49 protein-coding genes (2 of these 49 running past the window's edge) are annotated in these 57,671 nt (G+C 56.7%); 30 read left to right on the top strand and 19 right to left on the bottom strand.

Features of this window, described 5'->3' with window-relative positions:
* The 7 genes from AC1Q67_RS22520 to phoB all read left to right on the top strand — a co-directional run.
* Positions 1–182, top strand: the 3' portion of a protein-coding gene (locus AC1Q67_RS22520; RefSeq protein ID WP_492237234.1) for a c-type cytochrome. 241 nt of this gene lie to the left of the window's left edge; the window shows 182 of its 423 coding nt (coding positions 242–423); the start codon falls outside the window, past its left edge; the stop codon is at positions 180–182.
* Positions 183–595: 413 nt separating this feature from the next.
* Entirely contained in the window at positions 596–1,609 is a 1,014-nt protein-coding gene (pstS, locus tag AC1Q67_RS22515) for a phosphate ABC transporter substrate-binding protein PstS (RefSeq protein ID WP_492237235.1), read from the top strand.
* 110 nt (positions 1,610–1,719) lie between these two features.
* On the top strand, positions 1,720–2,718 hold the full coding sequence (pstC, locus tag AC1Q67_RS22510) for a phosphate ABC transporter permease subunit PstC (RefSeq protein WP_492237236.1): 999 nt from the start codon (positions 1,720–1,722) through the stop codon (positions 2,716–2,718).
* Positions 2,719–2,721: 3 nt separating this feature from the next.
* Entirely contained in the window at positions 2,722–3,567 is an 846-nt protein-coding gene (pstA, locus tag AC1Q67_RS22505; protein WP_492237237.1) for a phosphate ABC transporter permease PstA, read from the top strand.
* A complete protein-coding gene (pstB, locus tag AC1Q67_RS22500) occupies positions 3,564–4,391 on the top strand; it encodes a phosphate ABC transporter ATP-binding protein PstB (RefSeq protein WP_024575847.1) in 828 nt (275 codons plus the stop codon). The genes pstA and pstB overlap by 4 nt, the downstream gene beginning before the upstream one ends.
* A gap of 25 nt (positions 4,392–4,416) precedes the next feature.
* Positions 4,417–5,133, top strand: a complete 717-nt coding sequence (gene phoU / locus AC1Q67_RS22495) for a phosphate signaling complex protein PhoU (RefSeq protein ID WP_024575848.1) — start codon at positions 4,417–4,419, stop codon at positions 5,131–5,133.
* Positions 5,134–5,160: 27 nt separating this feature from the next.
* The gene (gene phoB / locus AC1Q67_RS22490) at positions 5,161–5,871 is read left to right on the top strand and encodes a phosphate regulon transcriptional regulator PhoB (RefSeq protein WP_006019438.1); all 711 of its coding nucleotides are present in this window, start codon (positions 5,161–5,163) and stop codon (positions 5,869–5,871) included.
* 63 nt (positions 5,872–5,934) lie between these two features.
* On the opposite strand, the gene arsC is transcribed toward phoB, so the two are convergent.
* The gene (arsC, locus tag AC1Q67_RS22485; RefSeq protein ID WP_492237238.1) at positions 5,935–6,339 is read right to left on the bottom strand and encodes an arsenate reductase (glutaredoxin); all 405 of its coding nucleotides are present in this window, start codon (positions 6,337–6,339) and stop codon (positions 5,935–5,937) included.
* Between arsC and AC1Q67_RS22480 the strand changes: the two genes are divergently transcribed.
* The 9 genes from AC1Q67_RS22480 (at position 6,319) to AC1Q67_RS22440 (ending at position 16,754) form a co-directional block, all read left to right on the top strand.
* Positions 6,319–7,494: a LacI family DNA-binding transcriptional regulator gene (locus AC1Q67_RS22480; protein WP_492237239.1), complete on the top strand. Its 1,176-nt coding sequence runs from the start codon at positions 6,319–6,321 to the stop codon at positions 7,492–7,494. The two genes, arsC and AC1Q67_RS22480, sit on opposite strands and share 21 nt — an antisense overlap.
* A gap of 147 nt (positions 7,495–7,641) precedes the next feature.
* Entirely contained in the window at positions 7,642–9,123 is a 1,482-nt protein-coding gene (locus AC1Q67_RS22475; RefSeq protein WP_492237240.1) for an FAD-binding oxidoreductase, read from the top strand.
* Positions 9,124–9,161: 38 nt separating this feature from the next.
* Positions 9,162–10,688 (top strand): xylulokinase, encoded by a 1,527-nt coding sequence (gene xylB / locus AC1Q67_RS22470; protein WP_492237241.1) that lies wholly within the window; start codon positions 9,162–9,164, stop codon positions 10,686–10,688.
* Between the two features lie 3 nt (positions 10,689–10,691).
* A complete protein-coding gene (locus AC1Q67_RS22465) occupies positions 10,692–11,744 on the top strand; it encodes an ABC transporter ATP-binding protein (RefSeq protein WP_492237242.1) in 1,053 nt (350 codons plus the stop codon).
* A 59-nt stretch (positions 11,745–11,803) separates the two neighbouring features.
* On the top strand, positions 11,804–13,126 hold the full coding sequence (locus AC1Q67_RS22460; RefSeq protein WP_492237243.1) for an ABC transporter substrate-binding protein: 1,323 nt from the start codon (positions 11,804–11,806) through the stop codon (positions 13,124–13,126).
* A gap of 64 nt (positions 13,127–13,190) precedes the next feature.
* Complete coding sequence (locus AC1Q67_RS22455; protein WP_492237244.1) at positions 13,191–14,051, top strand: carbohydrate ABC transporter permease; 861 nt, start codon at positions 13,191–13,193, stop codon at positions 14,049–14,051.
* Complete coding sequence (locus AC1Q67_RS22450; RefSeq protein WP_492237245.1) at positions 14,051–14,887, top strand: carbohydrate ABC transporter permease; 837 nt, start codon at positions 14,051–14,053, stop codon at positions 14,885–14,887. The genes AC1Q67_RS22455 and AC1Q67_RS22450 overlap by 1 nt, the downstream gene beginning before the upstream one ends.
* 2 nt (positions 14,888–14,889) lie before the next feature.
* On the top strand, positions 14,890–15,666 hold the full coding sequence (locus AC1Q67_RS22445; RefSeq protein ID WP_492237246.1) for an SDR family NAD(P)-dependent oxidoreductase: 777 nt from the start codon (positions 14,890–14,892) through the stop codon (positions 15,664–15,666).
* On the top strand, positions 15,663–16,754 hold the full coding sequence (locus tag AC1Q67_RS22440) for a glycerol dehydrogenase (protein ID WP_492237247.1): 1,092 nt from the start codon (positions 15,663–15,665) through the stop codon (positions 16,752–16,754). Before AC1Q67_RS22445 ends, AC1Q67_RS22440 begins: the two co-directional genes overlap by 4 nt.
* 81 nt (positions 16,755–16,835) lie before the next feature.
* On the opposite strand, the gene AC1Q67_RS22435 is transcribed toward AC1Q67_RS22440, so the two are convergent.
* Together AC1Q67_RS22435 and AC1Q67_RS22430 are read right to left on the bottom strand one after the other, a co-directional pair.
* The gene (locus tag AC1Q67_RS22435) at positions 16,836–17,945 is read right to left on the bottom strand and encodes a LuxR C-terminal-related transcriptional regulator (RefSeq protein WP_492237248.1); all 1,110 of its coding nucleotides are present in this window, start codon (positions 17,943–17,945) and stop codon (positions 16,836–16,838) included.
* Positions 17,946–18,166: 221 nt separating this feature from the next.
* Positions 18,167–18,790 (bottom strand): hypothetical protein, encoded by a 624-nt coding sequence (locus AC1Q67_RS22430; RefSeq protein ID WP_492237249.1) that lies wholly within the window; start codon positions 18,788–18,790, stop codon positions 18,167–18,169.
* Positions 18,791–18,839: 49 nt separating this feature from the next.
* On the opposite strand from AC1Q67_RS22430, the gene AC1Q67_RS22425 reads away from it, so the two are divergent.
* The 7 genes from AC1Q67_RS22425 to AC1Q67_RS22395 all read left to right on the top strand — a co-directional run bounded on the left by AC1Q67_RS22425 (position 18,840) and on the right by AC1Q67_RS22395 (position 30,633).
* A complete protein-coding gene (locus tag AC1Q67_RS22425; RefSeq protein WP_492237250.1) occupies positions 18,840–19,409 on the top strand; it encodes a hypothetical protein in 570 nt (189 codons plus the stop codon).
* Positions 19,410–19,888: 479 nt separating this feature from the next.
* Positions 19,889–20,683, top strand: coding sequence for a hypothetical protein (locus AC1Q67_RS22420; protein WP_492237251.1), 795 nt, complete (start codon positions 19,889–19,891; stop codon positions 20,681–20,683).
* Between the two features lie 137 nt (positions 20,684–20,820).
* On the top strand, positions 20,821–22,779 hold the full coding sequence (locus AC1Q67_RS22415) for a hypothetical protein (RefSeq protein WP_492237252.1): 1,959 nt from the start codon (positions 20,821–20,823) through the stop codon (positions 22,777–22,779).
* Between the two features lie 69 nt (positions 22,780–22,848).
* Positions 22,849–25,005 (top strand): type I secretion system permease/ATPase, encoded by a 2,157-nt coding sequence (locus AC1Q67_RS22410; RefSeq protein ID WP_492237253.1) that lies wholly within the window; start codon positions 22,849–22,851, stop codon positions 25,003–25,005.
* Positions 25,006–25,046: 41 nt separating this feature from the next.
* Positions 25,047–26,408 (top strand): HlyD family type I secretion periplasmic adaptor subunit, encoded by a 1,362-nt coding sequence (locus tag AC1Q67_RS22405; protein WP_492237254.1) that lies wholly within the window; start codon positions 25,047–25,049, stop codon positions 26,406–26,408.
* 88 nt (positions 26,409–26,496) lie between these two features.
* The gene (locus tag AC1Q67_RS22400) at positions 26,497–28,065 is read left to right on the top strand and encodes a GNAT family N-acetyltransferase (RefSeq protein WP_492237255.1); all 1,569 of its coding nucleotides are present in this window, start codon (positions 26,497–26,499) and stop codon (positions 28,063–28,065) included.
* An 18-nt stretch (positions 28,066–28,083) separates the two neighbouring features.
* Positions 28,084–30,633: a putative Ig domain-containing protein gene (locus AC1Q67_RS22395; RefSeq protein WP_492237256.1), complete on the top strand. Its 2,550-nt coding sequence runs from the start codon at positions 28,084–28,086 to the stop codon at positions 30,631–30,633.
* A gap of 24 nt (positions 30,634–30,657) precedes the next feature.
* Here the strand turns inward: AC1Q67_RS22395 and AC1Q67_RS22390 are convergent, their stop codons facing one another.
* Positions 30,658–33,816 carry an efflux RND transporter permease subunit gene (locus tag AC1Q67_RS22390; protein ID WP_492237257.1) on the bottom strand — a complete coding sequence of 1,053 codons (3,159 nt, stop codon included), beginning with the start codon at positions 33,814–33,816 and terminating at the stop codon, positions 30,658–30,660.
* Between the two features lie 15 nt (positions 33,817–33,831).
* A complete protein-coding gene (locus AC1Q67_RS22385; protein WP_492237258.1) occupies positions 33,832–34,968 on the bottom strand; it encodes an efflux RND transporter periplasmic adaptor subunit in 1,137 nt (378 codons plus the stop codon).
* Between the two features lie 263 nt (positions 34,969–35,231).
* Between AC1Q67_RS22385 and AC1Q67_RS22380 the strand changes: the two genes are divergently transcribed.
* The gene (locus AC1Q67_RS22380; protein ID WP_492237259.1) at positions 35,232–36,026 is read left to right on the top strand and encodes a hypothetical protein; all 795 of its coding nucleotides are present in this window, start codon (positions 35,232–35,234) and stop codon (positions 36,024–36,026) included.
* A gap of 16 nt (positions 36,027–36,042) precedes the next feature.
* On the opposite strand, the gene AC1Q67_RS22375 is transcribed toward AC1Q67_RS22380, so the two are convergent.
* Positions 36,043–36,399, bottom strand: coding sequence for a hypothetical protein (locus tag AC1Q67_RS22375; protein ID WP_492237260.1), 357 nt, complete (start codon positions 36,397–36,399; stop codon positions 36,043–36,045).
* Positions 36,400–36,605: 206 nt separating this feature from the next.
* Between AC1Q67_RS22375 and AC1Q67_RS22370 the strand changes: the two genes are divergently transcribed.
* Positions 36,606–36,827 carry a cysteine rich repeat-containing protein gene (locus AC1Q67_RS22370; protein WP_492237261.1) on the top strand — a complete coding sequence of 74 codons (222 nt, stop codon included), beginning with the start codon at positions 36,606–36,608 and terminating at the stop codon, positions 36,825–36,827.
* 73 nt (positions 36,828–36,900) lie between these two features.
* Positions 36,901–37,113, top strand: coding sequence for a hypothetical protein (locus tag AC1Q67_RS22365; protein WP_081710841.1), 213 nt, complete (start codon positions 36,901–36,903; stop codon positions 37,111–37,113).
* 58 nt (positions 37,114–37,171) lie between these two features.
* Here the strand turns inward: AC1Q67_RS22365 and AC1Q67_RS22360 are convergent, their stop codons facing one another.
* The 4 genes from AC1Q67_RS22360 to AC1Q67_RS22345 form a co-directional block, all read right to left on the bottom strand.
* On the bottom strand, positions 37,172–37,471 hold the full coding sequence (locus tag AC1Q67_RS22360; RefSeq protein WP_051358640.1) for a hypothetical protein: 300 nt from the start codon (positions 37,469–37,471) through the stop codon (positions 37,172–37,174).
* A 116-nt stretch (positions 37,472–37,587) separates the two neighbouring features.
* Positions 37,588–38,823 (bottom strand): glycosyltransferase family 4 protein, encoded by a 1,236-nt coding sequence (locus tag AC1Q67_RS22355; RefSeq protein WP_492237262.1) that lies wholly within the window; start codon positions 38,821–38,823, stop codon positions 37,588–37,590.
* A gap of 10 nt (positions 38,824–38,833) precedes the next feature.
* Complete coding sequence (locus tag AC1Q67_RS22350; protein WP_492237263.1) at positions 38,834–40,108, bottom strand: glycosyltransferase family 4 protein; 1,275 nt, start codon at positions 40,106–40,108, stop codon at positions 38,834–38,836.
* The gene (locus AC1Q67_RS22345) at positions 40,105–40,899 is read right to left on the bottom strand and encodes a WecB/TagA/CpsF family glycosyltransferase (protein WP_492237264.1); all 795 of its coding nucleotides are present in this window, start codon (positions 40,897–40,899) and stop codon (positions 40,105–40,107) included. The genes AC1Q67_RS22350 and AC1Q67_RS22345 overlap by 4 nt, the downstream gene beginning before the upstream one ends.
* Here AC1Q67_RS22345 and AC1Q67_RS22340 point away from each other — a divergent pair.
* The gene (locus AC1Q67_RS22340) at positions 40,879–42,189 is read left to right on the top strand and encodes an endo-1,4-beta-xylanase (protein ID WP_492237265.1); all 1,311 of its coding nucleotides are present in this window, start codon (positions 40,879–40,881) and stop codon (positions 42,187–42,189) included. The two genes, AC1Q67_RS22345 and AC1Q67_RS22340, sit on opposite strands and share 21 nt — an antisense overlap.
* A gap of 19 nt (positions 42,190–42,208) precedes the next feature.
* Here AC1Q67_RS22340 and AC1Q67_RS22335 read toward each other — a convergent pair whose 3' ends face one another.
* The 9 genes from AC1Q67_RS22335 to AC1Q67_RS22295 all read right to left on the bottom strand — a co-directional run bounded on the left by AC1Q67_RS22335 (position 42,209) and on the right by AC1Q67_RS22295 (position 53,970).
* Positions 42,209–43,648: a lipopolysaccharide biosynthesis protein gene (locus tag AC1Q67_RS22335; protein WP_492237266.1), complete on the bottom strand. Its 1,440-nt coding sequence runs from the start codon at positions 43,646–43,648 to the stop codon at positions 42,209–42,211.
* Between the two features lie 2 nt (positions 43,649–43,650).
* Positions 43,651–44,706 (bottom strand): acyltransferase family protein, encoded by a 1,056-nt coding sequence (locus tag AC1Q67_RS22330; RefSeq protein WP_492237267.1) that lies wholly within the window; start codon positions 44,704–44,706, stop codon positions 43,651–43,653.
* Positions 44,703–45,815 carry an acyltransferase family protein gene (locus tag AC1Q67_RS22325; protein ID WP_492237268.1) on the bottom strand — a complete coding sequence of 371 codons (1,113 nt, stop codon included), beginning with the start codon at positions 45,813–45,815 and terminating at the stop codon, positions 44,703–44,705. The genes AC1Q67_RS22330 and AC1Q67_RS22325 overlap by 4 nt, the downstream gene beginning before the upstream one ends.
* A gap of 36 nt (positions 45,816–45,851) precedes the next feature.
* Positions 45,852–46,631 (bottom strand): glycosyltransferase family 4 protein, encoded by a 780-nt coding sequence (locus tag AC1Q67_RS22320; protein ID WP_492237269.1) that lies wholly within the window; start codon positions 46,629–46,631, stop codon positions 45,852–45,854.
* A gap of 314 nt (positions 46,632–46,945) precedes the next feature.
* On the bottom strand, positions 46,946–48,382 hold the full coding sequence (locus AC1Q67_RS22315; RefSeq protein WP_492237270.1) for a VpsF family polysaccharide biosynthesis protein: 1,437 nt from the start codon (positions 48,380–48,382) through the stop codon (positions 46,946–46,948).
* A complete protein-coding gene (locus tag AC1Q67_RS22310) occupies positions 48,379–50,691 on the bottom strand; it encodes a GumC family protein (RefSeq protein ID WP_492237271.1) in 2,313 nt (770 codons plus the stop codon). Before AC1Q67_RS22310 ends, AC1Q67_RS22315 begins: the two co-directional genes overlap by 4 nt.
* A complete protein-coding gene (locus AC1Q67_RS22305; RefSeq protein WP_492237272.1) occupies positions 50,672–51,976 on the bottom strand; it encodes an outer membrane beta-barrel protein in 1,305 nt (434 codons plus the stop codon). The genes AC1Q67_RS22310 and AC1Q67_RS22305 overlap by 20 nt, the downstream gene beginning before the upstream one ends.
* A 448-nt stretch (positions 51,977–52,424) precedes the next feature.
* On the bottom strand, positions 52,425–53,012 hold the full coding sequence (locus AC1Q67_RS22300; protein ID WP_492237273.1) for a polysaccharide biosynthesis/export family protein: 588 nt from the start codon (positions 53,010–53,012) through the stop codon (positions 52,425–52,427).
* A gap of 217 nt (positions 53,013–53,229) precedes the next feature.
* On the bottom strand, positions 53,230–53,970 hold the full coding sequence (locus AC1Q67_RS22295) for a metallophosphoesterase family protein (RefSeq protein WP_492237274.1): 741 nt from the start codon (positions 53,968–53,970) through the stop codon (positions 53,230–53,232).
* An 851-nt stretch (positions 53,971–54,821) separates the two neighbouring features.
* Between AC1Q67_RS22295 and AC1Q67_RS22290 the strand changes: the two genes are divergently transcribed.
* The 3 genes in view from AC1Q67_RS22290 to AC1Q67_RS22280 are tightly spaced (at most 47 nt apart) and all read left to right on the top strand, a layout consistent with a single transcriptional unit that may run on beyond the window.
* The gene (locus AC1Q67_RS22290) at positions 54,822–55,508 is read left to right on the top strand and encodes a sugar transferase (RefSeq protein ID WP_492237275.1); all 687 of its coding nucleotides are present in this window, start codon (positions 54,822–54,824) and stop codon (positions 55,506–55,508) included.
* 47 nt (positions 55,509–55,555) lie between these two features.
* Positions 55,556–56,989 (top strand): mannose-1-phosphate guanylyltransferase/mannose-6-phosphate isomerase, encoded by a 1,434-nt coding sequence (locus AC1Q67_RS22285; protein WP_492237276.1) that lies wholly within the window; start codon positions 55,556–55,558, stop codon positions 56,987–56,989.
* 46 nt (positions 56,990–57,035) lie between these two features.
* Positions 57,036–57,671, top strand: partial view of an FkbM family methyltransferase gene (locus AC1Q67_RS22280; RefSeq protein WP_492237277.1) — the 5' portion only. It continues 156 nt past the right edge of the window; only the first 636 of its 792 coding nucleotides appear in the window; the start codon lies at positions 57,036–57,038; its stop codon lies off the right edge, out of view.

Below are 57,671 nucleotides of genomic sequence, written 5' to 3'. Positions count from 1 at the left end.
CGACCTTCCGGGAATACATCAAGGATCCAAAGGCCAAGATCCCGGGCACCAAGATGATTTTCCCGGGCCTGAAAGATCCAAAGCAGATTGACGATGTCGTCGCCTACCTCAAGCAGTTCGATTCCAAGGGGAAGAAAGCAGAGGCAGTTCCGCCCGCCATCAGGCAGGTAAGTGTACAATAGGGTCCAATAGGGTCTAGGAGGCTCGCGAGGCGTCGGCGGTGGCGGGGCAACTGCGGAGCGCGGGAGGTTCCAGGCGGGCTGTCCGTCAACGCCAGCTCGAACGCAGGGCGTCACTCTTCACCGTAGTGCGGTTACCAAGCTGCCAGCCACGGGCTGGCGCTGTCACACTCGGCGGCCTTCCAGCGCGGCCGCGCAGATATTGCTGGTGCGGCATGTCATCCCGCGCCGGGATTTTGATAATTATTTAGCTGCATCAATATCTTACACATGTGTTACCCAGCGGTAAACGGTGTCACACCGCTGTCATGTGGATTTCATAAAAAGTGCAGGCTCGGCCTTCTAAGAAGGCGGCCTCGAAGCGCGATAACGATCTCGAACGGTCAGGCGCTTCGCTCACACGATGGAGAGACCCAGTGAATTTCATTACAAAAACGATCGTCGCTGCCGGCCTTGTTGCCGCATCGACCTCGGCCTTTGCTGCCGACATCACCGGCGCGGGTGCGACGTTCCCGTTCCCCGTCTACTCGAAGTGGGCTGACGCTTACAAGAAAGAGACCGGCAACGGTCTGAACTACCAGTCGATCGGTTCCGGCGCCGGCATCAAGCAGATTCAGGCCAAGACCGTGACCTTCGGCGCGACCGACGCGCCTCTCAAGGCTGAACAGCTCGAGAAGGATGGCCTCATTCAGTGGCCGATGGTGATGGGCGCGATCGTGCCTGTCGTGAACCTCGAAGGCATCAAGCCGGGCGAACTGGTGCTCTCCGGAGAACTGCTGGGCGACATCTATCTCGGCAAGGTCACCAAGTGGAACGACCCCGCAATCGCCAAGCTGAACCCGAAGCTGACGCTGCCGACCGATGCCATCACCGTGGTGCGCCGTTCGGACGGTTCGGGAACGACCTTCAACTTCACCGACTATCTGTCGAAGGCCAGCCCTGAGTGGAAGGCCAAGGTTGGTCAGGGGACCGCTGTTGAATGGCCCACCGGCGTCGGCGCCAAGGGCAACGAAGGCGTGGCCGGCAACGTTGGCCAGACCAAGAACTCGATCGGCTATGTCGAGTATGCCTATGCCAAGCAGAACAAGCTGACCTACGCTGCGATGATCAACAAGGCCGGCAAGACCGTTCAGCCGACCGTTGCTGCGTTCCAGGCGGCGGCTTCCAATGCTGATTGGGCCAAGGCTCCAGGTTACTATGTGATCCTGACCGACCAGCCGGGCGAAGCTTCGTGGCCGATCACCGCCGCAACCTTCATCCTCATGCACAAGACGCCGGTCGACAAGGCCGCCTCCGCGGAAGCGATCAAGTTCTTCAAGTGGTCGTTCGAGAAGGGCGCCAAGATGGCTGAAGAGCTCGACTACATTCCGATGCCTGAGCCGGTGGTCAAGCTGATCGAAAAGACCTGGTCGGCTGACATCAAGAGCTAAGCAAACGTTCCGGAGGAGAGGGTAACCTCTCCTCCGTTTTCTTGGACGACCGCTGGCGCAACGCGTGTGCAGCCGGCAACTATGCAAAGTGAATGGGACAGGGGACTAGCGTGGCAGAGATGGCGGTTCAGAGCACCTCAATGGAAGCAGCCGGACCTTACGATCGCGCAAAAGCTCTGAGCGCATTCAAGTTCGGCGACAAGGCATTCTACTGGACCACCAGGGCGTGCGCGATCGCCGTCTTGCTTATTCTCGGCGGCATCATTCTCTCTCTGATCGCTGGCGCGTGGCCCGCGATGAAGGAATACGGGTTTGCATTCCTCTGGACGCAGCGCTGGGCGCCGTCCGCTGATCCTCCGGTTCTGGGCGCGCTTGGCCCAATCTACGGCACACTGATAACCTCGGTGATCGCGATGATTATCGCCATCCCGGTTGGTATTGGCATCGCGATCTTCCTGACCGAGCTCTGCCCGCAGTGGCTGCGCCGTCCGATCGGCATCGCCATCGAACTGCTCGCAGGCATTCCGTCGATCATCTACGGCATGTGGGGCTTCTTCGTACTTGGCCCATTCCTGGCAAACTCATTTCAGCCTTTCATGATCCGGCTGTTTGACGGTGTACCGATTCTCGGCACGATTTTCGCGGGGCCGCCGTCCTATCTCAGCCTTTTCAATGCGGCGCTGATTTTGGCGATCATGGTGCTGCCGTTCATCACCGCGATTTCCGTCGACGTGTTCAAGACGGTGCCGCCGGTTCTGAAAGAAGCAGCCTACGGTGTTGGTTGCACCACATGGGAAGTCGTCCGCAACGTCGTTATTCCTTACACCAAGGTGGGCGTGATCGGCGGCATCATGCTCGCGCTCGGCCGCGCGCTCGGCGAGACGATGGCAGTGACCTTCATTATCGGAAACTCGTTCCGGATATCCTCATCGGTCTTCGCCCCGGGAACGACAATTTCAGCGGCCATCGCCAGCGAGTTTGCCGAAAGCGACGGTCTGCACCAGTCGGGCCTCATTCTGCTCGGCCTGTTGTTGTTCGTGCTGACGTTCTTCGTGCTGGCTGCTGCGCGGCTGATGCTGATGCGTCTTGAAAAGAAGGCGGGGAACTGAGCCATGAACGCGATTTATGCCTCACGCCGCCGCTGGGACATCGTCGTCCGCTTCCTGTGCCTTGGCGCCGCTGTTTTCGGAGTCACCTGGCTCGCGCTGATCCTGTTCACGCTGTTCTACAACGGCTTCGCCGGCCTGCATCTCGGTGTCTTCACCGAGAACACGCCGCCGCCCGGATCCACCGAGGGTGGATTGCTGAACGCAATCGTCGGCTCGATCATCATGACAGTGCTCGGCGTTGGCATCGGCGCGCCGATCGGATTGTTCGCAGGTACCTATCTCGCTGAGTACGGCAAGCACGATCGTCTGACCTCGGTGATTCGTTTCATCAACGACATCTTGTTGAGCGCTCCGTCGATCATCATCGGTTTGTTCGTGTATGGTGCGATTGTTGTCCCGATGGGCGGCTTCTCGGCGCTGGCGGGTACGCTGGCGCTCGCCGTGATCGTGATCCCGGTCGTCGTTCGGACCACCGAAGACATGCTCGGCCTGGTGCCTAATCCGCTGCGTGAAGCGGCGTCCGCGCTCGGTCTTCCGCGGTCGCTTGTCATCAAACGCATCGCATATCGTGCTGCACGTTCTGGTCTCATCACCGGCGTTCTGCTGGCGACCGCGCGTGTCGCCGGTGAAACTGCGCCGTTGCTGTTCACAGCCCTGAGCAATCAGTTCTTCAGTCTCGACCTGACCAAAACGATGGCGAACCTGCCGGTCACCATCAACAACTTCGTCCAAAGCCCCTACGATTACTGGAAACAGCTCGCATGGACCGGGGCTTTGCTTATCACCTTGACCGTACTTGCCCTTAACATTGGCGCGCGCATTCTTGGCGCCGAGAGGACATCGAAATGAACGAGCAGCTTTCTGTTAGCGTAGATATTCCTCGCGGGCCCGTGCCGGGTGTTGCCGGCCGGCTGGATGCGCGGCCCAAGGTGACTGCACGCGATCTCAATTTCTACTATGGCGAACACCACGCACTGAAGAACATCAACCTTGCTCTCGGCGAAAATCGCGTCACGGCGTTTATCGGTCCGTCGGGCTGCGGCAAGTCGACGTTGCTGCGCATCTTCAATCGCATGTACGACCTCTATCCCGGTCAGCGTGCTGTCGGTCAGTTGATGCTGGATTCGACCAACATTCTCGATCCGAAGCTCGATCTGAACCTGCTGCGCGCCCGGATCGGTATGGTGTTTCAGAAGCCGACGCCGTTCCCGATGACGATTTATGAGAACATCGCGTTCGGCATCAGGCTCTATGAAAAGATTTCGAAGTCCGAAATGGACGGCCGCGTCGAGGCCGCGCTGAAGGGCGGCGCGCTCTGGAATGAGGTCAAGGACAAGCTGAACGCCAGTGGGCTCAGCCTGTCCGGCGGCCAGCAGCAGCGCCTGTGCATCGCACGCACTGTCGCCGTCCGTCCTGAGGTCATCCTGTTCGACGAACCTTGCTCGGCGCTCGATCCGATCTCGACCGCCAAGGTCGAAGAACTGATCCAGGAACTCAAGGAGGACTACACGATCGCCATCGTGACGCATAATATGCAGCAGGCGGCGCGTGTGTCTGACAAGACAGCGTTCATGTATCTTGGTGAGCTGGTCGAGTTCGACGACACCAACAAGATATTCACTTCGCCGACCGATCGGCGAACACAAGACTACATCACCGGCCGCTTCGGCTGACGCGCATTCGCGGGAGAGACATACCATGGGTTCAGATCATACCGCCAAAGCGTTCGACGACGATCTTCAGGAGCTCAACCGGCTTGTTGCCGAGATGGGCGGCCTGGCTGAACGGCAGATCGTCGATTCCGTAGACGCGTTGATCCGGCGCGATGTCGCGCTGGGCAAGCGTGTTGTCGCCGCCGATCTCGAGATCGACAAGTTGCAGCATCTGATCGAAGAGCGTGCCGTGCTGACCATCGCTCGCCGTCAGCCGATGGCTGTCGACTTGCGCGAAATCGTCAGTTCGATGCGTGTTGCGACCGATCTTGAACGGATCGGGGATCTGTCAAAGAACATAGGCAAGCGCGTCGCAGCGCTCGATAGCGACTTCCATCCGCTGAAGCTGATCCGTGGGCTGGAGCACATGACCGACCTGGTTCAGTCACAGGTCAAGTCGGTGCTCGATGCCTATGCGGCGCACGATCTGCCTGCCGCGATGACCGTCTGGAAGGGCGACGAAGAGGTCGATGCAATCTGCACTTCTCTGTTCCGCGAACTTCTGACCTATATGATGGAAGATCCGCGTAATATCGGTTTCTGTATTCACCTGATGTTCTGCGCCAAGAATATTGAGCGTATCGGCGATCACGCAACCAATATCGCCGAGACGGTTTTCTACATGATCGAAGGCCAGCAAATGCTCGATCAACGTCCTAAGGGCGACATGACGAACTTTGCAACGGCCGCGTCAGGCAGTTAATTTGTACGACGAACTAAAGGACTGGAAATGAGCGCCCGAATTCTTGTGGTCGAAGACGAAGAAGCGTTGACCACGCTGCTTCGCTACAACCTGGATGCCGAGGGCTACGACGTCGAAACAGTCGCGCGCGGCGATGATGCGGATACCCGGCTCAAGGAGCATGTTCCGGATCTTATCGTGCTCGACTGGATGCTTCCGGGTCTCTCGGGGATCGAACTTTGCCGTCGGCTCCGCGCAAGGCCGGAGACCAAGCAGATCCCGATCATCATGCTGACTGCGCGCGGCGAGGAAAGCGAAAGGGTGAGGGGGCTCGCTACCGGAGCAGACGACTATATCGTCAAGCCGTTCTCGGTGCCGGAGCTGCTTGCGCGCGTGAAAGGATTGTTGCGGCGCGCGAGTCCCGAGCGCCTCGCGACGGTTCTAGCCTTCGGCGATATCGAACTTGACCGGGACCGCCGGCGTGTTGCCCGTTCCGGCCGTCCGATCGATCTTGGTCCGACCGAATATCGGCTTCTGGAGTTCTTCCTGGAGCATCCAGGGCGCGTCTTCAGCCGTGAGCAGTTGCTTGACGGCGTGTGGGGCCGTGACATCTATATCGACGAGCGTACGGTGGACGTGCATATCGGCCGCCTCAGGAAACTGCTGAATCTTGGGCGTGAGTCGGATCCGATCCGCACAGTTCGTGGCGCGGGTTATGCGCTCGACGATCGTTTCGCCAAGGCTGATTCACAGAACTGAGCCGCGGGCTAGCTGACCTTCATCTCGCATACGTGAGGTGTCGGTTCAGCCGCCTGCGGGCGGTCAGATCGCGTTGATGACTTCTCCGTCCTCCTTGACGAATCTGCCGATGTGGGGATTGGGCAGAATATCGAGCACCGCCTCCGATGGCCGGCATAGTTTGGTGCTTTTGGGCGTCACGACAATCGGCCTATTGATCAGGATGGGATGTGCGACCATCAGATCGAGAAGTTCGTCATCTGCCCACTTTGGATCGCCGAGCCCAAGTTCGGCATAGGGCGTGCCCTTCTCGCGCAGCAGCGCGCGCACCGAAATTCTCATCGCCGCAGTAAGCTCGAGCAACCTCGCGCGGGTGGGCGGGTGCTTCAGATACTCGATAATCTCCGGCTCGGCTCCGCTTTGCCGGATCATTGCAAGCGTGTTGCGTGACGTTCCGCAATCCGGATTGTGATAGATGGTAACGCTCATGGATGTATCCCGGCTCGCTTATCTGGGCTCTTCGACAGGCTTTGTACGTGGATGGCCGGATGGCGTCGAGCCTATTGGTTGACGGTTGCTTGTTTTATCAAGCCTCCAAGTCTACGCTCGTTGCGCTGGGCATTGCTTGGGATATTGAAATCGATGAGGCCGAGATTAGCCGATGTTGCGCGTATGGCGGGAGTGGACGTATCCACCGCTTCACGCGTGTTGCGCGGCGAGGAAAGCCAGCGCATTCGCCCGGAGACGCGCCAACGGATTCTTGAAAGCGCTCGTAGCCTGGATTATTCGCCGAATACGCTCGCGCAGAGTTTGCGGACCTCGCGCAGTCGAACACTCGGTCTTATCGTTCCCCAGCTCGACAATCCGGTGTTTGCGTCGGCTATTCGCGGTGCCGAAAAATCTTCAGCACGGCATGGCTATTCATTGCTGATCGCTCATAGGGAGTCAGGTGCGACCGACGCTGTGTATCATCGCCTGTCGCACGGCAATCGTGCTGATGGGCTGCTCGTCGCGAGTCTCGACGACGACAGTTTGTTGCGCGAAGAGCTTGAATCCACTCACACGCCTTTCGTCCTGCTGAACCGGCAATTGTCGGGGAGTCCTTATTGCGTCGTGCTGGACAGCCGCGCCGCTGCAGCGATTGCCGTCGATCATCTGGCGCAGATGGGGCACAGGCGGATTGCGCATCTTGCGGGCCGTCCCGGCGGATTCAATGCTGGCGAACGATTGGCCGGCTATCGCGACGGATTGAAGCGGCACGGTATTCCGTTCGATCCGAAACTCGTCGCCGTCGCTGGGTATACTGCGGAGGGTGGAGCGGATGCGATGCGCAGCCTTCTTGCGCTAAAGCCCACGGCTGTTCTTGGTGCGACGCTGGTCACCGCAGCTGGTGCGATGGCGGTGTTGCATGAAGCCGGTCTCCAAATCCCGCGCGACATATCGGTGGTGGGCCTGCACGACGCACCGGTGGCGACGATGCTCTATCCGCAACTGACGTCGGTGAAAATGCCTACGGAAGTGATGGGCGAAATTGCGTCCGATCTTCTGATCGACCTTTTGAATGGCGGTACACCGCAACCCGTCGCGCCATTAGCGCCAGACGGTCTGGTCATCCGCGCTTCCACAGGTCCAGCTCCACGCTGAAATTTTAGCTTGACCACTGGCGTAGTTTATACGACTTTTTGAACAAACGATTGCTCAAGCTACTTGTTCAATCGCCAGAAAACATAATGCGATCAGGGGAGTGCGCCGAGTGAGCGTGGCGAATTTGGCCTCTGAAAAGGGGCTGTCATGACTGCTACCACCATCGCCGCAGTGCGCGAAACGGATCGCGTTGATGAAAGCCTTGTCTCAGCTTTCGGCGCAATTGTTGGCAACGCCAACGTTTTGGCATCGTTCGATCAGCGTCTCGGCTATGCACGCGACCGTCTTCCGTTCGCGGTTTTCCGCGAACGCGCAGGCACGCTCGCCGGAGCGGTGCCGCGCCTGGTTGTGCGTCCAGCGAACGAGGATGAGATCATTCGGATCGTTCAGCTTGCGAAGGCGCGCAACATTCCGATCATTCCCTATGGCAATGGCTCGGGTGTGCTGGGTGGTGCTATTCCGCTCGGCGGCGAAATCATGCTGGACACGCGCCGCCTCGACAAGATTGTCTCGATTAATCCGACCGACGCTATCGTGACCGTGCAGGCGGGCATGAACGGCGCGGAGTTCGAGCGCCAGCTGAATGAAGCGGGATATACATGCGGCCACCTGCCGCAGTCGATTGAGATTTCGACTGTCGGCGGATGGCTGGCATGCCGTGGCGGCGGGCAGGCCAGCAGCCGTTATGGAAAGATCGAAGACATTGTTGTCGGCCTGAAGGCGGTGCTGCCGGATGGTACGCCGTTAGAAGTGCGTCCTGTCGCGCGGCGCTCGGTCGGACCGTCGATCCGCGATCTGATGATCGGCGGTGAGGGCGCTTTCGGTGTTATCACTGAAGCTACGCTGCGAATCTGGAAAAAGCCTGAGATCGAGCGCGGCGTCGTGCTGGCGTTCCCGACGCAGCAAGCGGCCCTGGACTGCGCGCGCCTCATCATGCAGGCAGAGCTGCGCCCGGCTATCGTGCGGCTCTACGATCGGGTCGAGAGCGATGAGCGCACCAAGGACATCGCCTTGTTCAAGACCAAGCCCTACCTGGCGATGATGATGTTCAGTGGCAGTGAGCCGCTGGTTTCGGTCGAGCAGGATATGGCGCTGGGCATCGCCAAGAAACTTGGCGGCGAAATCGGGCCTGATGCTCCTTTCCATCATTGGAAGGAAAACCGCTACGTTGCCTATTCGCAGAAATGGCACGATGCAGGCTATTTCAACGACACCATCGAGGTGACCGGCAACTGGTCAGCGATTCCTGCGATGTATGAATCCATCGGCAATGCCGTGCGGAAGATTCATCCGGGCATCCATTTTGGCGCGCACTGGTCCCACGTCTATCCGGAAGGCGCTTGTCAATATATGACGATCCGTCTGCCGCCGATGGCGGATGAGGTGGCGTTGCCGATTCATGCCAAGCTTTGGGATGCTGTGCAGAAACTGACGTTGGAGCATGGCGGCTCGATCGCGCACCATCACGGCGTGGGCCTCTTCAGAAACCCATGGATGCAGCGCGAACTCGGCGCGGGCCTTGGAGTACTCCAGAAAATCAAGGATGCGCTCGATCCGGGCAATCTTCTGAATCCGGGCAAGCTTGGCTTGCGTGCCAGTCCGAACGCGAAAGACATTCACCTTGATTGAGATGATGCCCAGCTGCGCGGCATTCGGGGAGCGGGCGCATGGCTGTGTCTGATCCCCTCCTCGTCGGCATCGATCTCGGTGCGGGTTCGCTCAAGATCAGCATCATCAAGGGGGATGGTTCGCTGGTGAGTGAGGCGTCCGCACCGGTCGCGACATCGTCGCCGCACCCGGGCTGGAGCGAGCAGAACCCCGATGACTGGTGGCTGGCGGCATGTGACGCACTGCTCCGTGGTTTGAAGGCGTCGCGGCGTCCTGCGTCCGATATCGCCGCGATTTCGTTCTCCGCGGGCGCCCATACGCAGGTGCTTGAGGATGCTGACGGCCAAGTGATCCGTCCCGCGATCTTGTGGAACGACCAGCGCAGCCGCGAGGAGACGCAGCAACTCCGCGACAGGGCTGACGCGCGTATTCTGGAAATCGGGGCCAACCGCGCCAATCCAACCTGGACGCTACCGCAGATGCTGTGGTTGCGTACACACGAGCCGGAAGCGTTTGCACGTGTCAGACGGCTTTACCTTGCCAAGGACTGGCTTCGCGCGCAGTTCACGGGAACGTGGGAAACCGACACCATCGATGCGCTTGGCACCCTGATGCTGGATGCGCAGACAGGCGAGTGGTCCAAAGAGCTGTGCGACATGATCGGCTGGCCGATGGCGACGTTGCCGCCGATCGTCAAGCCGAGCGCCATTGTCGGCAGGGTGACGGCGAAAGCAGCGCAGGCGACGGGTCTTGCAGAAGGCACGCCGGTGGTTTGCGGTACGTCAGATACCGCTGCGGAAACCTTCGGCGCCGGTATGGTCCGTGAGGGCATGGGCGTTGTGAAACTTGCAACGGCTGCCACCGTGAATGTCCTGTCACCGAAGGCGCGGCCGGACTTCTCATTGATCAACTATTACCACGTCGTACCGGATCACTGGTATGTTATCGCCGCCACCAATTCCTGCGCGTCCGCGCACAAATGGCTGCGTGATACATTCTTCCGCCGTGAAGGCGAGGATGGCAGCGCCATATTCGACGCCATGGACGCGCGTGCTGCTGTGGTGCGCCCGGGTTCAGAAGGGCTGTTCTTTCATCCTTATCTTAATGGCGAACGCAGTCCGTACTGGGATCCGCTGTTGCGCGCGGACTTCGTCGGTGCGGGCTTCAATCATGGCGGCGGTCACTTCGTCCGTGCGCTTTATGAAGGCGTCGCGTATTCGTTGCGGGATTGCCTCGAGGTCCTGAAATCCAAGGGGCTTGGGTTCTCGGCGACGCGCTTGACGGGCGGCGGCGCGCGCAGCGCGTTGTGGCGGCAGATCGTAGCGGATGTCCTGAACATCACAGTTGAGCTTCCTGCCGTTGCCGACGCTTCATATGGAGCCGCATTGCTGGCAGGCGTCGGCATTGGTGTGTTCGAGGACGAGCACGCGGCCGCCGGTGTCGTCCAAATCGTGTCCCAGGCGATGCCGGACCCAGCTCGAGCGGCTGTCTACGATCAGGGTTTTCCGATTTACCGCGATATCCAGAAGGCGCTCGCGCCGATCAACCATCGCATCCACGGTTTCGTGGCCGGTCAGAGCAAGTGATGCATGTCAGAGATTAGGCTCGAGAAAGTTCGCAAGGCTTATGGTCCGGTTGTTGCCGTTCACGGCGTCGACTTGACGATTCGCGATGGTGAATTCGTTGTTTTTCTGGGGCCGTCAGGCTGCGGAAAGTCGACGACGCTTCGCATGATGGCCGGCCTTGAGGAAATTACCTCAGGCAGGCTCTTCATTGGCGACCGCGATGTCACTGCGCTGGAGCCAAAGGATCGCAACATCGCGATGGTGTTCCAGAACTACGCGCTGTATCCGCACAAGACGATCTACGAGAACCTCGCCTTCGGCCTCCGGATGCGGAAGATGGAGCCCGCGCAGATCGACATGCGTGTTCAGCGCGCGGCAAAGATGCTGGGCCTTGATGAATTTTTGAAGCGCAAGCCGAAGCAGCTTTCGGGTGGCCAGATGCAGCGCGTTGCACTTGGCCGCGCGCTCGTGCGTGAGCCAGAAGTGTTTCTGCTGGACGAGCCGCTGTCGAATCTGGACGCCAAACTGCGCGTCCGGATGCGAGAGGAAATTGCCCGCCTGCACCAGGAAGTCGGCACCAGCATGGTGTATGTGACCCACGATCAAGTTGAGGCGATGACACTTGCTAATCGCATCGTGATCATGCGCGACGGTCACGTGCAGCAGGTTGGGGCTCCGCTCGAAGTTTACGATCGCCCTGTAAATCTGTTCGTAGCGGGCTTCATTGGCTCGCCGGAAATGAACTTGATCGAAGGACGGGCTACAAGCGGCGTGTTCGAAAGTGGCCAACTTCGGATCAGGCTTCCTGAGCAATACCAGGCAATCAACGAAGATGCCGTGCTTGGCATTCGCCCGGAACATATCGCGCTAGGCGAAGGAGCCGATACGCTCGGATTTGAGGTCGGCGTCATCGAGCAGCTCGGGGCGCAGACCCTCAGCATCGGCGAGGTGAGCGGCGCTCGCCTGCGTATTCTCACCGATCGTGTTGATAACTGGAAATTCGGACAGCGAATTCCCGTACGGCTGCAAGCCGGGCGGCTCCACCTGTTCTCGAAGGCAACGGGACAGCGACTTTAGACGACCAAGAACCAGAACAAGCATTCACAACAGTGAAACTTCTAGGGGAGACAAGGGAAATGGCTAAGGACAAGATATCGAATATCGATCGTCGGACGCTCATCAAGGGTGCGGGTGCCGTTGGCGCAGGTCTTGCTGTCGGCACCCTCGGCGCGCCGGCGGTTTGGGGACAGGGCAAGAAGACCTTGCGTTTCCTCAACACCGAAACGTCGATTGACAGCATTCGTGCGCTGAAGGTTGCTTGTGCCGAATACGAGCGGATGACGGGTACGCAAGTCATCGTCGACTCGGTGCCGCTTGATGATGCCTTCACCAAGGTGACGACCTCTCTGCGCGGCGGCCAGCCTTACGACATTGCGACTTTCGCATTCGTTGGTCACGTTCTGCTGCTGCAGGCAGAAGGTCATCTGATGCCGTTGACCGAACTGACCAGCAAGCACAAGTGGGGACCGAAGATTCTCTTCCCCATCAAGGGGGAGACCTACTGGTATCCCTACGATTACAATCTGGCCTGGGTCTATTATCGCAAGGACCTTTACGAGAAGAAGGGCCTGAGCATTCCCAAGACCTGGGCCGACATGCTCAAGAATTCGCAGGCGCTCAATGAAGACGGCCGCTCGGGCTCGCTGTTTCCGATCGGCAGCAACGGCGCGACCAACTGGCTCTCGCCGGGATTCATGTGGGCTGAGGGCGTCAAGCTGTTCGACGACAAATGGAATGTCGCTATCGACAATGCCGCCAACGCTCCGAAAGTTGCAGCCTATCTCGACTTCTTCGCTGACCTTTACAAGACCATGCCGTCAGGCACCAGCCAGGCGAGCTTCGGTGAAGTTCTGTCGAATTTCTCCTCGGACAAGGTGGGGCACACAGCTTATGCGGGCCGCATCATTGAGGCCCTCGAGCGCACGTCGCCGGCTCTCGCGACCAAGTATGGCATCATGCCGTACATGGACAGCGCCGGAAAAGCGAAGGCAGTTAACCACGGTTATGACGGCTGGGTTGTGCTGAAGACACCGAATTCCAGCGAGTCCATGAAGTTCATGAAATGGTTCACAGAGAACCAGTATATCAACTTCCTGCATACGGCGCCGCTGCACTTCCAGCCGCCTCGTCTCGATGTCTATGAGGACGCTCGCTGGCGAGCTCATCCGCTGATCGAGAAGCACAAGGACGCTGTTGAAACGATGAAGAACTTCATCGTCGACAAGTCGATGATCCTGACGTCCGTGGATACTGAAGGCCCCGTGCCGGATCTGCGTCCCGGCAAGGTATTTGAGGGCTTCGTGATTCCCGAGATGTTGCAAAACCGCATCCTGAAAAATATGCCCGCAGCCGATTGCGTGAAGGCGGCAGGCGACAAGATGCGCAAGCTCACGGCATAAGAAACGCGTGTGCCAACTGCCCGGCCGGATGCTCCCGGCCGGGTTTTTCCACGGAAAGACGAATTTGAGTTCGAAGGCGACGATATACACCTTCCTGGTGATCGGACTTCTCGTGACGCTCGTTTTGATCGTCGCGCCGGTGGCGTATGCCATCAGCCTGAGCTTCTACAAGCTCGACTCGTTTGTCGGTGCGGCCAAGTGGGTCGGTTTCGACAACTACGTTACGATCCTGCAATTGCCAGAGTTCTGGCGGGCGCTCTGGAACGGCATCGTATACTCCCTGGGATCGATCGTCCTTCAGGTGATCCTCGGAATAGGCTTTGCACTGATCCTGAACGAGGTTTTCCCGGGCCGAAACTTTGTGCGCGGCCTCTCCATTCTTCCGTACCTGTTGCCAACGGTCGTTGTCATCCTGACATTCAAGTGGATGGTCGATGGCAGCATTGGCATTATCACCAAGGCCATTGCGGCGATCGGATTGCCACCGGTGAACTGGTTCGAGAGTTCCGGCGCGGCGATGAGTTCAACCATCCTGGTTAGCGTCTGGATGTGGACGCCGTTTGTCACGACGTGCTTCCTCGCGGCGCTTCAAACCATTCCGGTATCTCTTTACGAGGCCGCCAAGGTCGACGGGACGACGGCTGTTCAGCGCTTTTTTCACATCACGCTTCCGATGTTGAAGCCGATCCTGACGGTTGTTGTGCTGCTGCGTGCGATCTGGATGTTCAACAAGTTCGATGTGATCTGGCTGCTCACAAAAGGCGGTCCCGTCGGTTCGACGGAAAATCTTGCCATTCTCTCGTATCGTCACGCCTTCAGTCTGTTCGACATCGGTGGAGGCGCAGCGATTGCCACGATCTCGTTCGCGATCCTGTCAGTAGCTGTGTTCTTCTATTTTCGTATTTTCCCGCTGGAGGATGACTAATGGCCATCACCCGCCGTTCGCTTCCCGCGCGTCTCGGAATCTATATCGCGGCGGCTGTTATAGCCGTTTATTCGGCATTTCCGATCTATTGGATGGTGATTTCAAGCCTGCGCGAGCCGACGAGTCTCTTGAGCCGCGTCTCTTTGCTGCCCGGACCGTTTACGCTTGAATACTATCGAAATCTCCTTGAGCTGACCGATTATCCGACGCACTTCCTGAACAGTGTCATCGTTGCAGTGGTAACCGTTGCCGTAACGATGATCTTCTCGATTATGATTGCTTATGCGGTAACGCGTCAGCGTATTCGCGGCAAGAAGCTGATCGTCGGAGCCATGTTGTATGCCTACATGTTTCCGCCGTTGCTGATCGCGATTCCGATGTTCACGATCTTCGCGCAACTTGGTCTTAGCGATACATTGACCGGGCTCATTGCGTCGCATCTGACGCTGACGCTGCCACTGGGCGTCTGGTTCCTTTGGGGATTCTTCAAGGGAATGCCTTTCGAGCTGGAGGAAGCTGCGATGGTCGATGGATGTACGCGGCTTGGTGCATTTCTGCGGGTCGTTCTGCCGTTGTCGTTGCCGGGACTGATCACGGTTGCGATCTTCTCGTTTTTGCTGTCGTGGACCGACTACACTTTCGCGCTAATCATGATCGGAAGTGATGCGAACAAAACGCTCCCGGTGGGACTTGCCTCGATGGTTGGATCATTCGATCTGCGCTGGGGGGAAATCATGGCGGGATCGACGCTGATAGCGCTGCCATTGTTCGCGGCATTCGCGCTGCTGACGCAGTATTTCATTCAAGGCCTCGGTGCCGGCGCAGTAAAAGGCTAATCATGGATCTTGGACTGAAAGGCAAGGCCGCACTGGTGACCGGCGCGGCAAGAGGTATCGGTAAGGCTGAAGCGCTTGCGCTTGCTGCAGAAGGTTGTTCGATTGCGATCAATGATATCGATCGCGAGGCCGCTGACGCCACGGTCGCCGAATTGCGCGCGAGCGGGACGAAGGCGGTAGCCTGCATCGGCGACGTATCCGAGGAGTCCGGCGCAGAGGCGGTCGTGGGCGAAGCGCATCGCGGTCTCGGTCATCTCGATATTCTGGTGAATAATGCCGGAGCGGGCGGACGCCACCTCGGAAGCCTGGCCGAAAACATGTCCCTCGACGACTGGGATATTATTGTCCGCACCCATCTGCGCAGCACCTTTCTGTGCAGCAAGCACGCAGTTCCGTTAATGCGCGAGGGACGTTTCGGCCGCATCGTGAATACCTCGTCGATGAATGTTACGGGTGGCGGACGTCCTGGCGTGACGAACTATTCGGCTGCGAAAGCAGGGGTTATTGGGTTTACACGGACGCTCGCAAAGGAAGTGGGCAGTGCTGGCATTACCGTGAATGCGATCGCGCCCGGTTATGTCGAGACCGCGCTGATTGCGGGGTTTTCCGCGGAGAAGCGGGCGATCATCGCCGGGCAAAATCCGCTCGGCCGCTTCTGCCAACCAGAGGAGGTGGGTTCGCTGATCGCCTTTTTGTGTTCCACTCAGGCTGCATTTATCAATGGCGCGCTGATCTGCATGGACGGCGGCAAGCGTGATTTTTTCTGGGGTGATCAATGACCATTCGAGCATTCGGTGGCCCGCATCGATACGTTCAGGGCCCCGGCGCTCTGAATGAGCTTGTGACGCTGGCTCCGCTATATGGCCGCCGACCATTCATTGTGGCGGATGTGGCGGTGATCGGCACCCTTCGCAAGCAGCTCGAAACATTGCTCCAGCCATGCACCGACGGCGTGGAGTTCGCTGAGTTCTCGGGAGAATGTTCTGCTGCCCAGATCGACGCGATGACGGCCATGGCGAACGCTGCAAGGGCCGATGTCATCATCGCGATTGGGGGCGGCAAGGCGATCGATACTGCGAAAGGTGTCCGCATCCAGCGAGGCGGAGGCATCATCGTGGTGCCGACGGTGGCCTCGAACGACGCGCCAACCAGCCGGCTTGCAATCATCTACACCGACGATCATGTCCTGAAGGAAGTCAGGCTGATGCCGACGAACCCGGACGTGGTCGTTGTCGACACTTCAATCATCGCGCGTGCACCGCGTCGTTTCTTCGTTGCCGGAATCGGCGATGCGCTCTCCAAGAAATTCGAAGCGGAACAGTGCTTTGGTTCGGGCGGCATGAATTTCTATAAGGCGCGCCCCGCCGCGCTCGCAGTCGCGATTGCCGATCAGTGCTATCGGGTGATTAGGAAGGAAGCGGTTGCATCACTTGCGGCGATTGATCGACAGGCGCCAGACGACGCGTTTGAGAATATTGTGGAAGCGACGATTCTGCTTAGCGGACTCGGTTTTGAAAGCGGGGGCTTATCGATCGCGCATTCGCTGACACGCGGGTTCTCGGCGGTTCCGTCACTCAATGGCGCGCTCCACGGCGAACAGGTGGCATTTGGTCTGTTGACGCAGCTTTGTCTTGAGCAAAGATCGCCTGAATTTCTCGCTGACATGGTTGCCTTCTTTAAGACCATTGGCCTTCCGACCAGCCTGAAGGACCTCGGATTTTTCGGCGACGAGCAGGCTGGTATCCGGACGATCGCTCAGCGGTCGATCGCTGAAGCGCCGTATCTCAGGCAATTTACCGGAACGGTGACCGAGCAAAGCCTGATTGATGCGCTTGGCCAAGCCAACCGCAGCACCGCGTTTCTATAGAGATGCAATCGCAGCCTCTAACGTGCTGCGCTTCGTCGGTATGACCTAGCCTCGGGTTCGATGCAAGCTACCCGACGCGATTCAGGACGACTGAGCGTCCTTAGGGGAGGCGGCACCGGAGTCCAGCCATCTTTGCTCGTTTGTTTTTTCAAAGAAGTCTTTGGTCAGGACGGCAACTTCCGTCCGGTTCCTGACTTTGAGCTTTCGCATGATGTGGCGAAGATGAACCTTAACGGTGTGCTCGCTCATTCCGAGTTCATAGGCAATCTGCTTGTTGGCCATTCCCTGGCAAAGTGCTTCGACAACCATCATCTGCCGTTCTGTCAGAAGTTCGCTCGTTTTTGATGTCGCCGATTGCTTGTTTCTATCAAGCTCCAGGCTGCTGACAGGCACAAACGTGCCGCCAGCTTCCACCAGACGGACGGCTTCAACTGCAACATTGAATGGCAAACTTGTGGGAATGTAACCGCGCGCGCCATTCCGCAAGGCATGCATCACATAGTTGGTGTCGTCTATGTCGGACATGATGACGACAGGAATACTTGCCGCACTTGACTCAAGAAACTGGAGATCGGCAACGCTGGATGATCCGCTGCCATCGACGAAGAATACGATGACCGTCGGGGTGAGGGCGCTTTGTTCGGTAGAATTTCGCCATTCGCAGATATTTGTGAACGCGAAAATGTCGTGGCTTCTGTAAGAAATTTCAAGACAGCGAACAAAGCAGTCTCGAAAGAATGCGCGTGGATGGATCACAACGATTCCTGGCTTCTTCGCAGCAGGCTTGTGGTCTTTCCCGTTTACGCCGTTGAGACGCGTGATCTCATTCGGTTTGGTTTGGGTTTTGGTGTCTGCGCGATGATGCGGTGGGTGAGGATGCGGATCCTGGGAGTTGATCTCGCGTCGAAACACCGATTCTGGGCGGGGACTTGTCTCGCGCTGGATACGTTGGCCATCGGAAGGAGCTAGTGTGAAAAGACGAGCTCTATTCGGCAACGATCGTTTTAGAAGAGATTGCTTGATTGCAAATTGCTGAGAACGATCGCTGGGATGAATCTTGTGCGGCTGAATCGTATTCTGGTTGGCACGAGGTTCTGGAAATTCATTACTAGAAAATTGTTCAGACAAATCGTCCAAAGGTTGGTGTCGTTTACGGAATGAAAGTGAGTATGAATAGCCGTTGATACTCATAATACGCCCCTACTCATTACTTCGGTGGTCGCACGGGCCTTTCCATTTCAAAACGCAATGTTTAGCGGGTCTAATCAATTTGCCTTTAATCCTCAGTATAGTCCCCTTTTTTTGCAATCCTGCAACGTTTTTATGTGAGGGCTCCATCGCGCTGCACAAACTTGCGTTTTGAAAGTTGCCTGCACGTCAAACGTGTCCTGCAACGGGTTCCACAAGGAACTTTAGAGAGGGACTACGCCTGACTCTGCCATCATGTCACGAACGGGAGCTGAAACGTGCGCATCGAAAAAGCGCTCCCACGCAGCTGATACGTCATCCCGCTCTGCGATTGTCCAATCGGCTTCTTGCAGGTCGCGGGGCCGGTCCTGCCATCCTGCCCCGGCGCCGGCAAAGAGGATTGAATTCCCGACAAGCATCGAGCCGAAGGTGAATGCATTCCGGCAGCCGGTTTCAAAATCTCGATTGCATGAGGTGCTCAACAAAAGCACCTCTTCGCCGATTAGGCCGGATCGTATCGTGGTGATGTCTTCCCAAGATCTGGCCTGTACGCGACACAAAGCCTCGCCCTCGATCTTGCCGGCTTCGATCCTGGCCGCGATGGTGATCAACATGACCATGAAGCCGACCATGTATGGGTCCGACCATGTGAGGTCAGATATGCCCCCGAGGCGGTGGCGGCTTTTCTCGACCATGGGCGAGATCACAGCGGTTGCAGCCCTGTGAGCTCTGCGAACTTTGGATAGGTCTAGGGCCCAGCGCCACATGTCGCTGCACTCCGCAATGTCTCCAAAAAGTCTCAGAATGCCAATGCCGCCCTTGTTTTGTTCAAGGACCTGCTGGATCATACATCAATAATCGTGCGGTGCTCCAGACCCGTCAGGAGTGGACCTGTCCATGGTGTCCAGCCGGCTTCCGACAAAGCCCGATTTCGAGGCGCTTGCAGCATCGGCGCCCGCGTCGGCCGATCGCCGCACGCTCATTCTGGCGCTGATCGGTAATCTGGTTTCAAGCTGGACCAATAACGAGAGTCTGTTCATTTACGTTCTCATGCTCCTTCTGCGAACGGATCAGGCATCTGCGGCGCTGACCTTTGCCACGCTTAACACCACGCGCGCACGGCTGGATCTGATTCAGCGTCTGGCGAAGATCACCATCCGGGACCCAAATCTCGAGAAGGCGCTTTCCAAGATCATTGAGCGGTTTAATGAGTCGACCGTTATCCGTAACGAATTCAACCACTGCATGTACATTGTCGACGCGAGCGGTCAGATCACCCACACGCAATCGATGCGCATCGTGCAAACAAAGGATAGTCTTCGGTTCGGTGAAATGAAGCCGATGGATGAAGCGCGGCTGAAAAGCATGGTGAAGGCGACAAAGGACATGACGCGCATCAACCGCGATATCTGGGATTTACTGCCGCGCCTGGAAAGTCATTTGGGTTCGGCCAAACCATCGCCTTGATATGGCTTGGCGCAGTTCCGCGATTACAGGTGAGGCGACGGGTTTTTCGGTGGACAAGCCGCCGAGCTGATTAAATTACTGCTGCGTTCTCGCGGTCCTGCGCTTAGGCTTCTTCTGCTAGCTGTTGCTATGCGCACCGTGATCGCCACAATCCTGACGTGCATGATAATCCACTTGGGTGACCCCTGACTAGTCGAAAGGATTAGCTTGGGGACTCTCGAATGGCTTAGGAGCCGCTGGAATCACATCGATCGGTGACTTTCGCCTAATGCTTAAGACGATTCGTAATGCTCGAATGTGCGGCTATTCCCCGCCTTCTACATAAGCAACGCTGACGATGCGGAGTCTCGCAAATAATTGCGAGGGGATCGCAGTCGGGAGACCGACCTCAACCGCATCGTAGCGCGTTGACGATCGCAGACGTAGAAGATCAGCGATCTTCGAGGCGATGAGATGCTCCTACCCCATAGGAGTTCGTCATGGGTTATCCGAAGCCGAAGAAGAACGATCCGAATCAAGACCAGAAGCAAGACCAGGATCAGAAGCAGGCCAACTTGCAGGGACAGCTTCAGGGACAAGGTCAAGGTCAGGCCCAAGGTCAAGCCCAGCTCGCTGTTCAGTCGCTCGATTCCAAGAGTGACAATAAGAACGGCAACGACAACAGCAACGATAACAAGAACGACAACAAGAACAGCAACACCAACGACAACAAGGTCGACAACAATCTCGACAACAAGGTAAGCAACAAGGCCGACAACAGCGTCGACAACAATGTTGACAACAAGGTCGAGAATACCGTCGACAACAAGGTCAATGTCGCTGTCGATGTGAAGGTTGACCTTGACCTCAAGGCTGACGGTCTGAGCAGCCCGGTTATTGATCTCCACGGGATCAACGATATCCACAACTCGGTGATCATACCGGAAGTGGTGAACCAGACCCTCAACGGCGGGTACAGCAACGCCTTCGATCTCAATCAGATCAACAATCTGGTTGACAATGACCACCTGAGCGATCCGAAGGTTTCGTTCAAGGGCGGCGATGGTGACTTCCATATGGACGCGAAGGCCGAGGGCGGCGACGCCAAGCTGGACTCCAAGATGGGAGATGTCATCGGTGCCAACGCAAGCGGTGCAGTTTCGCACGCCGACGCGGCCCTGACACAAGACGCATTCAACCAGACCATCACACAGGGTGCGAACATCCAGTTCAACAGCATGACCATCCAGGCGGCAGGTCACGATATTCAAGACAGTCACGATCTGCACAGCTAATTGACACAATTAGACCCGCGCGGCTCCGCCGCGCGGGTTTTCCCTGAACCATCATGCTCACACGACCAAAAACGATTTGATGTCGCGGCTAGCTCCGCAGGATCGTCGATTCCTTGAGCCTGAAATAGGAGGCTCTCATGGTGCCCGGCGGCATTACCGAAGTAGTTTATCATTTCGCAGGCTATCTCAAAATCATAAACGACATCGCGCGAGATCGTATCGACTACGATCAGTCGTCGTTTCGGCAAATTCAAGACGATTACGTTGCGAAGTTGCCAGATTACAATGCAAATCCAGATTTCGCTGGTCTTGACGGCCGGGGCTTGGGGGGGCCGGAGGCACTTCCATTTGAAGACTATCAAGCGTCCCGGGTTCATCCAACAAGATCATTAAGCCCGCCGCCACTCCGCCCCGACCTGGATGATGACGGGATAGGAGGCCTTCCAAGATTGTCATGGCCTACTTCGGCCGGCGGAGCCGGAGGCGTGGGATACGATTTTCATATCACCGTCCAGTATCAGCCGGGCGGAGAGCAGTCGTTGCTGCATGTTCATCAAGTCAATGCTCTATCAGATGATGACAGCCTTCTTGTGTTGCCTTCTGGATGTGGAGATGCGGCCGCCGCGCTTGTATCTGTTCAGGCCGAACAGCTTACAGCTCACACCGAGGCGATCCTTCAACGAATGGCGGACGGGGCCAACGATCAGATTCCGAAAGAGTGGTGGATTCCCCAAAATGGAACCGGCCTCACCGATCTCGCCAACTCGCACGACGACAACCTTGCCTTGCGCGCTGGAGCACCTGAAACCCATTCCGTCGAGCCTGGCTATTACCTGAACGGAGTGTTGCAGGATCCGGCTATGACACCGCCGGACCAAGTGCCGCTACCCCCACCTGACCCCACTCCAGATCTAGGACACGATCTCGGACAGTGGGCGTTGGCCGGAGGCAACAATAGCTGGAACGCCTCGTTGATCGTCGATCTGAGCGAGTCCGGACGCTCGATGATCGTGATGGGCGACTACTTCAAGACCAATGCGATCTTCCAGACCAATTCCACAATGGATCACGACCACGTCGATGTTATGGGAGGGCAAGGGCTCCCAATCGCGACAGGTGGCGATCAGGCAACCAATACCGCCGATTTCGTCCAGCACCCCGGCATTTATGCTGATTTGAAAGCCACCTTTGCCGGGCCACACTGGAATGTGGATGTCGTAGACGGCAACTACTACGACGTGCATACCCTAGTTCAGATGAACTATCTGTCTGACAACGATATCATTGCTCAGAGTAGTTCGGACTCGCACTACGTCATTCAGGCGGGCGGCAATGAGCTTGGTAACCTGGCTCAGATTTTTGATGGATCGATTCACTATGATCTGATCATTGTGACCGGTGCGTATCACGGGATGAATGTGATCTTCCAGAACAACATCCTGTTGAACAATGATTACATCAAGATGCTTGCAGACGGTACAGATCCGTCACAGTCCGTCGTGTCGGGCAAGAACGAGTTAAGCAATACGGCAACGATCGAAAACTATGGCGATAACAATTTCGATCCGATGAATGACAATCTCAAGAGCCTTGTTTCTGCGGTCGGAGACGGTGCGACAACCCTCGATCCTTCTTACGGAAAATTCGTTGACGGGTCCGGTGGCGTATTCAACGTGCTGTACGTCAACGGTGACTATTACGATCTGAATGCTATCTGGCAGACCAACGTCACGTCTGACGTCAATGTCATCGCGCAGCTCATAGGCGCGCCGTCGGTTGCCGCTCAAACCCTCCACCCGGATGGAAACGAAATTCAGTCTGTGACAAGCGGGAAAGACAGCTTGAGCAATGACGCGGCAATCGTCGATGTTGGCGCGACCAACACCTTCGTGAACGGTCAGGTGTACGGCGATACCATCCTTGTGCAGGCAAATCTCCTGCCGGACGACAAAGGTCATGCGCTGAATCACGATGCACAGGCCCTGGTTCCGGAGCTGATCGCTTTCGTCAACGATAGTCAGGAGGAGGCGCCCGTGGCGCAGCCGGTACTAAGTACGCCGGTGCATGAGGATCCAATAGCAAGTGTCACGCACTGAACGGTAAAGGTGCTGTGAAAAACGAAGGCATCGAGTTGAACCAAATCGGCGTTGTGGAGGCCGGGGTACATGACACGGGGCGACAACGAACCTCACATTAAGGCCAGCGCGTCTGCGCATTTGACCGACGAAGAGAGCGCGAAACTGCGCCCTGCAGCGGTTGTCCCTTTTCCGGCCCGTCATGATACGCGAGGCGGCACAAACGTGGCGCATAAGGAAGCTTCCGAACTGGCGAAAGATCAGTCCGGGGTCGCCGTTTCAATCCAGCAAGCCCTGTCCGCGGCAGACAGCGCAGCCAAGCGATCCGACGATCCCGCGCCACCGGAGGTGGCGAAGACCCCACCAGAACCGCAAAGTGATGCGCGTCCGCCGGCAAGCGGCTCGCCGATCAGCCCCGGTGCACCGGTCCCATCCGTAGTGAATGGAGGCGGGGGTGGAAATAAAGGAGCGTCGAACGGCGGGGGAGGCGGCGGAGGCGGCGGCGGTTCGACACCCTTGCATAAGCGTTCCAGCGATAATGAATTCCGAGATGCTCTCGGCAAAGGCCTCGCCAACGCGCGGCGCAACCTTGTGACCGTCGGGATATTCTCCATCGCTGTCAACCTTCTCGTCCTCGCGATCCCCGTCTACCTTTTCAACATGTCGGATCGCGTGATGACGAGCAGAAGCACCGACACGCTTGTCATGCTGTCGATGATCGTGGTGGTGGCGATTGGTGCGCACGTGCTGATGGATATGATGCGCCGTATTATCCTGATGCGCGTTGCAGTCGAAACCGAAGCGCGGCTGGGCGGTCCTGTTTTAAGCGCAGCTGCGAAAGCAGCGCAGGGTGGTTCGAGTCGTGAGTTTCAGACACTTGCGGACCTTCAGCATCTGCGCGCATTCATCACCGGGCCGGTGCTGCTGACCATGTTCGACGCGCCAGTAGCTCCTGTCTACTTCGCGGTTGTTTTTCTGATCCATCCCCAACTCGGGCTGATCGTTCTGTCGTCCGGCTTGGGTCTTATGGCCGTCGCCATACTGAATCAAAAGATCACGGCCATTCCATTTACACGGGCGAATGCTTTTGGGACCCGCGCCAACCTGCAGGCAGAAGCGATGGCGCGCAACGCTCAGGTTATCAATGCCATGGGCATGATCCCGGAGGGCGTTCAGGTCTGGGGCAACGAAACGGTCGAGTCTTTGAAGGCGCAGGTCGCCGGGCAAGATCTCAACATCATGATGACGGGAATCTCGAAATTCCTGCGCCTCTGCACACAAATCGCGATTCTGGGCTGGGGCGCGTGGCTGGCATTGGAGAGCCAACTGACCAGCGGCATGATCATCGCGGCCTCGATCGTGGCGAGCCGCGCGCTTGCTCCAATGGAAGGGACCATCGAGGGGTGGCGTGGCTTTGTGCAGGCGCGTTCCGCCTACGGGCGTGTCAAAGCCCTTCTGCAAAATTCACCGCTGAACATGGACCGTTTACGGCTTCCGCGCCCGCAGGGTCATCTCAGCGTCGAGCGCATTCTGTACGTTCCGCCGCCCACCAAGAAAGTCATCCTGAACGGGATCAGCTTCCAATTGCAACCCGGAGAGTCGCTGGCGATCGTGGGTGACTCGGGAACCGGAAAAACCATGCTTGCGCGCATGCTTGTGGGTTCAATTATCCCGACGGCCGGCAATGTGCGCCTGGACATGATGGACCTTCGGAACTGGGACACGCGTCAGTTCGGCGAAAGCGTCGGCTACCTGCCGCAGGACGTCCAGCTTTTCCCCGCGTCCATCAAGGCGAATATCGCACGCATGCGGCAGGATGCGATCGATGAAGATATCTTCGACGCGGCAGAAACAGCCGACGTTCACGAGATGATATCGAGTTTCGCCCAGGGTTATGAAACCATTGTCGGCATGGACGGAAGCCCGTTGTCCGGCGGTCAAAGGCAGCGAATTGGGCTCGCGCGCGCATTCTATGGCAATCCGCGCCTGATGGTTCTCGATGAACCAAATTCAAATCTAGATGCAAATGGCGAGCGGGCGCTGGCCAAGGCGCTCATTCGTGCAAAAGAGAAGCAGATAACGGTCGTGACGATCACGCAGCGTGCCGCGCTTCTTAGGAGCGTCGACAAGATCATGATCCTCAACAACGGTGCGGTACAGGCGTTCGGCACGCGCGACGAGATCATCCCGCTCATTTCCGGGCGCAAACCAAGCGGCGGTGACGGGCCGCCGATGCTGAATTCTTGATGAGGGAAATCTGAATCTAACAGGATTATCGAGGTGCCGTTGTGTCAGACAAAAAACTCATTGCGCAGGAGCCGGTAGCTGAAGGCACTTGGTACGATTCGCTTCCGCGGTCGACGCGTCTCCCGACGATTGGCGGCGTGCTCATTATGGCGGTTATGGTCATGGGTTTCGGCGTATGGGGCAATATGGCTCCGATCGCCGGCGCCATTGTCGCGTCAGGTGTGTTTGTTGCAACAGGCCAAAACAAGATCATTCAACACCTCGAAGGCGGCGTCATACGTGAAATCTACGTGCGCGAGGGCGATATCGTCGAGCAGGGACAGTTGCTGGTTGATCTGGATGAAACCGCTCCGCGCGCCGAGCTGCGTCGCCTGTTTCTCCGCCGCATGCGACTGACGGCTATGGATGCCCGGTTGCAGGCCGAAATGAGCGAAGCCGATGAAATCACGTTTCCCGATGAACTGATTCAGGCGATGGATGAGCCCGAAGTGAAGGAAATTCTGGGTAGTCAAAAACTGACATTCACAGCCCGCAGGAATAACATGAACAGCGATATCGCGGGCATCAATGAAGGCATCAACGCGCTGAACGAAAGAATTCAGGGTTCCAGGATTCAGCTCGACGGTGTCCGCCGCCAGATCAAGTTCATCGAGGAGGAGATCGAAGCCAAGGAGTATCTCCTGAAGACCGGCTTGGTAAGGAAGCCGGAGGTTCTGCTGCTGCAAAGGTCGCAAGCGAACCTTGATGGAGAGGTCGGCCGGATCATGGGCGATATCGGCGACGCAAAAGAGCGCATCGCGAAAGCTCTTGAACAGATCAACGGCGTCAAGAAGACCGCGATCAAGACCGCAGTAGAGCAAATGCATGAGGTGCGGGGCGAATTGGTCGATGTACGCGAGCGAATGCTGAGTGCAAAGGGTGTGCTCGACCGCATTCACATTGCGGCGCCCGTCAGAGGGGTAGTCGTCAAGTTGCGGTATCACACGCAAGGAGGCGTGATCGAAGCCGGCAAGAACATCATGGAAATATTGCCGCTCAAGGATGAACTTATCATCGAAGCCCGCGTGCGCCCGCAGGATATCGACAGCGTCAGGCATGGGCAGCACGCAACGGTTCGGCTCAGCGCTCTCAATCAGCGCATTACGCCTATGATATCGGGAGAAGTCATCTATCTTTCAGCCGATACGTTGGCCGACGAGAAAAAATCCCAACAAGTTGGGCCGACCGACATCTATATCATCCGCGTCAAGCTGAATAATGAGGAAGCAGCCGCAATCCCGGGTTTCAGCCCGACGCCAGGTATGCCGGCGGAAGTCTACGTCAAGACGACTGAACGAACGTTCTTCCAGTACATCGTGAAGCCGATCCACGACAGTATGACGCGCGCGTTCCGCGAGCGATGAGGAAGGAAATTGCGATCTTAAACGAGGTTTGCGGAGGAAGGTTGAAGCGCTGGTTCAAGGTATTGAGCATCACAAGCGAGGTCACACCGTGCGAATTGATGTCATAAACACGCTACCGGATTTCACCCGGCTGGAAGAGAACTGGAACGCCGTTTATGACGCGGATCCGGATGCCCAGTTGTTCATGTCCTGGAAATGGCTTTCGGGTTGGCTCGGGCAAATCTCCAGCCCCTGGTTTGTTCTTGGAGCAAAAGCGAGCGAAAAGGCAGATGCGCCTTACGTGGCATTTCTGCCGTTGCGTATCCAAACGAAGCTGGAGAACGCGCGTTTCCACAATGAACTAAATATGGCCGGTAATTTCTCCGCCGATTACACCGGCATTCTCTGCGCGCCGGGATTAGAGCATCAGGCCATTCCGGCATTTGCCCGGCATCTGAAGCGGATGAATTGGGCCCGCCTCAACCTCGAAAACATTCGTATGTCGGAGCCACGTATCCGACTTCTGTTGGCGCATTTTCCGAAAGCCAGTTTCCAGACCAGCGAGATCAACCGCATCGGAAAGGTCGACAATATCGACAATAATCTATGTCCGTTTGCGGCGCTTCCGCCGGACTGGAATGCATACCTCGATATGCTGAGTGCGAACACCCGGCAGAAAATACGACGCCTGTTGAGGCTTGTTGACGAAACCGGCGAGTACCGCATCACCGTCGCAACATCAGAGACGATTGAGCGAGATCTCAATACATTGCTTCGATTCTGGGAGGTTAAATGGACGCCGCGAAAAGGCGACCTGGTTCATACCCTGATACGCTCTAATCGGGCCATGCTGACGCGAAGCTTCAGGGCCGATCTTCTATTTTTGCCGACACTCTGGAAAGAAGACCGACCGCTCGCGGCGCTTGCGACACTGATCGACAAGCGGAAACGCTCTTTCCTGTTTTACATGACCGGACGAGATGAGACATTCGATGGCCCGCCGCCAGGTGTAATTTTGCATGCCCATAGCATTCGGCATGCAATTGCGAACGGATTTACCGAATATGATTTTCTGCGCGGCAATGAAACCTACAAGTACTCATTCGGTGTGAAGGAGCGCCGCATTCGTTTTGTCATGATAGGCACAAAGAATGGACTGAATCTCGGCGGCAGGCTCGATCAGCGAACCATCCCCGACGTTCTACAAGAGGCGACGGAGCTTCATCAGAAGGGAAAGCTCGTGGAAGCCGAGCATGGCTACCGGCAGATTATGGAGATCGAACCGAAGAATGCCGATGCGATCCATCGGCTCGGTCAGCTGTTGGTCAGCAAGGGCGACCACGCCGGCGCCAAGAGGCTCTTCGAGACGCTCACCGGGATCAGACCAGAGATTTACAAACCCTGGCTGTGCCTTGCGCAGTCGTGCGATGCGCTGGGGCACCATCTTGAAGCCGTCAACGCCTATCGAGAGGTCATTCGATTGAAGCCAGATCTACCGGAGGCCTTCTCCAGTCTAGCGGCGACACTCGTCAAACTCGGTCGGATCGAAGACGTCAATATGGCGCTTGTCGCGGCTATTGGACGGGTGGAAAGCGTACCCAAGATGAACGGTCGGGAGTCGAAAACACGACGTGTTGTCAATGGCAGTATAGCGCAGGGTGAAGCAGCAGCAGTGTAGCGAGGCACCAGAACCCAAATGAGCAGCAATCTCAGTATGCAAGGGTTGGCCGGGACTGTAGTTTCTGACGGGTTCGTATTTGCTGCGAACGGAATTGAGTGCCCCGCTGTATGCGCCCCGGCAGTCTTTGTCGATGCCGGCCTGTTGTTTTCTGGTCATTACGATCGGCTCGGCCTTGATCTGGTTATTTCCAGCGGACCGGAAAGTTTCACCGTAAAAGAATACTTCAAGGGCGAGTACCGCGCATCACTGATGTCTCCGGAAGGAGCGAGCCTTGCGGGGCGCGTGATCGAAGCGATGACGGCACGTGTCCAGTACGTGCAGGCTGACCAGATTGCGAGCGCGGTAGCTGCTGTGGGAAATGTCGCGAAGGTGAGCGGCACCGCAGTCGTAACGCGTAATGGTGTGCCTGTCGAACTAAAGCAAGGCGATAGGCTTCTCAAGGGAGACGTCGTCCAGACCGGTCCGGACACGACGATTGGAATCAGCTTCGTAGATGGCACGGCGCTGGGACTTGCATCGAATGCGCGCATTGTTCTGGATGAGATGACGTATGATCCAAACGGGTCGTCCAATTCGTCGCTTTTAAGCCTGATACAGGGCACGATTACCCTTGTTGCCGGGCATACTGCGAAATTCGGAAACATGCGCGTCGAAACACCGGTTGCCACAATGGGAATCCGGGGCACAGCTGTTATGGTGGAAATCGTCTCAGACGATGGGCCGAGCAAGTTCTCCGTGCTCAAAGAGCCAGACGGAAAGATTGGATCGTTTCATCTTTACGACAAGGGGACCGGAGAGCTCCTCAAGGTTGTATCTCACGCTGGTCTCGTCACGATTGTCACGCCGCTCGGCGCAGGGCAGCCGGTCTCCGCGATAGATCAGCTAAAGACGCTTGCCGATATTCAAAGCGAGAGAGGTCTTATTCAGCAGGTTTTCCAGATCTACTATCCCAACTACAATCCAAACGGACCGGGAGGCGACAAAACCGGTTCCAGCGTAAACCCCCTTGCAAATTTTGCCGGGATTTCTTCTGCGCTAGGAATCGAGTCCGGTGTGCCGGGCCTGATCGCTCTTGCAAGCGGCGTTGTTATTACGCCGGCCCTCGCGACGCCGCAGGATCTCCTGATTTTTCCGGATGCTCCCCCGGCTCCGGCGGTGCGCGCGATTGCAGTGGCAAACGTCGTGGATGTTCAGGCGTCGCAAGGCCCCGTCGAACGGAATTTTGCCATCAGCGATCAAGTTACGGTTTCAATCAATGGACAGGTGGTAGATCAGTCGACAGGGCGCTATGTATCAGGCACTGGTAGCGTGACCGGCGTGGAAAGCACTGTACCGGCCCCTCAGGGCGTCAATCTTGCCAGCCTGGTGCATATCGATCCTGCAACGGGCGTCGTAACATACGACGCGAGCCAGTTTGCATTTTTGGGCGTTGGGGAATCGGCAATCTATACGATTGGGTTCGATAGCCAGCCCGGAACATCCATTGTTCCTGAGACTTTAACGCTGACCATCAATGGGTTGAACGACAAGCCAACCGTCGAACATCCTATTCCGGACCAGCGGGCTAGGGAAGGCTGCAGATTCGAGTATGTCATCCCGGCGTGCGTGTTTGCCGACCTCGATGCAAACGATACCTTGACTTTCCGTGCGACGTTGGCGAATGGCGATCCACTTCCAAGCTGGCTTACGTTCGATCCCGTGTCGATGACGTTTTCCGGAACGTCGCCGAAGGGAGAAGAATGCGTACTCCATATCAAAGTTATCGCGAGCGACGAGCACAATGCGACAGCCGTTGATCAGTTCGATCTCGTGATCGCGGAAAGTCACCAGCACCATCATCATTTCCACGATGACAGTGCGAGTGCCTTGAGTGACCAAGATTTGACTACAGTAAGCGACAACCGTGAACCGGTGACAGGAGCCAGCGACGTCGCCTCGGAAAATCAGGGAGAAGATCGTCACAAATCGGAAATGATAGATTCTGCCGGTTGCAGCGATAACTGCTCCAATGAATCAAAACCGGAAAGAGACGATCGACCAAACTCGTCGACAGACATAGCTTCATTATCCCACAGGGAGCATGTCACATATGAGTCAAATGGCGTAAGCGGCATCAGCGATATGCGCGCCCATGGATCAGCACAGACGCCTGTTCCGAGCAATTTTGACTCCGATCGTTCGGACCACACGGATATGCATACTGGATGGTCTCGCTCAGCGGTCGACTACTCAAGTCAGATGAATTCATCGCACGATAATCACAGCTCTTTCTCGACCAGCTACAGCGTGACATTTAACTGGAGCAGCACGTCCGGGAGAGGGCGCGATGCGGACAGCTTCGATTTCAGGTCTGATCTCGGTCGCAATTTTGACCACAGCCAATCGACATCCGATTTCACGCAGTTCGAAAAATCGTGGTCCGGTAACGGGGGCGATGTAGCCGCTCTTGTTCAAGCCGTGACAAGCGTCGAGTTTTTCACCAGCCATGACGATCACGCGATAACGACGCGCTTCAGTTCATCGGTAGAATTGCACACGCACCAGAGCGATTTCCACCTGGCCTAAGCAGTTCGGAGCATATCCTGGCCGCTAAGGTCCCGCTCCGACTGGCTGCGAAGCGGCCTTCTTCGTCTTGCGCTCGGCGAGCCAGTTCTCGAACCGCTGTATCACGACAAAGAATGTCGGAACGAACAGAACGGCAAGGCAGGTCGAAGCAAGCATCCCGCTGAACACGGTGATGCCGATTGACTTACGGGCACTCGCGCCGGCGCCGGTAGCGAAGACCAGCGGAGCCACGCCGAGGATAAAGGCAAACGACGTCATCAGGATTGGCCGGAACCTTGCCCGCGCGGCTTCGACGGCAGATTCCAGCAGTGGTCTGCGATCCCGGACATGGAGTTCCAGCGCGACTTCCACAATGAGAATGGCGTTCTTGGCCGACAACGCGATCAACAGGATCAGTCCGATCTGTGTGTAAAGGTTATTTTCGATCCTTAGCCCTGTGAGGACTGCCATAGGGCCGAGCAGGGATAGCGGCACGGCAAGAATAACCGCAATTGGTGCAAACCAGCTTTCATACTGTCCAGCCAGAACCAGATAAACCAGCAGCAGGGCGAAGCCGAACACGTAGTAAATCTGGTTGCTGACGGCTTTCTCCTGATATGACATCGCCGTCCACTCGTAGCCTGTGCCCGGCGGCAATGTCTTGTCGGCAATTTGCTCCATCAGCGTAATGGATTGGCCAGAGCTGTAACCCTGCGACGGCAATCCAATAACGGTCGCTGACGGGTAGAGGTTGTACAGGCTGATCAGAGAAGGGCCAACAGCCGGGGTAATTGTCGCGATCGTGCCAAGCGGGATCATCGCGCCTTGTTGATTACGCACCGTCAGGTGTGCGATATCCTTAGCAGTCAGGCGGAACAGTGCATCGGCTTGGGCATAGACCTGAAAGGTGCGTCCAAACTTGTTAAATTGATTGACATAGGACGACCCGAGATAGGCCGCCAGTGTCGAGAATACCTGATCGGTCGTGACATGTAGTGTTTGTGTCTTGATCCGGTCAACCTCGACGTCGAACTGCGGGACCATTGAGCGGAACGGAGAACTGACACGTTGTAGCGCGCTTTGCGTCAGGGCGTTAGCGACCACCGCTTGGGTGATGGCCTGGAGTTTGCCGAAATCGGAATTGCCGTCACGCAGCTCAACCTGCATCGCAAAACCGGCGGCATTGCCGATACCTTGAATGGGCGGAGGGGGAAGCACGAAAATCCGCGCTTCCGTAATCGCCTCGAGCTTCCGATTTAGTCCCACGACGAGAGAGCGCAAATCTTCTCCGGGACCACGTGCCTCCCAGTCCTTCAGGATGAGATAGGCAACGCCTGCATTGGCGAGACTGGAACTGTTATCAAGTGCCGAAATGCCGGAGATGCCGATAACCTGCGCAACGCCTGGTGTCTTTCCGGCGATTTCAGTAACCTGATCCAGCACGCGCTGGGTGCGGTCGAGCGCGGCACCATCTGGCAACTGCACGGTTGCCAGCAGATATCCCTGATCCTCGATCGGAATAAATCCCGTTGGCACGCGAGACAGGCCATAGCCGCCGATAGCAATCAGGATCAGCGCGATGATCAATGAGATATTGCTGTGCCGAACCATGCGATCGATGAATGAACTGTAACCCCTCTCGACCCGGTCATAGATCGAGTTGAAGCCGCGATAGAACCAGTTACGCTGCTCTGGCGGGATTGGCCGCCGAAGCCAGAGCGCGCATTGCGTGGGCTTCAGGGTCGCAGCATTGATAGCGCTGATCAAAGCGGTTGCGGCGATTACCAGCGCGAACTGCGCATAGATGCGGCCGGTCAGACCAGGAAGGAAAGCCGCCGGGAGAAATACCGACACCAGAACCAGTGTGATTCCGATAATCGGCGCGAATAACTGATCCATCGCCTTGATCGCGGCATCGTGACCCGACAGGCCCTGCTCAATGTTGTGGGCAGCCCCTTCAACGACGACGATGGCGTCGTCGACCACGATTCCGATCGCAAGTACGATGGCAAACAGTGTCGACAGATTGATGGTGAAGCCAAGTGCCGCCATCGCGGCAAAAGCCCCGATGATGGTAACTGGGACTGTCGTTGCCGGAACCAGCATGGCGCGCCAGTCCTGCAAGAACACCAGAATCACAACGAGGACAAGAAATCCCGCCTCGATCAATGTTTTATAAACTTCGTGAATCGACGCCGTGACAAATTTTGTCGTGTCGAACGGAATGTCGAATTTCACGTCCTGCGGGAATCCGCGCGCCAAATCGGCCATCTTCTGCTTTACGGCCTGCTGGACCTGAAGCGCGTTCGCGCCCGGCGACTGAAAGACGCCAATTCCGATCGCTGGTTTTCCGTCCAGCGAAAATATTTGGCTATAGGTCTGGGCGCCAAGTTCAACGCGCCCGATGTCACGAACGCGGACCACATCGCCGTTGTTACCAGTCTTGACAATCACATTCTCAAATTCGCGGACATCTTCGAGCCGACCGTTGATGTTGAGAGTGTACTGGAACGCGTGCCCGGGGGGCGTCGGGGGCATTCCGATTTGCCCGGCAGTGACTTGCTGGCTCTGCTGCTGAATTGCCTGGATGACATCCTGAGGCGTGAGCGCCAGGGCTTGCAGCTTGTCTGGATCAAGCCAGACTCGCATGGAGTATTGACCAGCACCAAAAACAGTAACGTTACCAACTCCGGAAAGGCGCGATAGCTCATCCCGAATGTTGATCGTGGCGTAGTTGCTGAGAAAGAGGCTGTCGTAGGTGGCGTTCGGTGAAGTCAGAGTTACGAACAGCAGGATTGCCGTCGACCTCTTCTGGACCGTGACACCTTGCGTCTGAACCGATTGTGGAAGGGAGGATAACGCGCTGGAAACCCGGTTTTGGACCAGCACCTGCGCGAAATTCAGATCGGTGCCGATCTTGAATGTTACTGTGAGCGAGTAGGTGCCATCAGCAGCGCTGTAGGACTGCATGTAGAGCATGCCTTCGACGCCGTTTACCTGCTGCTCGATCGGCAGCGCGACGGTGTCGATGACCGTCTTGGCGCTGGCGCCTGGATAGCGTGTCGTGACCTGCACGGTCGGCGGAACCACGTCGGGGTACTGTGCGACGGCAAGGCCCAACAAGGCCACGCCGCCGATCAGGATCATCAGGATCGCGATGACGTTTGAAAGGACCGGCCGTTCGATGAAGAATTTCGAGATCATGGCCGGTTTCCGGACTTAGTTTGTCGAAGCGCGAGGCTGTTCTATTTTTTGCAGCTGAGGATCGACCTTTTGGCCGGGAATTGCGCGCAACAGGCCAGCGATCACAACACGGTCATCAGGTTTCAGTCCGTCTTCGACCACACGCAACTCACCTTCGAGAGGGCCGGTCTGTACCTTGCGTTGTTCGACGACATTCTCCTTGTTGACCACAAGGACATATCTTCCAGCCTGATCGCTTCCCAACGCGACATCGGGAATCAGCAAGGCATCCTTCTGCTGATCGAGAGGAACGCGAACGCGTACGAAATATCCCGGCAGCAGGACCCGGTCGGCATTCGTCAGAATTCCGCGGACTGCAAGCGTTCCGGTCGACTGATTGACCGTCGGCGCGGCGTAGTCGAGCTTTCCTCGGTGAGGAAAGCCACTTTCGGTCTGAAGCCCGACCTCGATCGGCGTTTCCTTGAGATCCTGCGTCGTGAGACCCTTCTCAGCGGCAGCCGCGCGTATCCGCAAGACGTCCTGTTCATTGACGTTGAAATTTACATAGATCGGACTTTGCTGAACGATGGTCGCGAGCTGGGTCGGCGAAGAAGCACCGACGAGTTCGCCGATCGAGACGAGGCGCGCGCTCACGACTCCGTCGAACGGCGCGGCGACATTCGTATAGCCGTAATTGACTGCCGCGATCTTGGTATTGACCTGAGCCTGCTGGAGATTGGCTTGCGCATTATCCCTCGAGGATGTGGACTGTTCGAGAGTCGCCTGCGACACGACCTGCCGCGAGACCAGATCGGATTGACGCTTGAAGTCGGACTCAGCCTGCCTCAACGAGGCCTGCGCACCAGCTTCCGCCGCCTGTGCCTGCTCCAGCTTCAGCTTGTAAGTCTCAGGCTCGATTGTGAATAGCGTCGTGCCCTGCTTTACGAAAGCCCCATCCTGATAGGAGATCGATTGGAGAAATCCCTGGACGCGGGCAACAAGGTCGACCGTATTGACCGGTCCGGTATTGCCAGTGGCTGTTAGATACCGAGTGATGGTGCGCTGCACAGGAAGACCAACGTCAACCTTCGGCGGCGGTGGCGGTACAAAACTATTCTGTTCGCAAGCTGTTAGCGCAGTCAGGAAAAAAATGACTGGAGGAATACGCAGCATAGACGATGCACTGCGCTTCGCAGCGCTGGGAAATTTAATGCTGGCCGGACACGAAGGTTTCATTTCGATGCCCTGTTAAATTATTTTTCGCGGAAATTATTCCGCTCCGGGATAGCAATCACTGTCTCATGGATACCAACAATCTACTTGCGGTGGAACCCAAAAGAGAAAATGATATCGACCGCTAAGAATTTTCTGACAATTTTTTTGAATTCACTTCTTTGCGGGCATCGTCTTCCGGACGCCAATAAGGATTTCTTCAAATGATCGACACGTTGAGACGTGTGGCAGCGCTATGGTCGCTCACGGCAACGATTTTCTGGGTGACAACGATATCGGTCGTCGCGCAGCAACCTACCGATGAGCAACGAAATGCCATCCGCTCTGCATGCCGCTCAGACTATGAAGCGAATTGCGCCAGCGTACCGCCCGGCGGAGCCGCTTCGTTGCAGTGCCTGCAGAAGAATATGTCGAAGCTGTCGGGCTCCTGCCAGCAGGCGGTCAAGGCTATCGAACCGGCCGCTGCACCGAACGCAGAAACTGCACCGGCTCCCGCCGCGTCAGCACCGGCGAAAGCGGCTGCGCCAGCCGCTGCTCCCAAAGCAGCAGCGACCACATCAGCGCAAAAGCCGAGCGACGCGCAGACAGCAGCCATGCGCAGCGCCTGCCGCTCGGATTACCAGAAGAACTGCGCCAGTGTCCCGCCCGGCGGTGCGCCGGCGTTGAATTGTCTTGAAAGGAACAAGTCAAAGCTTTCGGCGAGTTGCCAGCAGGCGGTGAGCGCGGTGAGCGGCACCGCAACCGCGCCGGCCGCCGGGGGCACACCGGCGGCCCCCGCAGGAGCTACAGCAGCAGCCCCGGCGCCCGCCCTGGTCTTGCGCCCAATGCGGCCGCGGGAGGAATTGTTTGTCCTGAGATCCGCCTGCGGAGCGGATGTCCGCACACTTTGTGACGGCGTCGTGCCTGGTGGTGGCCGCATCGTTCAATGTCTGGCTGTGCGGGCCGGTTCGCTTTCACCGGCGTGCAAGGATGTTCTGAGTCAGTTCGCCGCGCAGTAGGTCGCGCAGCGGTCGGCTATTCCCCACGAAAGGCAAGGATCAACTGAACCAGCCGGACGCTGAGGACAATGTAAAAAATCGACATCAGGATCTGGTAGGCGACATGCCAATTCAGTTTTGAAAGTTTGTAGAAGCCGTCGAGAAAATTGAGAAAGAGAAGAACGATACCGAATAGTTCGACGCCGCGGCCAATGAAGCTATGACGCAAGTAACCGAACAGAAGTATGGCCGGGTCGGTGCTGGAGACATGTGCGCCTGCTGATATGACCAACGTGGCCACAATCATTTTTTCGACGTGACCGAACATTTCCTTCGAGGCTTGCTCGAGATGCTCAGCATAGAATGTAAGCCACCTGGTCCTGATATCCTGCATGGTTCTCCCCCCGCGACTGACCGCGTGCGACAAACTGGCCTTGAACAGTTGTCTGATCAAAGGCTTTGGTTCGTCTCAGTACAGCGGCTCCTTAAACAAGAAGCAAGAACCCCAATTTATCGTTTCCCTAAGACACGTGCGGAACTGCAGGGAATGAATCTCTGTTTGCCACACACGATCACTGACAATCGGAAAGGAACAAACACATGCGATATGCCATGTTGATAGCCACTCTTCTGTGCGTCTCCGGCTCCGCGTACTCACAGGATCTGACAACCGAGCAGCGCAGCGCTTGCATGGGGGACTATGAAAAATTCTGTAAAGGCGTTGCTCCGGGAGGAGGGCGAATTATCGCCTGCCTGTCCAAGTCAAGCGACAAGCTCACACCTGAATGCAAGAAAGTGCTGACTGCAGCAGAGAAGAAATAGTTCTCAGGCCCTGACGCGCTCTTGCGAATGTTGTTTGCCCCAAGACCAACCAAGACAGCCTAAGGAGTTTGCCATGCGCTCGCTTCTGCTTATTGCTTCCGCCATCCTCGCATTTTCAGGAACAATGGTTGTCGAAACGACTGATGCCAATGCGGCGGTTTGCGCCCGCGGAGTGTACCGCGCCGGCTGCGCCGGGGCCCGGGGAGCGGTGGTTGTGCGCCGGCCGCCGGCCGTTGTTTGCCGTACGGTGTGGGTCGATGGCGTGCGTGTGCGTCGCTGCAGATAGCAGCATCATGCCGGCGGTCTGCTGATCTCATCCCCTGTGCAAGTGGCCTGGTCGATGCTCAGGACGAAGCGTTGCCCTTTATCTTCCGGCAAGGCGTCGATGCGGTGGATGACATTCGGACAATGCTCGTCACCGAGGGGGGCTGAACAAGATCCTTGCGGCTGAGAAACCGCAAGGTGCCGCGCGGGTAGGCATCGCAGAAGGCCGACAGCGTCGCAGCCGTTGCCGCCACGCTGTCCTGCTTCGGGATTACAGCGATCCCACCGTCTCTCAGGATAAAGGCGTCCTTGACGTTCGACATGTTCATGGTCGCAAGACAGATCTTGAACAGGTTTTGATAGGATTGCGGGGGTTGCATCAGGTCCCCGCCCAGACTTCCAAGCAGATAATCCCGGCTTTTTGTGCAGCTTTCAGCATTCGCGGAGTTGACCGCAATCAGAATCCCAGTGACGGCTGCAATCAAAGCTCGCATTGTCAGCAGCCCACGGCCGCGGCGCGAGGTGCGGGATGTTCCCGGGGCACCGCCCTTGCCGGAAGGGGCTGCTCCACTTTTTCAACACCAGTTCGCAGACTCGAACGGGGCAGGCCGTATGTCTCGGCGGCGCAACGTTCCCAGGACAGCGCGCGGGCATGTGTGGCTGCGCCGGCCGCGAGAATTGAGCGCGTATTACTGTCTTCGGCCAGTTCAGTGATTGCCTGGGCGACGGCCTCGACGTCGGGCTCAATAAGCACTCCTGTCTCGTCGGCGAGAACAGCATCGGGAACCCCACCGATTGCTGTCGCGACACTCGGCAAGCCACCCGCACCTGCCTCGAGATAGACCAGGCCAAAACCCTCGACGCGCCCCAGCGAATCCGGAATTCCGGTCAGACAAAAGAAATCGCTTGCGCCATAGATGTCGCGGATTTTCTCGTTCGGCAATGATCCGAGAAGATGAACTTCGCAATCCGCAGTCTCGATCATGTCGCGGAATTCCTCGACATAATCTGCCTCGCCGTTGGGACCAATCACGAGCCAGGCGATGCGCCTGCGCAATTCGTCCGGCAAGCGCGATAAGGCCGCAAGCGTCATGAGGTGCCCCTTGCGGCGCGTAAGACGGGCGACGGTCACCATGACAATCTTATCCAGCCCCACGCCATAGGCATGACGCGTTGCCTTTCGGTTTTTGCGCGGGCCGAACCAGAAATCCGAGACGCCGAGCGGGATCGCAGAAATGCGCTCGCTTTCAATTGTAAACCGTTCTCGAAAGAGTTCCCGCGTGAACCGGCTGTTGGCAGCGACCTCGGTTCTCGGTCCAAATACGCCTGCAGCTCGAATCGCAAACCGTTTGAGCGGTGTTTGAGTCTCATTGATTTCCGAACCGTGGACGGTCATCAGTAAGCGCGCCTGGGTCCGATGCCGCGACAGGGCCAAGGGAATGAAGAACGGCCAATCTGCCGCATGGATTACATCGTAGTCTTCGATGCGCACCCGATTGTAGGCGAGAAGAATTTTGGCGGGAAGATTCCGCATCGAGTGTAGCCCACCGCGAAAGCGATAAAGCTGAAAGGGAAGGGACCTGTCGATCTCCAGCGAACATTCGGAGTAATCTGGAGCTACCACAGTGACCCGCGCGCCGAGTTCGGTAGCCGCCGATGCGATCTCCCTTGCGTAGGTCCCAATTCCGCCTGTCGCGGGCGCGAACTCACTCGTCAGCAAGAGGATATTCATCGAGCGTCCCTCAATAGGCTTGCGGAGTCACCAAGCCCCGGGTGTTCTGAATTTCCTGGTGATAGCGGAAGACACGGGCGAGTTGAGTGCCCGGCGTAAAGGTCCGAATACTGGCCGCGATACGGGATGATTCCATCTCGCCCCTTGCGATGGCGTTGCGAACGTCGATGAAACGGTGAACGAGGCGCTCCACCATGTCATCCTTTGAGTCGCTTCGCGGAACGAGATACCCGGCTTCGCCATCGCGGATCACCGCCTCGAGTTGAGGCAGATGTACGGCAACAACGGGTCGTCCCACCCCAAGGGTTTCGAGAACAAATCGCGGCATTCCCTCGAACTCGGAGGTCAGAATGCCTGCATGGACTGACGCGAGTGTCGCAGCCATTCCGGCTGCGTCCTTGAATCCATGACGAACTGTGATGGTCTCGATCGCCGCGAACTCCGGGAATCGACGCGGATCACTGGTGCCAATGTAATGAAATTCCACCTTCTCGGGCATCACCTGACGCAGACGGTCGATGGTCCGGAACATCAACGCCGGATCCTTGAACTCGTCGAGCCGACCGGCAAAAACGACGCGGAAAGACTTGTTATCGCGAGGCAGGGGTTGAGGCTTGAAGATATCGGTATTGACCCAGGTCCACAGCGTGTCGATCTTCTCTCTCTGACGAGGATAGGTTTTCTGAAGACGTTCGGTGATGTAGGGATTCACGCACAGGAATTTCTCACTCGTCGCCATGGCAAAGCGCTCGCCCGCATTGTGGACGAAGGAATATCTGCGAAGCAGCGAATCCATCTGGAGCTTGGGAACGCCCTCGCCGTGAAGCATCTGGACGAACGGAAGGCGAAGGACAGCCGGTAGCCAGGAGAATTCAACACGGCGCAGGTCGATCGAGCATCGCCTCTTGCGAATCTGTCTGGAGATCAGGCCGAAGTTGCGTAGAAGCGCGACGAAGAACTGCCCGGTCAGTGACGAGCGGATAGTGCGGGCGGCTTCCCGCGCCCGACTGTCAGAGTAATGCAGTATGGGCAGAAAATCGAACGTACGGCCCCTAAAGGTGAGCTTGTGGACCTCTCCGAGCTTTAGATCGCCGACGGAATCGGTACCGATGAAAAGCAGATCGGTATCGGTCGGGTGAAACGTGATGAAATCCCGGATATAGGTTTCCAGACCGCCGACTTTCTGGCCGCGCGGATCGAATGGATGAATCAGGCAAATCTGATACCGCGCGCCGGCGTGGCTTGCATTGCGCGCGCGCTGCGCCAGTGTGACCGAGGATGTCATGCCGCTTTCCTTGTCCGTGCACTTACAATTTGCGGGATACTGCGCGCTACCAGCCGTGGAACGATGGCCATACAGCGCGCGTAACGTGGTCCGAGCCGGCGGGGACTCCGCAGCATTCGCCACGCCCATTCAAGACCGATCTTTTGAGTGATTCGCGGTGCGCGATTCTGAGTGTGGGCGATGAAGTCGAGGGCCGCCCCGGTGCAGAGCAACCCAACCCCCGGAAGGCTGTCGAGACAACGCGCGGCAAAAACCTCCTGCCGGGGGGCGCCTAACGCGATGAAGCAAAGTCTCGCTCCCGATCTTCGAATACTTTCGATCGCCCGGTCTGCTTCGTCCGAGTAAGGGTCAAAATCGCCGCTGGGTGCATAGTATCCGGCAATCTGAAGCCCGCTGAAGCGGCGCGACAGGCGGCGCGTTGTTCTGTGAAGTGTCAGGTTGTCGGACCCAAGCAGATAGACAGGAATTCCGCTTCGTCCGGCTTGCTCGCAGAGAGGTTCGACAAGGTCGGCACCGGTCGTTCTCTCGATCTGCGCGCCCACGAGACGGCCGAGTGCAACAATGGGAAACCCATCGGCGGTGACAAAGCGCGCCCGGCGATAAGCGGCGCGAAAGTCCGGCCGTCGCTGCAATTGCACGACGTGGTCGAGATTGAGTGTGCAGACAATAAAGCTATCGCCGCTTTGTGTTGCCGAGACGATCGACGATACAGCTTGAGGCATAGAGAGAATGTTGATGGTGATTCCATCGACAGTCACATCGTTTGAACGATGCAGATTCGGTTCCAGCATGTCTATCCCCCTGATGACAATGTGGCGTGCTCAACGGCTTGGACGTTTCTGGCGACGGAACTCTACGTGCCAAAAACTTCTATCGATGAGCATCGTCACGAAAACGTACCAATGCGTCGCAACGATGGCGTCTTGTCCAAAGAGCACGATGACAATGAAACTAAATCATTCTCGCGATGGAGATCTGCCATGCATGTGAAGTTGTCTCGCCGGGAGGCGATAACGGTGCTCGCTGGCGCGGGAGTTGCAGTGAGCGGCGGTGATGCGTTCGCTGCGGCGGATGAAAGTCTCGGCGCGATTGCGGCAGCAAATGGATTCGTGTTCGGAGCTGCTGCCGGTCCGGTTATCGATAAGGATCTTGCCTACCGTGAACTCTACACAAGGCACGCGCGCATCGTCACGACCGACATAGCCTTGAAAATGGGCACCATCGCGCCGCAATCCGGACCGAAGCGTTTCGAGAGCGCAGATCGCTTGCTGAATTTCTGTGCAAGAAACGACATTCCCATGCGAGGGCATTGCCTCATTTGGAACGAATGGGTTCCGTCATGGATCAAGAGCATGAGTGTGGCGGAGCGGAAGAGGTTCTTCGACGAGTACATCGAAGAAGTCGTCGGTCGCTATGAAGGAAAGCTGCAGTCGTGGGACATTGTCAACGAGCCGTTCTGGCCCGGACACAAGGCGCCTGGCGAGTATCGGCTTGGCCCATGGTATGAGACATTCGGCACCGACTATGTTCGTCGTGCATTTCAACGCGCAGCTTTGGCCGACAAGAACACGAGATTTGTACTCAACGAAGCTCAGACTGAGCGCGATGATGCGGTCGGTCGAGCCGTTCGCGAGGGATTGTTGCGTCTGGTTGATGAGTTGAAGGATGCGGGCGTGCCGCTTCATGCGGTCGGCCTGCAGGGTCACCTTCAGCCGCGCTACCCGTACGATGCTGGGCGATTCGCCGAATTCGTTCATGCGCTCGCTGAACGAAAGGTCGATATTTACGTCACGGAATTCGACGTACGCGACGATACGTTTCCGGACGACATTCCAGCCCGTGACGCCATGATTGCAGATACGGCCGAGAGGTTTCTGAATAACGTCTTGAGTATCGCCGCTGTCAAAATGGTGATCGCCTGGGAGCTTGCCGACAATTACTCATTCTACACGGGTGCAGCAAAGAAGAAGAACCCTCTTGCGGAACGGCTTCCGCGGCCTTTGCCGTTCGACGATGCGATGCAGAAGAAGCCGCTTTGGTTCGCGATGGCGCGGGCTTTCCGTAATTCAAAACGAACATAGCCTCCCTCCTGTCTCTTTGTCATGCTTGCGATCGTTGTGGACGGGCGCGCAGCATCCTGAACATTAGGGGCGCATAGAGCAGGACCAGCACGACGCTATAAATGGCCGCACCGCTCGCCACATGCGCAGCCAGCGATATGAAGTTTGCGGCTTCCGGCATCAGGCGAAGAGCCGCTCCCATCGCGGCGGTCGCAATCGCAATACGGAAAAGATGGCCCAGCGGCAGTGTGAGATTGAACTGGGAGAATCCGATGGCGAAGCTCGTAATCGCGGCAGCCGCAGCGGCAATGACAGTCGCGACGGCTCCGCCGATAATGCCCCAATACCAGATAAAGGCGAAACTGAGAGCCACAGTCACCACTGCGTCGATGCTCGCGACGACGATCATCAGGCGGGTTCGACTATGAAGGAGAAACACCTGATCGCCAAAATGGGCGCGCAGGTTACGGATCGCACCCGCCAGAACCGAAAGCGGCAGGACAGCGAGGGTCACTTGCTGGAATGGCATTGCAATTAGCAGGTGGACAATTTCCGTTCGCAACATGAAGATCCCAACGATGCTCGGCGCAAGAATAGCGACAAGAAGCGCGCTATTTTCCGAAAGCTGTTGCATCGCGGCGTTGCTGCCGCTGCTTTCCATCCGCTTTACGGCTATCGGGAAGGCTGCAGCTGTTACCAGCATTGCAGCAACGGCGGCAGCCCTTTGGCCGAGGCCGTAACCAACGGCGAACAGGCCAGCTGCAGCGACACCCAATATGTCGTTGACGATAAAGCGTGAAGCATTGAGGCCGACCCAGCCGAGTCCGCTGCCGACAATGATTGGAATACCGTAATGCAATGCATGATTGACGATTGTGCGATCAACTGGCCAGAGATTGCGCCCAAAGCCGATCTTCGGTAGAACAATGAGTACCGCGGCGAGCTGCGCGATAGCGTAGCCGGCGAGCGGCCATTCGGGATTCTGACCAAACAGATCGATCATGAGGAGGCCGATCAGAAAGCCTAACGCTGGGCCGATGATCTGTTGAACTGAGTAGACGCCGATCTTCTGCTGTACGCGAGCGCGCTCACCGATGTAAAGATTGAGCGATCGGGTGAGGACGTAGGCGACTGTCGCCGTCAGAAGTCCGGCCTTGGCGTCTGGTGCAATCACCAAAAAAAGGATGCCGATTATGGCAACACTCTGGATGAACACGGAAAGCAGCAAGATCGCATTTTCCGTCCGATAGAAGCGTTGAGCTTCCTCTCCGGTCTGAAAACGGCCGAAGAAACGGAGTGCATACTGAGACCACCAGGCGAGAAAGCCGATTTGCAGGAGTTCGTGCGTCGCTGTCACCAGTGTGATGACGCCCAAGGTGTGTTCATTGACGACGTGAGTCCAGACAATCATGGCGATCAACTGGAACAGCGGCCCGATGAGTTGCGCAGGCATATAGAGCAAGGTGTGGCGCAATAGCATAATCAGACCCCCAGCCGGCTTGAAATGCGTGACGGGAAAACTCGCCGGACTATCAGCATGAGAGCGATGCTGATCGATGCTGATATGCCAAAGGTCATCACGAAATCTGTGAGAGCCCCAAATGAGCGCAAGGACGCGTGGTCGCGCAGGGCCATCACCACGAAAATATGCCAGAGATAGATAAAGTAGCTACCCGAGCCGATAGCGGCGAGAAATGGCAGTCTTAGGTGAAGGATGAACAGCAAGGTGCTGAGCAGGGCCGCGTAGCCGAAGAACGCGACCGAGTCATAATCAGCAGCGTCGCCTATGTTGAAGATTCGCACTGCGGCGTAGATCAGATAGGCAGTCACCACTGCGCCCAAGATTAGTATACGCATGTGGCGTAGTACCAAGCCGATGCCTGTTACCCCGACAAGGGCTCCGAGCGAAGCGAAGGAGAACCAGAACGGAATGTCGCGTAGACGGACTTCTTGAACAAACGACTCGGAGAAGCCAGCGTGCAGCAGGAGCGGGTCGAGATAATTGCCGGAGATGAGTCCAAATACAAACGATAGTGCGATGAAGATGACAAGTCGCTGCGAGGTTTCTGAGTTACCAGAGCCTGACAACCGCAACATCAGCCACAATCCGATGGTACAGCCGATGTAAACAAAGACGTAGTAATAGACAAATACGTAGGCGAGAACGAAGCGTGCAACAGTCGTTGTAACGCGATGATCCATCGCTGAATTGTGCCAGGCCATATAGAAATAGGCTGCGACAAAGGCGATAGCATAGGGAATGAGCGCGGTCTTGATCCGCTTCCACAAGGCGATCCGCCCGGAGAGAGCAGTTAGATATCCCGACGCAAACAGGAAAATCGGCACGCAAGGGCGCAATGCTGCATCGGCCAGCTTGGCCGATGATGTATCCAGTGGCTGCGGGAGCGAATGGATGCCGATCACCATTAGAATCGCGATACCGCGCATGGTGTCGATGCCAGTGTCCCGGCCAGCTATCTGCACGCGCTCATCCTGATGCGCAATCCAACTTTCCGGTATCCGGGCGGCAATTGTCATCGCGCCCCCTCCGAGGATGAGGTCGCCGCGATGGATCTATGAGCGGGAAGTTGCCGGTCGAAAATCTCGTTGAGAGAGTGCCGCAAAGGGGTTTCGAAAAAGCGATAGGACAAAAAGCTTGCCATCGCCAAGGCAGCTATTGCGACGGGCAATAGCGACAGCTTTCCGCCGGGCAGGTCGGTTAAGGCCCTCGCACCGAATGTCAGAACCAAGGTAGCGATCGGGATATGCAGCATATAGCAGGAATAGGTGTATGCCGAAGCTCGATCAAATCGCAGGCGCGTCAGCAAAGTCGTTGCGCCGCAATAGTCACATTGGATAGCGAGAACCGCGATCGTATATACCGCGACAAGCGCCACCATTTCCGGAAGCAGCCAGCCCAACAGGGTGAATGCAAGCAAGGAGAGGGTGAATACCCGGGAAGAGACTGGCCACCGCGCGATTTGGTCGCGAAGGAGATAGCAGGCAACGCCGAGATTGAAGCCCGGCAGCGCCCTGAAGATGCCACCCTTGTTGATCCATTCGGCCCACGGTTCAGCGCCTGCTGCTGCCACGTAGGTACTATTGGCAAGTGCGGGGAGTATCACCAGCGCGACTACCAGCATTCTGCGCCGTTTCGTAACGAGGGCAACGAGCGGGAAGAGGAGATAACAGAACATCTCCGCAGACAGGGACCAGCTCGGGAAGTTGAAGGTCAGCCGTTGTCCGTCGACAGCATGAAGCAAGAACAGCTGTGCGGGAACATCAGATAATGGGTAGCGCGCGGGATTGTCGGTCTTCGCCAAGCCAAGGTAAATCGCCAGGGCGATGGCCAGGTAGAACATTAACGTGGCCAGATGGAGTGGATAGATCCGCGCCAGCCGGCGCCAGAGAAAGCGAAAAATCGCGGGGAAGCTTTCAACCTTGCCGATATACTGGCTGGCTATCACAAAGCCGGACACAACGAAGAACAGATCGACAAACAGGTTGAAGTGCAGGGTGTGCTCAAACACGAAGCGCCCCGCGGAGTGATCCTTTACGTAGTCTGAATAGTGCAAAATGACGACAGCGCCGGCGGCAATGATCCGCAGTCCATCCAGATGACGTGTGCTGTCTCTTGTCTGTAACAAGCCTATCCTCGCCCCGTGTTCCAGCCTCGTCGCGTTTCAAAGCGTGATGCCGCGATCTTTCTGATTATGCGGTTCAAGTTTCGTCGAAAGCCCAATTTGCCGATGGGCGAGTCGTGCGATCAGGTCGAGGACGGCGTCACGATCCGCTGAGGCCAAATCGTTCCAGCGATCAAGGTTTTTCGCTGCTTGTGCGGCATGCAATGCCCGCCATTCCGGAGCAGATGCCGCAGCGATAATTCTCTCGGCCGCTGAAGTCGGATTGACGGGATCAACAAATATGCCCGACTGATCCAAAACTTCATGGAAGATGGCAGCGTCGGGCGCTACGATCGGGAGACCTGCATACTGAGCCTCAAGCAGAGGTAACCCCAGGCCTTCTTCGTGAGAGGCGCAAATGAACATATCTGCGCTCTGTAGAATCCGGCGGACACGGTCGGCGGATTGATAGCCGTGCAGGATCACGCCGGGGCACTTTTCGAGTTCATCCCAGTCAGCGCCCCAGCCCTGACGCCCGACAATTTCCAGTGTCGCATCGGGAAATCCGCGTTCGCGCAGGGCAGCGAGGATTCTGGCAGCTGCGACGAAGTTCTTGCGCGGTTCTACAGTTCCGAGGGCCACGAGACGGAGCGCTGATGGCGTTCCCGCTCGTTCAGGGCGATTATCCTGACGGATGCTGAACACGTTCCGTACCGGCGGCCGGTATAGCGTGATTTCTGCATCGGTTCGGCAGCGAGTCGCGAGCTTGCGCTTGGTATCCGCCGAGTTGACGAGAAAGCGGGGATACGTTCGCACCGCAAGCCTGAACGGTTCGGCCATATACATTCTTGCGCGCCGATTAAGATCGTCTCGCCGGGACAGCAGAAAAATATCATGAATGTATGGAACGACTCTTGCCGCGAATGGCCATAGCAGCGGACTCGGCGGAAACCCGGGACAAAGCAGGATCGATGGAACGCTGAGCAGGCGCAGAGGTAATCCGAATGTCTGCGTCGCCACCATTCGCCCGGTGCCTTGCGCCAGCACCGGGGTTACATCGAGCGGAGCCAGTGCTTTGCGCGAGAATAGTTCAAGCGTGATGCGCTCGAGACCGGTGACGTGGCGTCCGACATGAGTGTGGTCGACATATATGGTCATGCGAATCTCGATGTTGCCGGAGTCCGGATAGATTTATTGGAAGTTCCGCACTGCGTCCTCGCGATCCGGACCGGGTATCGTGGCAACAGCAGCGTGATAAGGATGATAAACTGCGCGAACTGAATGTTCTTTGATGAAAAGCTTACCGAGCTTGCTGCGATCACCAGTATCAGAACCATGATCGCCCAAGCCGCCGGATCTGCTCGTTTGAGAATTTCCACAAAGAAGCAGACAAGTCCGACCGTCAGCAGTGTCGTATGAATGATGCCGAACTGAACAACGCATGAAATCCAGAAATTCTCGATTCCATAATTGAGACCAAGCTGTGCCTGAAGCGCGTTCACACGGACGGGATTCGGGCCTATGACGAGTTCGTACCAGTCGAAATGAGACAGCAGATCGAATGTCGCGAAGCGTGCCAGCGCGCTGCCCTTGTCGGATGAAAACCGCAACAGCATCTTGTCAAAGATTCCGAGATCGTAAGCAGCGAAGATTCCCGCACCCGCTACAAACAACAGGCAGATCGTCCCGATAACCGTCGGGAGTGAAACCCGCTTGCCGCGCAGGATCCGGAACGCCTCAGCTGCGCCGAGAAAACTCATCAAGAGCAAAACCGTGACAAGGGCAGTTCGTCCGCCAAATGCCATCAACGATCCGAGGCACAACGCGATAAGTGGAATCCGGATCATGGCCGCGGAGCAGAGGGCAGGGCGAAGAGTCATCGCAAGAATATAGGCGCCGACAATGCCGGAGGCAGTGAGGGGGTGTCCAAGAAAGGCCGAGGAACGCCACTCTCCGACGACCAGTACGTCGCCGAGCGTCAAAGGTATGAGGCGATGGCCGGAGAAATATTCATAGTATCCAGCGCAGACGTTCAGCAGGATTGTAAGGTGAACGGCCCACACCAATGGTTTCCGCTGTGGCGACTGAAGCCGCCAGATCACAAGGCAGAGCACGACCGGTAGCAGGAAGGTGTCTATGATTACTGTGAACGGTCTAGTTAGCACGAACATCTGGACAAGCAGGAACGACCAGCAAGCCAGATAGACAAGAATGAGTTTGGCTTCGGAGAACATACGATCGATCTCGCCAACCGGATCGCTGTTGCGTACCAATAGAAGACCGAATGCCAAAAACGATGCATATGTTGCAGGATGCAGCTTCTCATAAAAGCTGCCACCGGCGGTCAGATAATGAATCTTCCAGTTGGTCAGCATTGCCGACGACAATGTGAATGTTGCGACGACCGCCAGCAACATCAGGCCGATGATCATGCTATCGATAGCGCTGTTGGTAACTGCCGACTCCTGGTTATGCGGGCGCGGCGGCTGACGAAATCCTGTCGCGGCAGGATACCCGCGAAGACAGGGCGGCAATGGCTCGTTCACCGAAAAAGCGCGCGCGGATTTGTGCATCGGTCCGCGTGACCTCATTCTGCCGGCCTGGGCTTTAGTCCAGCGGTGCCATACGGCTTCAGATAGGCGGAACTTTTATAATAGTCATAAAATCGCAGACGACTGAGATCGACCCGCGTCAGCACAGTCCCAAGAATCCGCTCATGAACCGGAGAGAGAAGATTGATCGTATGGGAGATAACCTCCTGCGGTGTCTGATCCCAACCCATGGCAAGGATGATCCGATCGGAATGTTCGGCGAGGGCGCGGCCGTCAACCAATGGGACAAGGGGTGGAGAGTCGATGATAATCAACTCGTAGTGCTGACGTAGATGATCGAGAATGTCGACAATCCGCTCGGAAAACATCAGCTCGGTTATCAGTTCGACATCTTTCGCCGCGGGCGACGGCAGGATGGAAAGTCCGGAGCTTCGATCCAGCAAGATCGCGCGCTCTAGTGGGGTCTGCCCCATGGCGACTTCCATCAGTCCGGCGTCGGCATGAGGGGCAAGCGCGCGCGTCAACTGAGGGTTGCGGAGATCGCCGTCGATTAGAAGTGTTTTGATGCCGAGCGTAGCGAGCGAAAGGGCGAGGTTGGCGGCAAGCGTCGTCTTTCCCTCGTTGTCGAGCGAGGAGGTAACCAGTACTACCTTGAGCGGCTGGATCCGCATCGTGCGTTGAAGTGCCAGGCGGACTGCGCGGATGGCCTCCGCAAAAAAGGTGCCCGGCTCGTCAATGGCATACCGCATCAATGGCGGCTGCAACGGAGGCGGCAACAGCCTCACCGTTCTCGGATTATAGTGGGCAAGTTCATCACGCCCGCGTTTCGCCCGTGCGGCGAGTTCGCGCGTACCGATCAGCGGAACGGCCGCGAGCGCGGGCACGCCGGAAATCGCTTCCGCCTGTTCAAGTGTCTTCACGCGGCGGTCGAGATAATCGGCAAGAAATGCCAGGACACAGCCACCGCCGAGGCCGAGCATCACCGCAAGGCCAAGAATGAGCATGGTTTTAGGAGAGGACGGCCGGATGGGAACGCTGGCCCGTGTCACGACGCGGGAATCCGGCATCTCGAGACTTTCTTGTGCCGACGTTTCCTTGTACCGGGCCAGGTAAGATTCGTAGAGCGTCCGGTTGGCTTCCGCTTCTCGCTGAAGCTCATGCAGGCGTACCAAGGCTTGACCGGAGGAGGTCGATACCCCTTGAACCTGATCGAGGCTCTGCTGCAACGACGCCTCGCGAGAGCGGGCGACATCGTAGTCGTGCTGCGTGCTATCAAGAATGCGGCGGATTTCTTCGTTGATGAGGCGCTGGGTGTCCTTTAATTGGGCGCGGACGTTTGCGACCAGAGGGTGGCGAGGGCCATATTTACTCGCAAGATCGGCCTCGTTCTTGGCGATGTCTGCGTACTGAGTCCGCAGCTTGGTAATCATATCTGATGTGATGGCCGCGTTGATACCGCCGGGGTCGCTCCCGGACTTGGATAACTGCTGCACCTGGTCGTATTTTGCGCGCGCTTCGGCAGTTTGTGCGCGGGCTGCGATCAGTTTGTTGTTGAGATCAGTGATCTGCTGGTCGTTCACTGTGACGCCCTGAGATACCGACAGGTTGTTGCTGGCGCGGAAATCTTCCACGGCCTGTTCAGAGGCGACGACGCGTGACTTCAATCCCTCGATCTGACTATTGAGCCAGCTTGCGGCGATCTTCGTGGCTTCGTATTTGGCGCGGACCTGTTCCTCAAAGTAGCGCTCGGCGATGGCATTGGCTATTGCCGCTGCCTTGCGCGGCTCTATCGAACTGACATTTATGTCTACGAGAAAGGTAGTGCCCTGTCGCGTCACCTTCATGCGCCTTTGAAGAATTTCGACCGATCTTGCCTTTGCTGCGTCTTCCGGGCTCGCGCCCTCGGCTGGACCGCTGCTGCTGAACAGCCGCTTGATTGGATCAAGAATGCCAGGTGTCGGAGTAAATTCTGGATCCGCCGTAAGCTTGAGCCTTTCCACGACCCGCTGGAGGATCGCCACCGACTGGATCAGTAATGTCTGGCTCTCGATAGTGGCATCGTCCGTGCCGAAGTTAGACAGCACGGTTTGGCTGGTATCCACCACGTTGGCACGGCGCGGATCGACCAGAACGGTAGATGTTGCAGTATAGAGAGTATTGGCCACCATCAGGTAGATCAGCGCAAGAACTACCAGCGTCAGAGGAATTGCGGCAACCATCCTCCAGCGCCGGCGCAGGATACGCGTCATCTCACGTAGATCGACGGTTGGCTGTTGCCAGCGCCCCGATGATGTGCCCGCCGGCTCGTCCAAAGCCTGAAGATCGTAATCAGAACTGCGCTGTAACATTGATTCCTACCTGATGTTTATCGAAGCTGAAGGCGGGAACATCGCTGTTGCGCTCTGTATATCTGTGAAAGACGGAAATAGCGCTGTATCGATTCATCAAGTATTTGAGGCGCGCGTCTGAGGTGATGACCCTGTCCTTGCGTTGCTGTCCAAAAAAACTGTCGTTTTCGTAGCCGCCTGCCAATGAAGCAATCACGTTGCGGCGCAGTTCATAATCGATACCAAGCTGAATTGCGTTTGCCAGAACACCTGTCGAGCTGGTGTCCGACGTTTGCGTCACGATCTGTTCGGCCTTGAAATGAACATCGAGCAGGCGGCTCGGCCGCCACGTCAGCATGGCGCGATAGGAAGGACCTTCGATCGAACCAATTGAGGGATCGTCGAAGCGTTGCTGGACGTAACCCGCGCCGAATTCACCGGTGAGAAGATTGGTGAAGCCGATCGTAAGGCCGGAAAGGGCGCGATAACCTTGCGATTCGAGTGTCTGTGCAGATGTTCCGCGAATGTTGCGCTGATTGCCCTCGACACCAGCAAACCAGCCCAGAACGGGCGAAAACGCATAGTCGACGCGGCCGTGAAGCGAATAGATCTGACCGTCGCGACCGTCCTGATTGATGGTCGATCCATCCTGAGCGCGTGTTTTTCCGAAATCGTAGGAGTCGACGCGCATCCCGACCGATGTGGTCACGCGGTTGAACTCCTTCCGCAAGGTCAAATCGCCCGAAAAGAGGTCATAGGGCGTCGGCGATATGGCATTGATTGGCGAGCTCAGCGTTCCAACGCCCTCATTCAAATGAGCGATCTGAAAGTTGGCAAGGAGGGCAAGATCATGCGCAATATCGAGCCAGCCATTACCCTTCAGAGTCGCATTGGTCTGATTCAGGCTGGAGTTCTCATTATATGTTGTCGATTGCGCATCCAGCTTGAGATCGAGGCCGTGCTTCTCCCAGAGAGTATGGGCGCGCAGGGAGGGTTCAAAGACGGCCGCAATATCCGAGCGCTTTGTGGTGTTCGAGGAGAACACATTGCTGTCGTAGAGCCCGCCGGACATCAGCTTGGGATTGAACATCCATGAGCCAGCGCGAATTCCGACCGGTTCGTATCCAGGCTGCTGTCGCTTTCTCACAGGCATGTCCTCGGGCTGAATCTCATCGCGCGTCTCTGGATCGGTCAAATCGGGCAACGAAGACGGTTCGAAGACGCGCTGCGCATTCCAGGGTGCAGCGAGTTGTTCAGGAGCTGACGGTATCACCTGTGCATTCGAGGGCGACGCGAGACCAAGCATGAGTGCCGTCGCTGCCCACCGCACCACTTTCAAATGTGCAAATTTCGGTCCACGGCGACCGGGCCATATACCCTGTCGCTCGTGAGTCTCTGCTTCGTTCAACGCCCTCAACGCAACAACACACTTCATTCGCAGTCCCTTGCGGGCGGCATTCATCTCGGGCGTCGGTGATCAAGGTTCGATTATCTCTATTCGCCCACACAATCATCAAGTCGTCGCCTAGTAAGGCATCATAGTGGAAACGATTCATGCACTCGGTAGTGCCGCAAGATTTCACTCATGAGAGACGAACTTTCATTCGTTGCCATGTCAGATGTGCATCGCGAAAAGATTCGCACTTCAAAGAGACGACACTATGGCATCGCAACAGATGGGCCATCGATCGATGCTGCGTTCGACCGAGAGTTTCCAAAGTGGAGAGGTGAAAATATGAAGTAGAGATTCTTCGTCAGAAAAAACGTTCGGGAACCCGGATGTTGTCTCCGGGATAGATCAGAACGGGTGCGTCGAGCGCATAAATCTCTTCGCCGGCGCTGCCGGAGCGGCGCAGGTAGACCTTGTTCTCGTTGGCGCGATACGTAAATCCGCCTGCACTTGCAATGGCATCCAGCACGGTCATGCCAACGCGATATGGATATTCGCCGCTCTTCTTTACTTCGCCGAGGATATAGAAGGGTCGATAGAGAGCTATCTCAACGTTGACGCGAGGATCGCGAACAATCCCCTTTGATAAGGCTGATGCAATTGATTGCTCGAGCTGACGCGTCGTCAATCCAGCCGCTCTGACGCGACCGGCGAGTGGGATAGACACATAACCGCCGCTGTCTACTTCGTATTCACCGGCCACGTCGGGCTCGCCATAAACCTTCACCCGAACCCTGTCGGTCGGGCCAAGCACATACGTACCGGAAATTGAAGCCGTCGGAGGCCGCTTTTGCTGAGCGCGAGCTTCGGAGTTGAATTGGGGAACGACGCAACTGCTCGTTATGACAACAACAAGAAGAGCTTTCGCAAGGCGGACGAATGTTTGCGGCATGACTCAACCCCACTCAACGCATAAAGCCGCATACATCGATCAACAGGATCGATCCCACGAGCGGCTGGTGATGATAGTCGGTCAAACAAGGCAAAAGAATGTGATAATTTGTTCCAACATCTCTACGGACTATTCAAAAACGCCGCTCACAGATGCGGCGCATAAAATATCAGCCCGATGTCTCGCTCGAGCAATTCAATTAGGCAGATGCTGTGTCTTACAGTACGAGTATCGTGGAGCCTTCGATCGCGATACAGGTGAGAGTTCCCGTTCGCCACGCGCCGGTATCGATATTGATCCGGTTGGCGCGAATGTCGGGGTGATCCACGGGCGTATGACCGTGCACGACAAGCTTGCCATGATCTTGCGTTGAGTTCAGGAACTCGTCGCGTATCCAGAACAAATCTTCCGGATCCTGCTTTTCGATGGAGATGCCCGGCCGTATTCCTGCATGAACGAAGAGAAAATCACCAAATACGAAACTGTTGTGAAGACATTGCAGGAACAACTCGTGTGTGCGCGGGAAGGCGTCGAGCAATGACCGTCGAAGATCGGAGGGTGTCATGGTTCCCGAAGGCGTACGTGGAACAACACCATAGGATGCCAATGTGTGAAGGGCACCGATTTGCATCCAGTGGTGGATGGCTTCTGCATCATCGCGAAGAAATCTCTCGAGAATGGCTTCATGGTTGCCTCGAAGGCAGATCGCATGCTGTCGTACAAGTCGCACTGCAAGCTGATCCAGCACTCCCTTGGAGTCGGGGCCACGGTCGATGTAATCGCCGAGATAAACCTCAACTGCATAATTAATGGGCCGACGTCGCAGATCGTCATCGATGTGACCGATCACCTCAGCCAGCAAATCGGCGCGGCCGTGAATGTCGCCGATGGCATAAACCCGCGTATCCGCGGGGACCGCAGCTGGAATTGTTCGCGATTGATGGGGGGCGGATCGCATCGCTGGAGTCCGTCATGAAAAAGTTCCGCGGTCAATCGCGTCACAATTTCAGTTGTGCGTCCGGAATGAGCTTACGACAAAATCAGCCGAATGATCCAGATTATCAGAGCCCAGGCGGCGATGTTGGCGAGGATTAGCCAGTTCCTCAGTCGTCGGTTGGCGCCCTTGGGCGGCAACGACGAGATATTTGCATGCTCAGCGATCATGGATGGTTCCGCTGAATGCGCAGACGACTCATCTGAGCCATCGACGATCGTTGTCTTAATATTTTGTAGCCGGGCAACCATATGCGGGCTCGCTGGGAGCTGAAATTCTTGTGCTCAGTGAATTTACCAAGTGTCTTTTAGTTTTCGGTGAATGCAGCTGCTTAAAACTATCGCTGCGTCTGGCGTATCCTTCAGCGAATCAAATGTGCTCTCATCTGAGACGATAATCGACTCTATTTTCCAAAGTTGTCTACGCCGGTGATTGTGCATGGCTGCGTCAACCAACGCGCAGCGCAAGAAATCGGCATCTCGATCTAACCGCTTCGCAACGCGATAATTTTCCGCGCCGCAAAATTATAGCGAAAGTCTAGCGCGAGTCGTGCGCGCGAATTTTTCGTTTTGCCGCCCCATTTCGTACAAAACTTTAGGAAAACTTTAGCGATGGAAGGTTGGCGCCTTCGTCGTGCAGATATTTTTTCGCGATTGCGAAAGCTGGACTGCTGATGAGTGTGCCACGCGTCGAGTTCCATTCCTGCGGACGTCCAGTTGAGAGCAAGAGAAATGGCGGCGACAGTCACAACCCAATTTGTTCAGGATAACTCGTTAGCACGATGGAAAGGACCGCGGCTGATCTCGGTCCGGCCTGTGGAGTACGCAAGCAATAGCCCTTATCGTTCGCGCATCGCTTATCGTAGCCGTCATCCTGCCAGCGACATTCGCTCCGAGCCGGCATCCGCGCTGAGCAAGCGGATCTTCGACGCAACAGCGGCGAGTCTCGCCCTGCTGTTTTTTGCGCCATTGTTCATAGCTATCGCGATTGCAATCAAGGCGACGTCGCGTGGACCCGTGTTCTTTCAGCAGTACCGGTACGGCTATCGCAATCGCCTGTTTAAAATCTACAAGTTCCGATCAATGCATATCGATCTCGGCGATGTCGCAGGCGTTAGGCAAACGGTGCAGGGCGATTCCAGGGTCACCCGCGTTGGGAAAATCCTGCGAAGCACCAGTCTCGATGAGATTCCGCAACTGATCAATGTCATCAAGGGCGATATGTCCCTGGTCGGGCCGAGGCCTCATGTGCCGGGTATGCTCGCGGCTCATATGCCTTACGAGGATCTGGTCCCGTACTACTTTCAGCGTCATACGGCGCGTCCCGGGATCACCGGCCTTGCTCAGGTCAGCGGTTGCCGGGGGAGTACGGTCGAGCCAGATTTGGCGATCGCGCGGATCGATCACGACCTCGAGTACATTTCGAGGTGGTCGCTACGGATGGACATGACGATCATCGCGCAAACCGTCCGCAGGGAATTTCTCTCGGGAAGCGGCTTCTGAAACGAATTCCGTCATTTGCTTCTGTCGTATACATGGGGACAACGAAGATGACGCAGCAGGAACGCCCTATTATTCCCGTTCTCCTGTCAGGCGGCGCCGGTTCTAGATTGTGGCCGCTCTCCCGTGAGGCGTATCCCAAGCAGCTTCTCACTCTTCTCGGTGAACAGACGCTCCTCCAACAGACGGCGCTGCGTGTAAGCGATTCATCGATGTTCGGTCGGACAATGGTAATCGCAAATGCCGAGCACCGGTTCGCGATCGCGGAGCAATTGCGATCACTCGGCATTGCTGAACCGAACATGGTGCTCGAGCCATTCGGGCGGAATACAGCACCTGCCATTGCGGTCGCTGCGCTCATTGCCAGTGAATCTGATCCGGATGCAATCATCCTTGCCGTACCGGTGGATCACTGGATTCGAGATGCTACAGCATTCCGGGCGGCAGTGGCTGTTGGAGCAGCGGCGGCGAGAAAGGGAAAGTTCGTTCTCTTCGGATTGCGTCCAACGGCTCCGACGACGGGTTTTGGCTATATTCGCGCTTCGGATCAACTCGCCATCGCAGCCGGCGTTCACGGTGTCGCCAGCTTTGTTGAGAAGCCCGATCTCGTCACGGCAGAGCGCCTTCTTGCCGCTGGCGACCATCTTTGGAATAGTGGGATCTTTTTGCTGCCGGCCCGAGCCCTTATTGAGGAAATGGCGCGGTTGATTCCGGATGTGCTGGTCGCGTGCAGGGCGGCGTTGGGTGGTGCCATACGCGATCTGGATTTCCTGCGGCTTGATGAAAGTGCTTTCAGGACCTGTCCGTCGATATCGCTCGACTATGCCGTGATGGCGAAGACCGACCGGGCCGCGGTTGTTCCAGCAGACTTCGACTGGAGCGACGTTGGGAGCTGGTCGGCTCTATGGAAGATGGGTGACAAGGACAATTCAGGCAATGTCGCGATCGGTGATGTGGTTATGGAAGACGCGGCCGGATGTTATGTCCGTGGTGAAGGACCCCTTGTTGCTGCGCTCGGTGTCGAGGACCTCATCATCACTGCAACGCCCGATGTCGTTCTTGTTGCGTCCAAGAACCGCGACCAGGATGTGGCAAAGGTCGTCGCACGGCTGAAAGCTAACGGTCATCGTTCGGCGACCCAAACGCAATCTGTCCACCGCCCTTGGGGTTATTACCAGTCGATTCACGCTGGCGACCGGTTCCAGGTCAAGCGGATCACCGTCAATCCGGGCGCGAAGCTGTCACTACAGAAGCATTTCCATCGAGCCGAACATTGGGTGGTAGTCAATGGAACCGCTATCGTGACGCGTGACGACGAAGAGATCTTGTTGCGCGAAAACGAGTCGATATTCGTTCCGCTGGGTTGCATGCATCGTCTCGAAAATCCCGGCAAAGTGCCGCTCAATTTGATCGAGGTGCAGTCCGGTCCGTATCTTGGTGAAGACGACATCGTTCGCGTCGAGGACATCTACCACAGGGTTTGAAATCTAAATGCACCATCCAGGTGCTTGAAGATCAGAGGGGGCCGTGATGAATACGGTGAGACAAGCGAAAAATGCGCTCAAGGAGGCATTTCCGGCGCTTTGGCTGCGATGGCATTTCATCCACCGTCCAAAGTCGGCGGAGATCGAACTCTCCTTTTTGGACAAGGTTATCCCAAGCGATGCTATTACCGTCGATGTCGGCGCAAACTGCGGTTTGTATACCCGTGAACTCGCGCGACTTTCCTGGCGTGTCCATGCATTCGAGCCGTCGCATAAAATGGCCGACGTCCTTCGGCAGACCTCGGCACCAAATGTGATGGTGCATGAAATCGCGTTGTCCGATCACGAGGGTAAAGCGGATTTGTTGACTCCGCAGGGCGAGCAGGGCGCGGTGCATGGTCTTGCATCTATCGAGCCTCAGCTTGTGCTTTCCGCCAAATCTTGCGCGATCCAGAGCGTTCCAACCGCGCGTCTCGATGAAGTGATTCGAGAAGAGGTCGCTTTTGTAAAGATCGACGTAGAAGGTCATGAGTTAAGTGTTTTGCATGGAGCGGTCGGATTGCTTGAGCGCAGCCAGCCGGTCTTTCTTGTCGAGGCCGAAAACCGGCATCGGGCGTCGGCGACGGAATCCGTGTTCGAGTTCTTTCATGAAAGAGAGTACAGCGGCTTCTTTGTGGAGGAC

The sequence above is a fragment of the Afipia sp. GW823-FHT06G09 genome, from assembly GCF_058794875.1.
Note: the sequence above shows the minus strand (reverse complement) of the source record. Positions and strands in the feature narration are given on the sequence as shown.

Excerpts from the sequence above, each read along its gene's own strand:
- pstA (WP_492237237.1), top strand. The coding sequence starts at position 2,722 with ATGAACGCGATTTATGCCTCACGCCGCCGCTGGGACATCGTCGTCCGC.
- pstB (WP_024575847.1), top strand. The coding sequence starts at position 3,564 with ATGAACGAGCAGCTTTCTGTTAGCGTAGATATTCCTCGCGGGCCCGTG.
- phoU (WP_024575848.1), top strand. The coding sequence starts at position 4,417 with ATGGGTTCAGATCATACCGCCAAAGCGTTCGACGACGATCTTCAGGAG.
- phoB (WP_006019438.1), top strand. The coding sequence starts at position 5,161 with ATGAGCGCCCGAATTCTTGTGGTCGAAGACGAAGAAGCGTTGACCACG.
- arsC (WP_492237238.1), bottom strand. The coding sequence starts at position 6,339 with ATGAGCGTTACCATCTATCACAATCCGGATTGCGGAACGTCACGCAAC.
- AC1Q67_RS22475 (WP_492237240.1), top strand. The coding sequence starts at position 7,642 with ATGACTGCTACCACCATCGCCGCAGTGCGCGAAACGGATCGCGTTGAT.
- xylB (WP_492237241.1), top strand. The coding sequence starts at position 9,162 with ATGGCTGTGTCTGATCCCCTCCTCGTCGGCATCGATCTCGGTGCGGGT.
- AC1Q67_RS22465 (WP_492237242.1), top strand. The coding sequence starts at position 10,692 with ATGTCAGAGATTAGGCTCGAGAAAGTTCGCAAGGCTTATGGTCCGGTT.
- AC1Q67_RS22460 (WP_492237243.1), top strand. The coding sequence starts at position 11,804 with ATGGCTAAGGACAAGATATCGAATATCGATCGTCGGACGCTCATCAAG.
- AC1Q67_RS22450 (WP_492237245.1), top strand. The coding sequence starts at position 14,051 with ATGGCCATCACCCGCCGTTCGCTTCCCGCGCGTCTCGGAATCTATATC.
- AC1Q67_RS22445 (WP_492237246.1), top strand. The coding sequence starts at position 14,890 with ATGGATCTTGGACTGAAAGGCAAGGCCGCACTGGTGACCGGCGCGGCA.
- AC1Q67_RS22440 (WP_492237247.1), top strand. The coding sequence starts at position 15,663 with ATGACCATTCGAGCATTCGGTGGCCCGCATCGATACGTTCAGGGCCCC.
- AC1Q67_RS22435 (WP_492237248.1), bottom strand. The coding sequence starts at position 17,945 with ATGAGTATCAACGGCTATTCATACTCACTTTCATTCCGTAAACGACAC.
- AC1Q67_RS22430 (WP_492237249.1), bottom strand. The coding sequence starts at position 18,790 with ATGATCCAGCAGGTCCTTGAACAAAACAAGGGCGGCATTGGCATTCTG.
- AC1Q67_RS22425 (WP_492237250.1), top strand. The coding sequence starts at position 18,840 with ATGGTGTCCAGCCGGCTTCCGACAAAGCCCGATTTCGAGGCGCTTGCA.
- AC1Q67_RS22420 (WP_492237251.1), top strand. The coding sequence starts at position 19,889 with ATGGGTTATCCGAAGCCGAAGAAGAACGATCCGAATCAAGACCAGAAG.
- AC1Q67_RS22415 (WP_492237252.1), top strand. The coding sequence starts at position 20,821 with ATGGTGCCCGGCGGCATTACCGAAGTAGTTTATCATTTCGCAGGCTAT.
- AC1Q67_RS22410 (WP_492237253.1), top strand. The coding sequence starts at position 22,849 with ATGACACGGGGCGACAACGAACCTCACATTAAGGCCAGCGCGTCTGCG.
- AC1Q67_RS22395 (WP_492237256.1), top strand. The coding sequence starts at position 28,084 with ATGAGCAGCAATCTCAGTATGCAAGGGTTGGCCGGGACTGTAGTTTCT.
- AC1Q67_RS22390 (WP_492237257.1), bottom strand. The coding sequence starts at position 33,816 with ATGATCTCGAAATTCTTCATCGAACGGCCGGTCCTTTCAAACGTCATC.
- AC1Q67_RS22385 (WP_492237258.1), bottom strand. The coding sequence starts at position 34,968 with ATGCTGCGTATTCCTCCAGTCATTTTTTTCCTGACTGCGCTAACAGCT.
- AC1Q67_RS22380 (WP_492237259.1), top strand. The coding sequence starts at position 35,232 with ATGATCGACACGTTGAGACGTGTGGCAGCGCTATGGTCGCTCACGGCA.
- AC1Q67_RS22375 (WP_492237260.1), bottom strand. The coding sequence starts at position 36,399 with ATGCAGGATATCAGGACCAGGTGGCTTACATTCTATGCTGAGCATCTC.
- AC1Q67_RS22370 (WP_492237261.1), top strand. The coding sequence starts at position 36,606 with ATGCGATATGCCATGTTGATAGCCACTCTTCTGTGCGTCTCCGGCTCC.
- AC1Q67_RS22365 (WP_081710841.1), top strand. The coding sequence starts at position 36,901 with ATGCGCTCGCTTCTGCTTATTGCTTCCGCCATCCTCGCATTTTCAGGA.
- AC1Q67_RS22360 (WP_051358640.1), bottom strand. The coding sequence starts at position 37,471 with ATGCAACCCCCGCAATCCTATCAAAACCTGTTCAAGATCTGTCTTGCG.
- AC1Q67_RS22355 (WP_492237262.1), bottom strand. The coding sequence starts at position 38,823 with ATGAATATCCTCTTGCTGACGAGTGAGTTCGCGCCCGCGACAGGCGGA.
- AC1Q67_RS22350 (WP_492237263.1), bottom strand. The coding sequence starts at position 40,108 with ATGACATCCTCGGTCACACTGGCGCAGCGCGCGCGCAATGCAAGCCAC.
- AC1Q67_RS22340 (WP_492237265.1), top strand. The coding sequence starts at position 40,879 with ATGCAGATTCGGTTCCAGCATGTCTATCCCCCTGATGACAATGTGGCG.
- AC1Q67_RS22345 (WP_492237264.1), bottom strand. The coding sequence starts at position 40,899 with ATGCTGGAACCGAATCTGCATCGTTCAAACGATGTGACTGTCGATGGA.
- AC1Q67_RS22335 (WP_492237266.1), bottom strand. The coding sequence starts at position 43,648 with ATGCTATTGCGCCACACCTTGCTCTATATGCCTGCGCAACTCATCGGG.
- AC1Q67_RS22330 (WP_492237267.1), bottom strand. The coding sequence starts at position 44,706 with ATGACAATTGCCGCCCGGATACCGGAAAGTTGGATTGCGCATCAGGAT.
- AC1Q67_RS22320 (WP_492237269.1), bottom strand. The coding sequence starts at position 46,631 with ATGGCCGAACCGTTCAGGCTTGCGGTGCGAACGTATCCCCGCTTTCTC.
- AC1Q67_RS22315 (WP_492237270.1), bottom strand. The coding sequence starts at position 48,382 with ATGAGGTCACGCGGACCGATGCACAAATCCGCGCGCGCTTTTTCGGTG.
- AC1Q67_RS22310 (WP_492237271.1), bottom strand. The coding sequence starts at position 50,691 with ATGTTACAGCGCAGTTCTGATTACGATCTTCAGGCTTTGGACGAGCCG.
- AC1Q67_RS22305 (WP_492237272.1), bottom strand. The coding sequence starts at position 51,976 with ATGCTTGGTCTCGCGTCGCCCTCGAATGCACAGGTGATACCGTCAGCT.
- AC1Q67_RS22300 (WP_492237273.1), bottom strand. The coding sequence starts at position 53,012 with ATGCCGCAAACATTCGTCCGCCTTGCGAAAGCTCTTCTTGTTGTTGTC.
- AC1Q67_RS22295 (WP_492237274.1), bottom strand. The coding sequence starts at position 53,970 with ATGCGATCCGCCCCCCATCAATCGCGAACAATTCCAGCTGCGGTCCCC.
- AC1Q67_RS22285 (WP_492237276.1), top strand. The coding sequence starts at position 55,556 with ATGACGCAGCAGGAACGCCCTATTATTCCCGTTCTCCTGTCAGGCGGC.